60 protein-coding genes (1 of these 60 only partly in view) are annotated in these 53910 nt (G+C 68.3%); 27 read left to right on the top strand and 33 right to left on the bottom strand.

Going from position 1 to position 53910, the window contains the following annotated elements; translation table 11 throughout:
• From era to larB, 6 genes are all read left to right on the top strand, one after another.
• Window positions 1–304: the final stretch of a GTPase Era gene (era, locus tag KQ307_RS09545; protein ID WP_259727835.1), read on the top strand. Its footprint begins 689 nt before the window's first position; 304 of the gene's 993 nt are visible here — the last part of the coding sequence; its start codon lies off the left edge, out of view; it ends in the stop codon at window positions 302–304.
• Between the two features lie 46 nt (window positions 305–350).
• Complete coding sequence (locus KQ307_RS09540) at window positions 351–857, top strand: phycobiliprotein lyase (protein ID WP_259727834.1); 507 nt, start codon at window positions 351–353, stop codon at window positions 855–857.
• Window positions 854–1561 (top strand): tRNA (guanosine(37)-N1)-methyltransferase TrmD, encoded by a 708-nt coding sequence (trmD, locus tag KQ307_RS09535; RefSeq protein ID WP_259700999.1) that lies wholly within the window; start codon window positions 854–856, stop codon window positions 1559–1561. The genes KQ307_RS09540 and trmD overlap by 4 nt, the downstream gene beginning before the upstream one ends.
• 87 nt (window positions 1562–1648) lie before the next feature.
• A complete protein-coding gene (gene ispF / locus KQ307_RS09530; RefSeq protein ID WP_259727833.1) occupies window positions 1649–2128 on the top strand; it encodes a 2-C-methyl-D-erythritol 2,4-cyclodiphosphate synthase in 480 nt (159 codons plus the stop codon).
• A complete protein-coding gene (locus KQ307_RS09525; RefSeq protein ID WP_259727832.1) occupies window positions 2125–2571 on the top strand; it encodes a TIGR03792 family protein in 447 nt (148 codons plus the stop codon). Before ispF ends, KQ307_RS09525 begins: the two co-directional genes overlap by 4 nt.
• Complete coding sequence (gene larB, locus KQ307_RS09520; protein ID WP_259727831.1) at window positions 2568–3359, top strand: nickel pincer cofactor biosynthesis protein LarB; 792 nt, start codon at window positions 2568–2570, stop codon at window positions 3357–3359. The genes KQ307_RS09525 and larB overlap by 4 nt, the downstream gene beginning before the upstream one ends.
• A 42-nt stretch (window positions 3360–3401) precedes the next feature.
• Here the strand turns inward: larB and KQ307_RS09515 are convergent, their stop codons facing one another.
• The 3 genes from KQ307_RS09515 to KQ307_RS09505 all read right to left on the bottom strand — a co-directional run bounded on the left by KQ307_RS09515 (window position 3402) and on the right by KQ307_RS09505 (window position 5770).
• The gene (locus tag KQ307_RS09515) at window positions 3402–4355 is read right to left on the bottom strand and encodes a DUF1517 domain-containing protein (RefSeq protein WP_259727830.1); all 954 of its coding nucleotides are present in this window, start codon (window positions 4353–4355) and stop codon (window positions 3402–3404) included.
• 120 nt (window positions 4356–4475) lie between these two features.
• Entirely contained in the window at window positions 4476–4691 is a 216-nt protein-coding gene (gene thiS, locus KQ307_RS09510; RefSeq protein WP_259727829.1) for a sulfur carrier protein ThiS, read from the bottom strand.
• Window positions 4688–5770 (bottom strand): thiamine phosphate synthase, encoded by a 1083-nt coding sequence (locus tag KQ307_RS09505; protein WP_259727849.1) that lies wholly within the window; start codon window positions 5768–5770, stop codon window positions 4688–4690. The genes thiS and KQ307_RS09505 overlap by 4 nt, the downstream gene beginning before the upstream one ends.
• 105 nt (window positions 5771–5875) lie before the next feature.
• Here KQ307_RS09505 and KQ307_RS09500 point away from each other — a divergent pair, with 105 nt between their 5' ends.
• On the top strand, window positions 5876–6013 hold the full coding sequence (locus KQ307_RS09500; protein WP_259701006.1) for a hypothetical protein: 138 nt from the start codon (window positions 5876–5878) through the stop codon (window positions 6011–6013).
• Here the strand turns inward: KQ307_RS09500 and KQ307_RS09495 are convergent.
• Window positions 5969–6976 carry a bifunctional riboflavin kinase/FAD synthetase gene (locus tag KQ307_RS09495; protein ID WP_259727828.1) on the bottom strand — a complete coding sequence of 336 codons (1008 nt, stop codon included), beginning with the start codon at window positions 6974–6976 and terminating at the stop codon, window positions 5969–5971. The two genes, KQ307_RS09500 and KQ307_RS09495, sit on opposite strands and share 45 nt — an antisense overlap.
• Window positions 6977–7056: 80 nt before the next feature.
• Between KQ307_RS09495 and KQ307_RS09490 the strand changes: the two genes are divergently transcribed.
• On the top strand, window positions 7057–7638 hold the full coding sequence (locus KQ307_RS09490; RefSeq protein WP_259701008.1) for a DUF3611 family protein: 582 nt from the start codon (window positions 7057–7059) through the stop codon (window positions 7636–7638).
• Here the strand turns inward: KQ307_RS09490 and surE are convergent.
• Entirely contained in the window at window positions 7635–8450 is an 816-nt protein-coding gene (surE, locus tag KQ307_RS09485; protein WP_259727827.1) for a 5'/3'-nucleotidase SurE, read from the bottom strand. The genes KQ307_RS09490 and surE overlap by 4 nt on opposite strands.
• An 80-nt stretch (window positions 8451–8530) precedes the next feature.
• Between surE and pheS the strand changes: the two genes are divergently transcribed.
• From pheS to KQ307_RS09465, 4 genes are read left to right on the top strand one after another with little or no spacing between them, the layout of a single operon-like run.
• Complete coding sequence (gene pheS, locus KQ307_RS09480) at window positions 8531–9538, top strand: phenylalanine--tRNA ligase subunit alpha (protein WP_259701011.1); 1008 nt, start codon at window positions 8531–8533, stop codon at window positions 9536–9538.
• A 51-nt stretch (window positions 9539–9589) separates the two neighbouring features.
• Window positions 9590–10546, top strand: a complete 957-nt coding sequence (locus KQ307_RS09475) for an NAD(+) kinase (protein ID WP_259701012.1) — start codon at window positions 9590–9592, stop codon at window positions 10544–10546.
• Window positions 10543–11226: a response regulator transcription factor gene (locus KQ307_RS09470; protein ID WP_259727826.1), complete on the top strand. Its 684-nt coding sequence runs from the start codon at window positions 10543–10545 to the stop codon at window positions 11224–11226. Before KQ307_RS09475 ends, KQ307_RS09470 begins: the two co-directional genes overlap by 4 nt.
• Entirely contained in the window at window positions 11223–11840 is a 618-nt protein-coding gene (locus tag KQ307_RS09465) for a DUF192 domain-containing protein (protein WP_311133763.1), read from the top strand. The genes KQ307_RS09470 and KQ307_RS09465 overlap by 4 nt, the downstream gene beginning before the upstream one ends.
• Here the strand turns inward: KQ307_RS09465 and nrdJ are convergent.
• Both nrdJ and KQ307_RS09455 read right to left on the bottom strand, forming a co-directional pair.
• A complete protein-coding gene (nrdJ, locus tag KQ307_RS09460) occupies window positions 11759–14071 on the bottom strand; it encodes a ribonucleoside-triphosphate reductase, adenosylcobalamin-dependent (protein WP_259727847.1) in 2313 nt (770 codons plus the stop codon). The two genes, KQ307_RS09465 and nrdJ, sit on opposite strands and share 82 nt — an antisense overlap.
• A gap of 156 nt (window positions 14072–14227) precedes the next feature.
• The gene (locus KQ307_RS09455; RefSeq protein ID WP_259727825.1) at window positions 14228–15526 is read right to left on the bottom strand and encodes a serine hydrolase; all 1299 of its coding nucleotides are present in this window, start codon (window positions 15524–15526) and stop codon (window positions 14228–14230) included.
• A 54-nt stretch (window positions 15527–15580) separates the two neighbouring features.
• Between KQ307_RS09455 and KQ307_RS09450 the strand changes: the two genes are divergently transcribed.
• From KQ307_RS09450 to KQ307_RS09440, 3 genes are all read left to right on the top strand, one after another.
• Window positions 15581–17239: a peptide chain release factor 3 gene (locus tag KQ307_RS09450; RefSeq protein ID WP_259727824.1), complete on the top strand. Its 1659-nt coding sequence runs from the start codon at window positions 15581–15583 to the stop codon at window positions 17237–17239.
• A 71-nt stretch (window positions 17240–17310) separates the two neighbouring features.
• Window positions 17311–17535 carry a hypothetical protein gene (locus tag KQ307_RS09445; protein WP_259701017.1) on the top strand — a complete coding sequence of 75 codons (225 nt, stop codon included), beginning with the start codon at window positions 17311–17313 and terminating at the stop codon, window positions 17533–17535.
• Window positions 17536–17622: 87 nt separating this feature from the next.
• Window positions 17623–18330, top strand: a complete 708-nt coding sequence (locus KQ307_RS09440; RefSeq protein ID WP_259727823.1) for a CPP1-like family protein — start codon at window positions 17623–17625, stop codon at window positions 18328–18330.
• A gap of 2 nt (window positions 18331–18332) precedes the next feature.
• Here KQ307_RS09440 and hslO read toward each other — a convergent pair whose 3' ends face one another.
• Together hslO and KQ307_RS09430 are read right to left on the bottom strand one after the other, a co-directional pair.
• On the bottom strand, window positions 18333–19247 hold the full coding sequence (gene hslO, locus KQ307_RS09435) for an Hsp33 family molecular chaperone HslO (RefSeq protein WP_259701019.1): 915 nt from the start codon (window positions 19245–19247) through the stop codon (window positions 18333–18335).
• A 15-nt stretch (window positions 19248–19262) separates the two neighbouring features.
• The gene (locus tag KQ307_RS09430; RefSeq protein WP_259727822.1) at window positions 19263–19910 is read right to left on the bottom strand and encodes an ABC transporter ATP-binding protein; all 648 of its coding nucleotides are present in this window, start codon (window positions 19908–19910) and stop codon (window positions 19263–19265) included.
• Window positions 19911–19978: 68 nt separating this feature from the next.
• Between KQ307_RS09430 and KQ307_RS09425 the strand changes: the two genes are divergently transcribed.
• The gene (locus KQ307_RS09425; protein ID WP_259701021.1) at window positions 19979–20434 is read left to right on the top strand and encodes a DUF3531 family protein; all 456 of its coding nucleotides are present in this window, start codon (window positions 19979–19981) and stop codon (window positions 20432–20434) included.
• Between the two features lie 41 nt (window positions 20435–20475).
• Entirely contained in the window at window positions 20476–21222 is a 747-nt protein-coding gene (locus KQ307_RS09420; RefSeq protein WP_259727821.1) for a 16S rRNA (uracil(1498)-N(3))-methyltransferase, read from the top strand.
• A gap of 2 nt (window positions 21223–21224) precedes the next feature.
• Here KQ307_RS09420 and KQ307_RS09415 read toward each other — a convergent pair whose 3' ends face one another.
• Complete coding sequence (locus KQ307_RS09415) at window positions 21225–21587, bottom strand: hypothetical protein (RefSeq protein WP_259727820.1); 363 nt, start codon at window positions 21585–21587, stop codon at window positions 21225–21227.
• 127 nt (window positions 21588–21714) lie between these two features.
• Between KQ307_RS09415 and KQ307_RS09410 the strand changes: the two genes are divergently transcribed.
• On the top strand, window positions 21715–22479 hold the full coding sequence (locus tag KQ307_RS09410) for a DUF92 domain-containing protein (protein ID WP_259701024.1): 765 nt from the start codon (window positions 21715–21717) through the stop codon (window positions 22477–22479).
• Here the strand turns inward: KQ307_RS09410 and KQ307_RS09405 are convergent.
• From KQ307_RS09405 to KQ307_RS09380, 6 genes are all read right to left on the bottom strand, one after another.
• Window positions 22415–23311, bottom strand: a complete 897-nt coding sequence (locus KQ307_RS09405) for a sigma-70 family RNA polymerase sigma factor (RefSeq protein ID WP_259727819.1) — start codon at window positions 23309–23311, stop codon at window positions 22415–22417. The genes KQ307_RS09410 and KQ307_RS09405 overlap by 65 nt on opposite strands.
• Before the next feature lie 106 nt (window positions 23312–23417).
• Window positions 23418–24095: a GDSL-type esterase/lipase family protein gene (locus KQ307_RS09400; protein WP_259727818.1), complete on the bottom strand. Its 678-nt coding sequence runs from the start codon at window positions 24093–24095 to the stop codon at window positions 23418–23420.
• 42 nt (window positions 24096–24137) lie between these two features.
• Window positions 24138–25715, bottom strand: coding sequence for an ABC transporter permease (locus KQ307_RS09395; RefSeq protein WP_259727817.1), 1578 nt, complete (start codon window positions 25713–25715; stop codon window positions 24138–24140).
• Window positions 25712–26518 (bottom strand): ATP-binding cassette domain-containing protein, encoded by an 807-nt coding sequence (locus tag KQ307_RS09390; RefSeq protein ID WP_259727816.1) that lies wholly within the window; start codon window positions 26516–26518, stop codon window positions 25712–25714. The genes KQ307_RS09395 and KQ307_RS09390 overlap by 4 nt, the downstream gene beginning before the upstream one ends.
• Window positions 26519–26521: 3 nt before the next feature.
• Complete coding sequence (locus KQ307_RS09385) at window positions 26522–27487, bottom strand: putative selenate ABC transporter substrate-binding protein (RefSeq protein WP_259727815.1); 966 nt, start codon at window positions 27485–27487, stop codon at window positions 26522–26524.
• 19 nt (window positions 27488–27506) lie between these two features.
• Window positions 27507–28685 carry a pyridoxal phosphate-dependent aminotransferase gene (locus KQ307_RS09380; RefSeq protein WP_259701030.1) on the bottom strand — a complete coding sequence of 393 codons (1179 nt, stop codon included), beginning with the start codon at window positions 28683–28685 and terminating at the stop codon, window positions 27507–27509.
• A 63-nt stretch (window positions 28686–28748) separates the two neighbouring features.
• Between KQ307_RS09380 and KQ307_RS09375 the strand changes: the two genes are divergently transcribed.
• The 3 genes from KQ307_RS09375 (at window position 28749) to KQ307_RS09365 (ending at window position 32208) form a co-directional block, all read left to right on the top strand.
• Complete coding sequence (locus KQ307_RS09375; RefSeq protein ID WP_259727814.1) at window positions 28749–29384, top strand: uracil-DNA glycosylase family protein; 636 nt, start codon at window positions 28749–28751, stop codon at window positions 29382–29384.
• 103 nt (window positions 29385–29487) lie between these two features.
• Complete coding sequence (ispG, locus tag KQ307_RS09370) at window positions 29488–30732, top strand: (E)-4-hydroxy-3-methylbut-2-enyl-diphosphate synthase (RefSeq protein WP_259727813.1); 1245 nt, start codon at window positions 29488–29490, stop codon at window positions 30730–30732.
• A 129-nt stretch (window positions 30733–30861) separates the two neighbouring features.
• Entirely contained in the window at window positions 30862–32208 is a 1347-nt protein-coding gene (locus tag KQ307_RS09365) for a S41 family peptidase (protein ID WP_259727812.1), read from the top strand.
• A 34-nt stretch (window positions 32209–32242) separates the two neighbouring features.
• On the opposite strand, the gene KQ307_RS09360 is transcribed toward KQ307_RS09365, so the two are convergent.
• Both KQ307_RS09360 and KQ307_RS09355 read right to left on the bottom strand, forming a co-directional pair.
• On the bottom strand, window positions 32243–32428 hold the full coding sequence (locus KQ307_RS09360; protein ID WP_259727851.1) for a hypothetical protein: 186 nt from the start codon (window positions 32426–32428) through the stop codon (window positions 32243–32245).
• A gap of 53 nt (window positions 32429–32481) precedes the next feature.
• Window positions 32482–32769 (bottom strand): SemiSWEET family sugar transporter, encoded by a 288-nt coding sequence (locus KQ307_RS09355; protein WP_259727811.1) that lies wholly within the window; start codon window positions 32767–32769, stop codon window positions 32482–32484.
• Between the two features lie 107 nt (window positions 32770–32876).
• On the opposite strand from KQ307_RS09355, the gene KQ307_RS09350 reads away from it, so the two are divergent.
• From KQ307_RS09350 to KQ307_RS09340, 3 genes are all read left to right on the top strand, one after another.
• Entirely contained in the window at window positions 32877–34931 is a 2055-nt protein-coding gene (locus tag KQ307_RS09350; protein ID WP_259727810.1) for a lipase family protein, read from the top strand.
• A gap of 228 nt (window positions 34932–35159) precedes the next feature.
• The gene (locus KQ307_RS09345; protein ID WP_259727809.1) at window positions 35160–35402 is read left to right on the top strand and encodes a ribbon-helix-helix domain-containing protein; all 243 of its coding nucleotides are present in this window, start codon (window positions 35160–35162) and stop codon (window positions 35400–35402) included.
• Window positions 35395–35751 (top strand): type II toxin-antitoxin system PemK/MazF family toxin, encoded by a 357-nt coding sequence (locus tag KQ307_RS09340; protein WP_259727808.1) that lies wholly within the window; start codon window positions 35395–35397, stop codon window positions 35749–35751. Before KQ307_RS09345 ends, KQ307_RS09340 begins: the two co-directional genes overlap by 8 nt.
• An 85-nt stretch (window positions 35752–35836) precedes the next feature.
• On the opposite strand, the gene mfd is transcribed toward KQ307_RS09340, so the two are convergent.
• Window positions 35837–39367, bottom strand: a complete 3531-nt coding sequence (gene mfd, locus KQ307_RS09335) for a transcription-repair coupling factor (RefSeq protein ID WP_259727807.1) — start codon at window positions 39365–39367, stop codon at window positions 35837–35839.
• Window positions 39368–39414: 47 nt separating this feature from the next.
• Between mfd and KQ307_RS09330 the strand changes: the two genes are divergently transcribed.
• Window positions 39415–40278 (top strand): hypothetical protein, encoded by an 864-nt coding sequence (locus KQ307_RS09330; protein ID WP_259727806.1) that lies wholly within the window; start codon window positions 39415–39417, stop codon window positions 40276–40278.
• Between the two features lie 7 nt (window positions 40279–40285).
• Here the strand turns inward: KQ307_RS09330 and KQ307_RS09325 are convergent, their stop codons facing one another.
• The gene (locus KQ307_RS09325) at window positions 40286–41104 is read right to left on the bottom strand and encodes a hypothetical protein (RefSeq protein WP_259727805.1); all 819 of its coding nucleotides are present in this window, start codon (window positions 41102–41104) and stop codon (window positions 40286–40288) included.
• A gap of 61 nt (window positions 41105–41165) precedes the next feature.
• Here KQ307_RS09325 and KQ307_RS09320 point away from each other — a divergent pair, with 61 nt between their 5' ends.
• Together KQ307_RS09320 and KQ307_RS09315 are read left to right on the top strand one after the other, a co-directional pair.
• The gene (locus KQ307_RS09320; RefSeq protein ID WP_259701050.1) at window positions 41166–41903 is read left to right on the top strand and encodes a TerC family protein; all 738 of its coding nucleotides are present in this window, start codon (window positions 41166–41168) and stop codon (window positions 41901–41903) included.
• Between the two features lie 5 nt (window positions 41904–41908).
• A complete protein-coding gene (locus tag KQ307_RS09315) occupies window positions 41909–42274 on the top strand; it encodes a DUF6464 family protein (RefSeq protein ID WP_259727846.1) in 366 nt (121 codons plus the stop codon).
• On the opposite strand, the gene KQ307_RS09310 is transcribed toward KQ307_RS09315, so the two are convergent.
• From KQ307_RS09310 to KQ307_RS09250, 13 genes are all read right to left on the bottom strand, one after another.
• Window positions 42241–43203, bottom strand: a complete 963-nt coding sequence (locus KQ307_RS09310) for a cation diffusion facilitator family transporter (protein ID WP_259727804.1) — start codon at window positions 43201–43203, stop codon at window positions 42241–42243. The genes KQ307_RS09315 and KQ307_RS09310 overlap by 34 nt on opposite strands.
• A gap of 18 nt (window positions 43204–43221) precedes the next feature.
• Entirely contained in the window at window positions 43222–43863 is a 642-nt protein-coding gene (locus KQ307_RS09305; protein ID WP_259727803.1) for a TMEM165/GDT1 family protein, read from the bottom strand.
• Window positions 43864–43945: 82 nt separating this feature from the next.
• Window positions 43946–44227, bottom strand: a complete 282-nt coding sequence (locus KQ307_RS09300) for a P-II family nitrogen regulator (RefSeq protein WP_259701053.1) — start codon at window positions 44225–44227, stop codon at window positions 43946–43948.
• A 6-nt stretch (window positions 44228–44233) separates the two neighbouring features.
• Entirely contained in the window at window positions 44234–45235 is a 1002-nt protein-coding gene (locus KQ307_RS09295) for a sodium-dependent bicarbonate transport family permease (RefSeq protein ID WP_259727802.1), read from the bottom strand.
• 96 nt (window positions 45236–45331) lie between these two features.
• The gene (locus tag KQ307_RS09290; RefSeq protein WP_259727845.1) at window positions 45332–46180 is read right to left on the bottom strand and encodes a carbohydrate ABC transporter permease; all 849 of its coding nucleotides are present in this window, start codon (window positions 46178–46180) and stop codon (window positions 45332–45334) included.
• Complete coding sequence (locus KQ307_RS09285) at window positions 46180–47388, bottom strand: DEAD/DEAH box helicase (RefSeq protein WP_259727844.1); 1209 nt, start codon at window positions 47386–47388, stop codon at window positions 46180–46182. Before KQ307_RS09285 ends, KQ307_RS09290 begins: the two co-directional genes overlap by 1 nt.
• A 139-nt stretch (window positions 47389–47527) precedes the next feature.
• Window positions 47528–48205: an alpha-ketoglutarate-dependent dioxygenase AlkB gene (locus tag KQ307_RS09280; protein ID WP_259727801.1), complete on the bottom strand. Its 678-nt coding sequence runs from the start codon at window positions 48203–48205 to the stop codon at window positions 47528–47530.
• Between the two features lie 105 nt (window positions 48206–48310).
• Window positions 48311–48937 (bottom strand): nucleotide exchange factor GrpE, encoded by a 627-nt coding sequence (locus KQ307_RS09275; RefSeq protein ID WP_259727800.1) that lies wholly within the window; start codon window positions 48935–48937, stop codon window positions 48311–48313.
• A gap of 22 nt (window positions 48938–48959) precedes the next feature.
• A complete protein-coding gene (locus KQ307_RS09270) occupies window positions 48960–50483 on the bottom strand; it encodes an AAA family ATPase (RefSeq protein WP_259727799.1) in 1524 nt (507 codons plus the stop codon).
• Window positions 50484–50485: 2 nt separating this feature from the next.
• Window positions 50486–50707, bottom strand: a complete 222-nt coding sequence (locus KQ307_RS09265) for a DUF2997 domain-containing protein (RefSeq protein ID WP_259727798.1) — start codon at window positions 50705–50707, stop codon at window positions 50486–50488.
• Window positions 50708–50742: 35 nt separating this feature from the next.
• On the bottom strand, window positions 50743–51126 hold the full coding sequence (locus tag KQ307_RS09260; protein ID WP_259727797.1) for a DUF1257 domain-containing protein: 384 nt from the start codon (window positions 51124–51126) through the stop codon (window positions 50743–50745).
• 34 nt (window positions 51127–51160) lie between these two features.
• A complete protein-coding gene (locus KQ307_RS09255; RefSeq protein ID WP_259727796.1) occupies window positions 51161–52759 on the bottom strand; it encodes an Hsp70 family protein in 1599 nt (532 codons plus the stop codon).
• Between the two features lie 16 nt (window positions 52760–52775).
• A partial coding sequence (locus KQ307_RS09250; RefSeq protein ID WP_259727795.1) for a WD40 repeat domain-containing protein occupies window positions 52776–53910 on the bottom strand: 1135 nt, incomplete at its 5' end.

Here is a 53910-nt window from a genome sequence, read left to right as displayed (position 1 = left end):
CGAGCAGGTGCTCAGCCACACCCGCGAGGAAATTCCCCATTCGGTGGCGGTTCAGATCGAGCGGATCGTCGAAGACGGCAAGCGCACCGCCGTGCTGGCCACGGTGCTGGTGGAGCGCTCCAGCCAGAAGGGGATTCTGATCGGCAAGGGGGGCCGCATGCTCAAGGAGATCGGCAGCGGCGCCCGCCACCAGATGGAGAAGGTGTTTGACGGGCCGGTTTATCTGGAGCTGTTCGTGAAAGTGGTGCCGAACTGGCGGCGCAATGCGGCGCGACTGGCCGAGCTGGGCTACAGCGGCTCCTGAACCCGGGGCTCCTGCAGGATGGAGCATCGCCCCCAGACGTCCCGCCGTGACCGGCCCCCAGCCAGACCCCTCCGCCGCCTTTCCACCGGGCAGCCTACCGGCCTTCCTCGCCCTCTGCGCCGGTCAGTGGATGGCCCTGCGCAGCCAGTTCAGCCCCGAGCGCCTTCCTGGCGAGGACGCCGATGACGCCGAAGACGACGCCTGGCACAGCAGTGAGCGCGGCGAGCTGGTGGTGAGCGCCCTGATAGCAACCAGCAGCGGCAGCCTGGGGGGACTGGCCGTCACCTCGCCCCAGGGGGACACCAGCCGGATTGATTTTCAGGCCGATGGCAGCCTGCTGGCCTGGGAGGGCGCCGCCGCCCTCGGCCGCTGGCAGCTCTGGCCCGACGGCAGCCTGGAGCTGGTCACCGAGGCGGGCGGGCTGGAGCGACGGGAGCGGATCTGGTTCACCAAACCCAACCTGCGGCTGCGCAGCAGCGTCGTGCACAGCAGCGACGGTGCTGCCGCCCAGGCCAGCTTCTGCTCGGAGATTCGCCGGGTCAGCCCCCCATGAGCGGCCTGCGGCTCGATGTGGTGAGCCTGGTGCCTGAGGCCTTCGCCCTGCTCGCCGGTCTGGGGGTGATCGGCCGGGCCTTTGCGGCGGGCATCGCCGAGCTCCACACCCACAACCCGCGCGATTTCGCCACCGACCGCTACCGCAAGGTGGATGACGAGCCCTACGGCGGCGGGGCGGGGATGGTGCTCAAGCCGGAGCCGGTGTTCGCCGCCTTCGAATCGATCCCGGTGCTGCCGCGGCGGCGGGTACTGCTGATGACCCCCCAGGGGCAGCCGCTGCGCCAGGCCGACCTGCGTCGCTGGGCCAGCGGCAGCGACCAGCTGGTGCTGCTCTGCGGCCACTACGAGGGGTTCGATGAGCGGATCCGATCCCTGGCCGATGAGGAGGTGTCGATCGGCGATTTCGTGCTCACCGGCGGCGAGCTGCCGGCGATGACCGTGATCAACGGCGTCGTGCGGCTGCTGAGCGGCACCCTCGGCACCGCCGCCTGCCTGGAGGAGGAAAGCCACACCGCCCTGCTGCTTGAGCACCCCCACTACACCCGTCCGGCCAGCTTCCGCGGCCTGGAGGTGCCGGCGGTGCTGCGCAGCGGTGACCACGGCGCCATCGCCCGCTGGCGCGCCGACCAGCAGCAGCAGCGCACCCGCGAGCGTCGCCCCGATCTCCACGCCCGCTGGCAGGCGGACCAGCAGGCTCCCTGATCCAGGCGGCAGTGAGCAGCAGGGGAGTGAGCGGCAGGCGGCGGCAGTGGGCTGGAAGACTGGAAGGAATCTTGAGGGATTGCCTGCATGCAGCTGCGGATCGGCAACGGCTACGACATCCACAGGCTGGTGCCGGGGCGGCCGCTGATCCTGGGGGGCGTGCGGCTGGAGCACCCGCTGGGGCTGGATGGCCACAGCGATGCCGATGTGCTGGTGCATGCCCTGATCGATGCCCTGCTCGGCGCCCTCAGCCTTGGCGACATCGGTGGCCACTTTCCACCGGAGGATCCCCGCTGGAAGGATGCCGACAGCCTGGAGCTGCTGGCCCAGGTGATCGCCCTGGTCCGGGAGCGCGGCTGGGAGGTGGTCAACGTCGATGCGGTGGTGGTGGCGGAACGGCCCAGGCTGAAGCCCTGGATCGAGGCGATGCGGGCCTCGATCGCGGCGCGACTCGGGGTGGAGCCCGATCAGGTGGGGGTGAAGGCCACCACCAACGAGGGCCTCGGTCCCACCGGCCGCGAAGAGGGGATCGCCTGCCATGCCGTCGCCCTGCTGCAGAAGCCATGAACCGGCCCGTTCTGATCGGCCTGACGGTCCTGCTGCTGGCCTTCGGGCTGGCCCTGTCCCTGCTCAGGCCGGCAGCGGGGGCAGCCCTGGCAACCAGGGGCCTGGCGATCGGTGAAAGCGGCGTGGTGGAGGTGCTGCGGCTGCGGGTGCCCGCTGCCGAGCGCACCTGCTGGCGCCAGGCCGAAGCCCACAGCTGGGAGCCCTGGTTGCTGGAGCAGGCCGGCTACCGGGGCAGGGAGCTGCTCTGGGATGCCAAGCTTGAGGAGGGGATGCTGCTGATCGGCTGGGCCCGCCAGAGCGACTGGGACGCGATCGCACCCGAGCAGATCGAGTCGGTGCAGGCCCGCTTTGAAGCGGAAGCACGGCGCTGCCTGGGGCGGGCCGAGGCTTCAGCCAATCCCTTCCCCCTGCTCTCCAGCGGCGCCCTGCTGCCGGAGCGATGAGCCGGCAACCGCCCCATCCCCAGGCTGGCGGTCGGCCGCTGGATCCGGCCCTGATCGAAGGCCTGGCCGAACTCGACCTGAACCGGCGGCAGCGGCTCGGCCTGGCGGAGGCGATCTGGGGTGAGGACAAGAGCGCCGCCCAGATCGCCGCCATCCTGGAGCGCCTGGCCGCGGTGGATTCCGAAAGGTTGGCGGGCGCCGCAGCTGAGATCATCCTGGTGACACGGGTGTCGGCGGAGAAAGCCGCTGCTGTGCTGAGCAGGCTGCAGCGCCGCCGGCTGCCCCTGGCGCTGCACCATCACCCCGAGGCCCGCTGCCTCAGCCTCGGAGCGCTGCCCGGCAGCGAGCAGCCCAGCAGTGAACCGGCTGCCACCGGTGGGGCGCCGGTGGCGATCCTCTGCGGCGGCAGCAGCGATCTGGTCGTGGCCCGGGAGGCTCTGCTAGCCTTGCATTGCCACGACATCGGCGCTGATCTGGTCGTGGACGTGGGGATCGCCGGGCTGCATCGGCTGCTCGGCAAACTGGAGCGGCTGAGCCGGGCCCGGGTGCTGATCGCCTGTGCCGGCATGGAGGGGGCCTTGCCCACCGTGCTGGCCGGCCTGCTGCCGCATCCGGTGATCGGCGTGCCAGTTTCCGTGGGCTATGGGGTGAGCGCCGCTGGAACGGCCGCCCTGCACGGAATGCTGGCCAGCTGCGCACCGGGTCTCACCGTGGTGAACATCGACAACGGCTACGGAGCCGCCATGGCGGCGCTACGGATACTGAGGGCGGTGAACCCTGAGGAGTGATGAGCAAGTCAGAGATGCTGGACGCTCAAATGTGCTGGACGCTCAGAGGTGCTGAAGCTGGGGATAGGCGGTGAGCAGCTCCTCGGTGCTCAGCACTTCGCCGGCTCCTTCCGGCTGCCAGATCACCTCCAGGGCCAGCAGGTCGTTGGCCGGCACGGCGCCGATCAGCCGCAGGGCCTCCCTCAGGCTCTCGGCAGTGTTGACGGTTTTGATCGGCATCCGGCCCCGGCTGGCCACCAGCAGGGTGATGGCGATGAAATCGCTGGCGGCATCGGCATTCCCCGCCGGCCGGGCCGAATCCTGGAAGCGCTGACCGCCCACATTAGAGGTCACCTCGCTGCGCAGCTTGCTGCGCTCGGTCATCGAAAGGCGATTGAAGGTGGATTCGGCACTCACGAAGGGAACCTGACCCACCTCACAGTTGGCGTAGACCCAGAGGTCGGGCTGGCGCATCAGGGCCAGGCTGGTTTCCTGCAGCACCTTCTGAAGACCGCCGCTGTCGGAGGTGTTGGCCGTGGCCGCCAGACGGCGGAGATCATCCTGCAGTTCCCGGGCCGTGGCCAGCAGACCCACCTGAAGCTGCACCACGTTCACCGGCCCCTCGGCCACCGGGGCATAGCCGCCGCCGTTGCCGGCCGAAAGGGCGGGTCCGCCGCCGCCCCCTCTGAGTGCATTGACCAGCACCCCGGCGATGGTCATCAGCACCAGGAAGCCGAACAGCCCGCCGCCGCCGAAGCCGAACATCGGGATCAGGAACGGAAATCCGATTCCGCCACCCCCAAAGCCGCCGCCGTAACCACCGCGATAGCCGCCACCGCCGCCGAAACCACCGCCGCCATAGCTGCCACCGCTGCGGGGCATCGAAGGGGCCGAGCGGAAACTGCCACCGCCGATGCGGCCGCCACTGGCAGCATCGCTCGGGCGTGGTGCTGCGAAGAGCAGCAGGCCGCTGGTGAGCAGTGGCAGGAATACCCAGGCGGAGAGGCGCCGAATCATGGTTGGGTTGAAGGTGGGTTTGAAGTCTGCCGAAGAAACGGATTTCAAGACTGACTTGAAAAATCTGCGGAAGGAAGCAAGGAAGGAGGGCACGGAAATCGCCCGAAGCATGACTTGAATCTAGGAACCCCCCCCCACAATGGTGACCACCTCCAGAACATCCCCCGCCAGAACGGGTTGCTCGCCCCAGTGTCGCCTGGGAAGGATCTCGCCGTTGAACTCCACGACCACCAGCCGGGGCTCATAGTTGCAGCAGCGCAGCAGCGCCTCCAGGCTCAGACCGGCCGGGCAGCGGCGCTCCTCGCCGTTGAGCTGCACGCAGATCATCGCTGTCATCGCGGCGCTTCGCCTGGATCTGCCCCGGCCAAGGTGCTGCCATCGAGCAGCCCCAGCAACTGGCGGGTGGCGGCGCCTGGGTCCGGCGCCGCCGTGATCGCCCGCACCACGGCCACCGCCGGCGCTCCGGCGGCGAGCACCGCCGCCAGGTTGGTGCTGTCGATGCCACCGATCGCAAAGCAGGGAATCGGGCTGGCGGCCGCCGCCGCCGTCACGTAGGCGAGGCCCACCGGGTCCCGGCCCGGCTTGGTGGGGGTGGCATGAACCGGTCCGACACCGACGTAGTCACAGCCATCAGCCACCGCCTGATGCAACTGCTCGAGGCGATGGGTGCTCCGGCCGATCAGGCGCTCCCGGCCCAGCAGGCGGCGGGCCAGCGCCGGCGGCAGATCACCCTGGCCGAGGTGGACCCCGTCGGCGTCCACCGCCAGGGCGAGGTCCACCCGGTCGTTGACCAGGAACAGGGCGCCATGGCGGGCGCAGAGCTGACGCAGGGCGCTCGCCTCGGCATACCGCTGGCTGTCGTCAGTCTGCTTGGCGCGGTATTGCACCAGCCGCACACCGGCCGCCAGCGCCGCCGCCACGGTGGCCTCCAGCTGGGGCGACGGGCTGGTGACCAGATAGAGGCGGCAGCGGGCCAGCTGGTGGCGACGGCGATCGCCATCGGGGCTGCCGGCCAGCAGATCCACCTCCAGGTCGTAGAGGGCGTACCGAAGGCTGGCGGCTTCGGCGGCGAGGGTCGGATCGCTGGCGCGGCCGAACTCCTCCAGCACCCGCAGGGCTTCCTGAACCCGGCCGGCGTTGGCGGCGACCACCTGGGCAGGACTGCGGCGCTCCAGCTGGGCAGGGTGGCCGAGGCCCGCCGATCCATCGGTGGCGGTGTGGCGCGCCAGCTTGTAGCGCTCCAGATGACAGCGACCCAATCGCTGGCGCATGTCCTTGGTGCGGGCGACGAGATCAGCGCGCCCCAGGCCGAAGCGGCACCAGTCTTCGATCACCCGCAGCCCTTCCCGGGCCCGATCAAGGTTGGCATCGATCAAGCGGTCCACCGCAGCCGGCGGCGGGGAGGAAGCCGGCAGCGGGGAGAAAGCCGGCGGGTCGATGGCAGAGGGTGTGGGCTGGATCACATGGTTCTGACGGGGGAGCGGAAGCTGCCTAGGTTGATCACAACGTGGACGGGACCTTTGGCCAAGGATTCGGGTGGCAACGACGTCGTCGGTGGCGACAATCCCATGCTGGTGTTGATCACGGGAATTCTGCTGCTGGGCGGCATCGGCCTATTCATCAGCTGGGGCCTCACCCACGCCTATCCGGCCGCCTGAGCCGATCACTCCCGCCAGTGCCGAGAGGATCCGGCGGGAGCGATCGGCATCCGCACCGATCTGGGCGCTGAGCGCCTCCAGGCTCGCGAAGCGTTGCTGGTGGCGCAGCAGCTCCACCGGCTCCACCTCCAGTTCCTTGCCTTCGAGCTCCAGTTGGCGGTCCAGCAGGTGCACCTCCACCGCCGAAGGGGCCAGCGGGTCAACCGTGGGCTGGGGACCCAGGTTCATCACGGCGGCCAGCGGCTCAGGCCCCCCCCCACGCACGAGCGCGGCGTAGACCCCTTCGGCGGGCAGGAACTTGCGGCCATCCACCCGCAGGTTGGCGGTGGGCCAGCCCAGCTCCCGCCCCAGGCCGCGACCGCGCACCACCCGCCCGCTGAAGCGATAGGGCCGCTCCAGCAGGCGGGTGGCCTCGGCGATCGCGCCAGAGGCGAGGGCACGGCGGATGCGGCTGCTGCTGACCCGCTCGGCACCGTCCCACAGCATCGGCAGCACCTGCACCCGCAGGCCATGGTCTGCGCCGATCCGCCGCAGGGTCTCCGTGTCGCCGCTGCGACCCGCCCCGAACCGGAAGTTCTCCCCCACCGCCACCTCGCGGGCAGCCAGCTGACCCACCAGCACCTGCTCCACGAACGCTTCCGGGCTGAGGGCCGCCAGATCACGGGTGAAGGGCACCAGCACCAGCTGCTGGATGCCGCAGGGCGCCAGCAGCGAGAGCTTCTCGACGGGCAGGTCGAGCCGCAGACGGGTTTCGCCGTAGAGCAGCTCGCGGGGGTGGGGCCAGAAGCTCACCACCGTGGGAACCAGGCCAGGGGCTGGATCCGTCGCGATCGCGGCGATCACGCGACGGTGGCCCTGGTGCAGGCCATCGAAGCTGCCGAGGGCCAGGGCGGTGGGGCCCAGGGCGTCCTGGGGTGATCGCAGGGGAATCAACGGTGCGGCCAGTGCCCTGATCAAATCCATCCTTCCACGGCAACACCGATCACCGCGTGCTGCGTCAGCCATGGCAAGTTTGGGGCGTCAAGTCCCGCCGCCCGATTCCGATGGCCGATCGCCTCGACCTGCAGCTGGTATCCGCAGCGGTCAGGCGAATGGGCTGGATCCGCTTCTGGGCCCAGCTGGTGCTGGGGGTGGTGGTGATCGGGGTGCTGTTCTTCAACAACATCAGCGGACGGCTGGCCGCCAATTCCAGCCGGGCCCTGGGCCTGGGTCCGGGACTTTCCCTCACCACCCTCTCGTTCCTGGTCCTGCTCTGGTCGCTGTGGCAGGCCTGGCTGGTGGTGCGCTGTGGCCGCGCCCTGGCCAGCCCGGTGCGGCCGAGCCGCGGTGAAACGGCCCGCCTCGTGAAGCGCGCCCTGATCGCCGACCTGGCCGGCCTCAGCCTGGCCGCTGTCGGATACCAGGCCCTGGCCGGCAGCCTGTTCGTCCAGGCCTCGATGCAGGTGCCGGGCTTCTTCGGGGCCCAGCTGGCCGTTCCGCCCGGCACCCGCGGTGGCCTGATGGGCCTGCCGATCACCTCGATCGAGATGCTCTCGGTGCTGAGCAACACCCAGGTGCTGTTCGCCCACCTGATCGGGCTGCTGATCAGCCTCTGGCTGTTGCAGCGGGTTTACCGGCCCACCTAGGGCCACACCTGGGGCACCGCCTGGGGCACCAGGTCATGCAGCGCCGCCAGCCCGCCCCGCCAGAACAGCTCCGGCTGCAGGGGGGTGAGGGCAGCACCGCCCCGATGGATCTGGGCCACGTCCGTCGGCCAGTCGCGCGGGCCGGCCGTGGCCGACTCCAGATCGACCACCACCTCCCCGGCCAGCCAGTAGTAGGTGCGGCCACGGGGATCGGTGCGCTCATTGAACTGATCCAGATAGCGCCGCACCGCTGGGCGGCACCAGCGCAGCGGCCCGATCTCGGCGCCAGGCAGGGCCGGCACGTTGAGGTTGAGCAGCAGGCCGTCAGGCCAGCCCGCCGCGATCACCCGTTCAGCCAGATCGAGGGCCAGGGCGGCCGCCGGCTCGAACTGCCGCCACTGAAAGCAGGCACTGCTCACCGCCAGGGCCCGCAGGCCTTCAAGGGTGCCCTCCATGGCCGCGGCCACCGTGCCGGAATAGAACACATCACTGCCCAGGTTCGGGCCGTGGTTGATGCCGGAGAGCACCAGGTCGGGGGGGCTCTCCAACAGTCTGCCGAGGGCCAGCTTGACGCAGTCGGAGGGGGTGCCGCTGCAGGCCCAGGCCGTCACCCCGGCGGCGAACAGCCCATCGGCGCGCTCGGCCCGCAGCGGCGTCTGCATGGTGAGGCCGTGGCCGGTGGCGGAGCGCTCCTGATCGGGACAGACCACGGTGACCGTGTGGCCCCTGGACGCCGCCTCGGCCGCCAGGGCCTGGATCCCGGCGGCGAAGACTCCGTCATCGTTGCTGATCAGGATCCGCAGGGGAGTCATCGGCAGGGAGGGCAGGGCCAGGGCTGGGCGAAAGCTAAGTGGCCCTGCTCCCTACAGTCAGGCCTCGATGCCCGGGTTCCTTGAGCGCCACGATCAGCCTCCAGCAGCTCAGCGAGCAGCTCGACAGCCTGGAGGCCGAAGCCGCCGCGGCGATTCAGGCGGCCGCCAGCGCCGCCGAGCTCGAACCGCTGCGGGTGGGACTGCTCGGCAAGAAGGGGCGCCTCTCCGCCGTGCTCGGGGCGATGGGCCGGCTCTCGGCTGAGGAGCGGCCCCTGGTGGGCCAGCGGGCCAACCGGCTCAAGGAGCAACTCCAGCAGCTGCTGGCCGAGCGGCTGGGCACGCTCAAGGGGGCGGCGCTCGAGGCTCGGCTGCAGGGCGAACGGCTGGATGTGACCGCCCCGAGCCGGTACGCCCCGGCCGGTCACCGCCATCCGCTGATCTCCACCACCGAGGAAATCGTCGACATCTTCGCCGGCCTGGGTTACCGGGTGGAGGAAGGGCCCGAGGTGGAAACCGACCACTACAACTTCACAGCCCTGAACATCCCGCCCCACCATCCGGCCCGGGACATGCAGGACACCTTCTATCTCCCGGAGGGCTCCCTGCTGCGCACCCACACCTCGCCGGTGCAGATCCGCCATCTGGAGGCCAACCCGCCGCCGGTGCGGATCGTCGCCCCGGGCCGGGTCTATCGCCGGGATGCCGTCGATGCCACCCACTCACCGGTGTTCCATCAGGTGGAAGTGCTCGCCCTCGACGAGGGCCTCGACTTCAGCCACCTGCGCGGCACCGTCACCGCCTTCCTGCAGGCGTTCTTCGGCGACCTGCCGGTGCGCTTCCGGGCCAGCTACTTCCCCTTCACCGAACCGTCCGCCGAGGTGGACGTGCAATGGCGCGGCCGCTGGCTGGAGGTGATGGGTTGCGGCATGGTCGATCCGGCCGTGCTGGAAGGTCTGGGGCTGGATCCGGAGCGCTGGAGTGGCTTCGCCGCCGGGCTTGGCGTGGAGCGTTTCTGCATGGTGCGCCACGGCATCGACGACATCCGCCGCCTGTTCAGCAGCGACCTGCGCTTCCTGGAACAGTTCTGAGCAGCGGGTCCGGGGAGCCCGATAAACTCCGGGATCACCCGCCAGCGATCGGTGCCCTGCGTCGGACTGATCGTCAACGATGGCAAGGACCTCGCCCTGGCAACGGCCGAGGCCATCGAGGCGCACTTCACGGCGGCCGGAACCAGCGTGGTGCGGGTGAGCAGCTCCGGCGGTGTGGTGGGGTTCGCCAATCCCGATCAGCACCTGCGCACCCTCGGCTATGCCGCCTGCGTGCCGCCCAGCTTTCACCCCGACCTGAGCCTGGCGGTGGTGCTGGGCGGCGATGGCACCGTGCTTTCCGCGGCCCGCCAGACAGCCCCGATCGGGGTGCCGATCCTGACGATCAACACCGGCCACATGGGCTTCCTGGCTGAGGCCTACGTCCATGAGCTCGAAGCGGTGCTGCAGCAGTTGCAGGCCGGCCAGTGGACCGTGGAGGAGCGCTCCATGCTGGTGGTGAGCGTGATGCGGGGCGAGCAGCGCCGCTGGGAAGTGCTCTGCCTCAACGAGATGGCCCTGCACCGCGAACCCCTCACCAGCATGTGCCACTTCGAAATCGCCATCGGCGGCCACGTGCCGGTGGACATCTCCGCCGACGGGGTGATTCTCTCCACCCCGACCGGCTCGACCGCCTACGCGCTCAGCGCCGGCGGTCCGGTGATCACTCCCGATTGTCCGGTGCTGCAGCTCACCCCGATCGCACCCCACTCGCTCGCCTCCCGGGCCCTGGTGTTCAGCGACCGGGAACCGGTGACGATCTTCCCGGCCACGCCGGAGCGGCTGATGATGGTGGTGGACGGCAGTGCCGGCTGCTATGTCTGGCCCGAAGACCGGGTGCTGATCCGCCGCAGTGAACACCCGGCCCGCTTCGTGCGGCTCCAGGATCACGAGTTCTTCCAGGTGCTGCGCAACAAGCTCGGCTGGGGCCTGCCCCACGTGGCCAAGCCCGGCAGCTCGAAGCCCGGCGCCAGCCAGCGGGGCCAGATGCGGCGGGGGCGGCGGGGATGAGCCGTGGGGAATGGATCCTGCTGGTCGGTCCCCAGGCCGAAGCCAGGGCCGATCGCCTGCTGGCCTCGGGCTACCGCGTCGCCCGGCTGGGCAGCCTGCTGGAGCCGCCGCTGCTGGCGCTGCTCTCCGGTGAGGAGGCCCGCGCCCTCCTGCCCACCCTGCGGCTGACCATGCCGGAGCTGGCCCTGCTGCTCGACATCGGCTCCGACAGCGTCGCAGGCCGCTCCGAATGCCTCCAGGCCGGTGCCGATGATTTCTGGCTGTCGAGCGCCGGCTCCAGCGATCTGCTGAGCCGCGTGCGGCTGCATCTGCAGCTGGGCAGCCACCGGTCACCGCCCCGGGGCGTGATCCAGGTGGCTGATCTGCGGGTCGACACGGGCAGCCGCGAGGTGCGTCGAGGCAGCAGCCTGATCAACCTGACCGCCCGGGAGTATCAATTGCTGATGGTGCTGCTGCTCCACGTCGGGGAAGTGCTCAGCCGGGAGCAGATCCTGCGCGAGGCCTGGGGAGACCAGCCGGAACCGGCCAGCAACGTGGTGGAGGTCTATGTGCGCTACCTCCGCCAGAAACTGGAGGAGCAGGGGGAACGGCGGCTGATCCACACCCTGCGGGGCCAGGGCTACTGCCTCTGCGACAGCCAGCCACCCGCCAGGTCAGCTCCAGGGCGGACAGCCCCATGAATCCCCCCATCAGCAATCGACTGGCACGCTGGGGCGCCCTGCAGGCCTGCCTGCTCACGCTGGCGACGGCCGTGGGAGCCGATCAACGGGCACCGTCCGAACCGCCCCAGTTCCTGCCGATCGAGGCGGAATGGTGCATGGAGCCAGCGGCGATCACGACGCCTCCGGCAGCGACGCCCTGCCTGCAGCTGGAGGTGCCGCGCACCCCGCGCCAGTACGCCTGGGGAATGATGGGACGTCCCCCCCTCGGTGCCCTGCGCGGCATGTGGTTCCGGTTCGAGCCGGCCAGTCCGGTGAGCTTCTGGATGCACCGCACCCTGGTGCCGCTCGACATGGTGTTCCTGCGCGGTGGCCGGGTGATTGCCATCGAGGCCTCCGCTCCACCCTGTCCGCGCCTGCCCTGCCCGAGTTACGGGCCGGCAGAACCCGCCGATGGCGTGGTTGAGCTCGACGGGGGCGAAGCGGCGCGGCTGGGGATCAGGCTGGGCTCAGCCGCTGCGCTGCGCTGGCGAGGGACATCGGGCCGGACTGATCAGGGCTTGGCCAGCGGCAGCAGGCACTTGTCCGAATCGCAACCGGCTGGCCCGGCTTCGACCAGTTCGCCGCCGTCGTAGCGCTGCAGGGCCTCGAAGAAATCGACGCTGGAGCGGCGGGCGGCCACCTCGGCCTGCAGCCTGGTGTAAGTGGCCGCATCGATCGGCTCGAACGGCAGCCGCGGGAAGGTGGCATTGGCATCGAAGCGGGCCAGCAGGGCGGCGGAGATGTAGCCCTCGCCTGCGTCGATCGCCTTGTGGATGGCCTCTGCCAGCGGCTCGATCTCGTTCTCGCGGAACTCCACCGTGGCGGAGGTGTTGTGGGCCGTGTAGTGCTTCTGCACCTGCATGTAGAAGTCGAACTGGGCCAGCGCCGAGAAGTTGTTGATCTCCACCGCATCGGCGCCCGGGATGTTCGCCCAGCTCACTTCAGTGGGGATCTCCACCAGCCATTCGCCGCAGCGGGGATCAAAGGGGTCATCCAGCAGGCGCCCCTGCTCGTCCTTGTCGGATTGACTGGGCACGATCGTGTAGCCGTAGTCGAGGCAGGCCAGCGCCACCGGATCGTTCTTGCGGAAGGTGATGCGGCGGATGAAGCGCTGTGCCTTGGGGGGGTGCCAGCCGGGAGACGCGCCCGTGAGCAGGCTCTTGGTGCCGGCCGGTTGCACCGTGGTGCAGCGGTTGGGGCGCCGCAGACCGTGGCGGTCGCAGTAGTCCCACACCGCTTCATTGACGATCTGCTTCCAGCGCCCCAAGTACTCCGCTTCCTGGGCCTTGAACTTCAGCCCCTGCTCCGTTTCAGGGCGGCCCTGCTCCCACCAGTTCAACCAGGGGGTGCCGAAGGCATGCACGAAGAAGTCGAACAGGCCGGTGAAGCTCACCCCCACAATCGGATCCCAGGCGCGGCTCTGGCGGTAGCGCTCCACTTCGAAGTCGTGGTTGAGCAGGCAGGCCACCGCCAGGCCGCCAGCTTTGAAGGCATCAGCCTGGGCCTGGTGATCGGCGGGATCGATCCGGTTCAGATGCACTTCCGCCAGGTTGCAGTGGAAATCAGCACCCAATATTTCACCGCATGGATTTAGACCGTATCGCCCTAATCTGTGCTCCAATTCATTATCTTCAATCTCCGGATGATTCAGCTGTAACCAGCGCCCCGCCTCCTCGCGGCCCTGGTCCACATAAATGTCGATGAACTCGCTGCGCAGCTCCGGGGTGGTCAGCAGGTCGGCATTGGAGCGGGCGATCGCTTCGGGGGCGAACTGGATCGCCCCTTCGCCGCTCTGGAATTGCTTGACCACCGCCTCCAGCACCACCTCTTTCGAGGGGCGGCTGTGGAACACCCGGGTGTGGTTGGCCATCCGCAGCGCATCGCGCTCGGGGTCGATGCTCCAGTTGCCCTCGGCGTCCTGTTGCCAGAGGTTCTCCTTGGCGCCAGCGGCGGCTGAATCCTCCGCGGAGAACTGACGCATGCCGGCGCTGCGGCGGATGTTGCCGGCCACGATCGTGACCGCCGCCTGATCGATCAGCAGGCAGCACTCCACCGAGCTGAGCCGGCGGCCGATCGCCTTGTTGAGGATCTGGGCCACGCGGCCGTAGAGGTCGCCCAGCTTCACCGGGTTGGCCATGCCGCCGAAGCCCTTGAGCGTTTCGCCCACCGGCCGCACGTCGGAGAGGTCCACGCTCACCGTGATCGGGGCGCCGGCGTCGAAGCGCTCGTCGCTGCTCAGCTCCAGCAGCAGCTGGTAGCTGTCGACCCAGCCGCGGCGGGTGTCGCCCACCTTGATCGACACCCGGTTGCCATCGATGCTGTGGCTGGTGTCCTCCTGGCGCGCTCCGGCGGGGGTGAGGCCGATCGGGCTGACGCCCTCGATCACCAGCTGGTTGCGCACCAGCGGCAGCCGCTCGATCAGGCGTGGCTCGATGATGGCGCCGGTGCCGCAACCCATCATCGCCAGGTCCATCATCAGACCGAAGGCCTCCCAATCCACCAGGTTGGTGGAGGTGCAGTTGTAGGCGCCGGAGAAGTTATGGCGCTGCTCGATCCAGGGGGTGCCACCGATCCACAGCCAGCGCCCCGACGGCAGCGCCTGCTGGTGCTTCTGCATGCGCCGGATCAGCTCCACTTCCTCGCCATCGAGATGGCCCAGCTGGCGCAGACCCTCCAGGTTGCGCTCGGACACCTGATGCCAGCTTTCGCGGCCGCCTGGCGTGCGGCGGGAATAGGTGCGGTAAAAAACGGGGTTCGCCGCCGGGGCCGTGGGCGGGAAATCGGGCTCCAGCAAGCCGTTGGCACCGATCTGCCCGCCCTGCAGCCTGCCGGCACTGGCCTCCTGGCCCACCGCTGCGGCGGGATCAACCAGATCGGGGCGCGCTGGGGTGAGGGTCACGGCGGAGGGAGTGGTCAGGTTGGTGAACCATAACTCCACCAGTAGGGGGTGCAAGCGCTGGCGGCCACCAGTGGCAGTGCCTTACTCCGCGGCTGCGTTCGGCTCCACCATCGGGTGGCCGAGCGCGGCGGCCAGGGCCTGGGCAATGCGCGATGCGGCGGACTGACACGGACCGACACCAGAGTTCCCGGGCACGGTCGGCTGGCCCTCCGCGCAGGTCTGCCCCGAGACGATGTCGGTGTTCACCATCACCACCAGGGTGATGCCCTTCGGCTTGTAGTGCTGCACCTCAGTGTTGAAGCCCGGCAGCTCCCCCTCATGGCCGTACCAGTCGAGGGCGCGGGCGAGGCCCATGCCATAGGCCCTTGTCGGGGTCTGGGGCGCCCTTGCATCGGGCCCGAGGTAGATCGGGACGCTGAGGTCGAACGAGGCGAGGCGCTTGGCCTGGGTCGCGGCAGAGAGGATCCCCTTGCCGGTGCCGAGCGCTTCACCCCACACCAAAAGGTCGTTGAAGCTGGAGATCATCGCCCCGGCCGTCCACCCCCACGACGGGTTCCAGTCCGTGGCATCAACCGGTTGTCTGCCCTTGACGCCCTGCAGCGTGTAGCCCCGGGCGTGCGGCTCCGCAAAGGTCGCGTCGGTGGGCATCAGCGTGTGGTCGAGCCCCAGCGGCTTGAGGATCTGCTCAGCCAGCACCTTCTCGATGGGCTTGGCCGTGACTTGCTCGATCACCATCCCCAGCAGTACGAGGTTGGTGTTCGAGTAGAAGACCATCTCCCCCGGTGGGAACAACGGCGCGTCCTGCTTCACAAGGTCGACGAGCTGCTGGGGCGTCCAGGGAGTATCGGGATCGGCAAAAAGCGCGTCCTGGAAGCTCTGGTTGAAGGTGTAGCTGGGGATGCCGCTGCGCATCTCGGCCAGCTGGGCCAGCGTCGCCCTGCCGTTGGGCATTCCCGGCACGTAGGTCTCGATGGGGTCGTCGAGCGAGAGCGCGCCCCGCTCGGCCAGTTGGAGCAGGGCCGTCACCGTGAAGGTCTTGGTGACGCTGCCGATGCGCTGGTTGACGTCCGCGGCCATCGGCACGGTCCTGGCCCAGTCCTCGTAGCCAAGCGTCGCCACCCAGGTGCCCTCGGCGGTCTTCACGGCCATCACGGCGCCGGGTGCACTGGTTTCTGCGAAGGCGGCGCTGGCGGACTGGTTGAGCGCCTTGGTGGTTGCGGCGTTGAGCCCGTTCTCCACAAGCGTGATCCTGTCACTTGCTGGCGCCGTGGTCTCTGCTGCCGGTTGGTCGGCGCCATAGACCACCGAACTCATCACCAGGGCGGTGGTGAGAGCCAGGGCTGAGAAGCGTTTGATGGTGAATGCCCCAGGTTCCCTCAAGCTAGATCGGCTTCGCAGGCCGCTCGCCACAACCAGGGGTGGCAGGCTGGGGGGATGACAGCCCAAGCCTCAGCCCCGGCCGCCCAGGCCGCCGATCCCGAGAGGGCCGCCCTGGCTGAGGCTGTGGCCCGGCGCCGCAATTTCGCGATCATTTCCCACCCCGACGCGGGCAAGACCACCCTCACCGAGAAGCTGCTGCTCTACGGCGGTGCCATCCAGCAGGCGGGCGCAGTGAAGGCCAAGGGCGAACAGCGCAAGGTGACCTCCGACTGGATGGAGCTGGAGAAGCAGCGCGGCATCTCGATCACCTCCACCGTGCTCCAGTTCGACTACGACGGCAGCACGATCAACCTGCTCGACACCCCGGGCCACCAGGACTTCTCGGAGGACACCTACCGCACCCTGGCCGCCGCCGATAACGCGGTGATGCTGGAAGACGCCGCCAAAGGGCTTGAACCCCAGACCCGCAAGCTGTTCGAGGTCTGCCGCATGCGGCGGATTCCGATCTTCACCTTCATCAACAAGATGGATCGGCCGGGGCGCGAGCCGCTGGAGCTGATCGATGAGATCGAGAGCGAGCTGGGCCTCACCTGCTGGCCGGTGAACTGGCCGATCGGCAGCGGCGACCGCTTCCGCGGTGTGATCGACCGCCGCAGCCGCGACGTGATCCTGTTCACCCGGGCCGAGCGGGGTCGCCAGGCCGCCGAGCGGCGCCTGGCCGCCGGCAGCCCCGAACTGGCCGAGCTGGTGGAGCCGGAACTGCTGGCTCAGGCCATCGAGGAACTGGAGCTGCTCGACGGCGCCGGTGCCGACCTCGACCTGGAGCTGGTGCATGCCGGTGAGCTCAGCCCAGTGTTCTTCGGTTCGGCGATGACCAACTTCGGCGTGCATCCCTTCCTCGATGCCTTCCTTGAGCTGGCCCAGCGGCCGGTGGCCCGCACCAGCCACGACGGCCCCGTCGATCCGCTGCGGCCCGAATTCAGCGGCTTCGTGTTCAAGCTGCAGGCCAACATGGATCCCCGCCACCGCGACCGCATCGCCTTCGTGCGGGTCTGCTCGGGCCGCTTCGACAAGGACATGAGCGTGCGCCATGCCCGCAGCGGCCGCACCATCCGCCTATCCCGCCCCCAGAAGCTGTTCGGCCAGGACCGCGAGGTGGTCGAAACCGCCTACCCCGGTGATGTGATCGGCCTCAACAACCCCGGCATGTTCGCCATCGGCGACACCCTCTACGTGGGCCAGAAGGTGGAATACGAGGGCATTCCCTGCTTCAGCCCGGAGATCTTCGCCTGGTTGCGCAACCCCAACCCTTCGGCCTTCAAGAGCTTCCGCAAGGGAGTCAATGAGCTGCGCGAGGAGGGGGCGGTGCAGATCCTCTACGACACCGACGCCAGCAAGCGCGATCCGATCCTGGCGGCCGTCGGTCAGCTGCAGATGGAGGTGGTGCAGTACCGGCTGGAGAACGAATACGGGGTGGAAACCCGGCTGGAGCCGCTGGGCTTTTCCGTGGCCCGCTGGGTGAGCGGCGGCTGGGACGCCCTTGAGGCGGTGGGCCGGATCTTCAATTGCAAAACGGTCCGGGATGCCTGGGACCGGCCGGTGCTGCTGTTCAAGAACGACTGGAACCTCAACCAGCTAAGCGCCGACCACCCCGGCCTCGGCCTGAGTGCCGTGGCGCCGGTGGTGAGCGGGGTGGAGCCGATCGCCCTCTGAGGCGGCAGCCCGGCTGGCGTCACGGCCGCGGCCTGACTTCGCCAGAATCATTGCAACGAAAGGTAACAGCTTTGCCCGAGCACCACTGGCTGGTCCGGCCACGCCGCGATGGCGGCTCCGACTACGTCCACTTCCTGGCGCGTCAGGAAAACGTTGAGGTGCTCGAAGGCACCCACCTGCCCCCCCAGATGCCCCTGCTCAAGAGCCGCCACTGGCTGGCGCCCCCGGAAGCGGAGGCCCGCTGCCGTGATCTGCAGGAAACAGGTGGCTATCAGGCCTGTGATCCCCTCTTCTGAATCGTGTCGCAGCACCTGCCCTGAACCTTCCTGGGCGCCCCGCCTCGATACGCTCGGCCTATCACCCTGTTCACCGCACCGGAGGCCATGACCCACGGTTCCGCCCCACCCCCCAGTGGCGCTGGTGGCTCCAGCCCCTACGAGCGGCTGGGGATCGCCCCTGATGCCAGTTTTGACGAGGTCCAGGCCGCCCGGCGCGATCGCCTCGACGCTCTCTCCGGCGATGCCCAGGCCCAGGCCCAGGTGGAAACCGCCTACGACGCGGTGTTGATGGAGCGGCTGCGCGAGCGCCAGCAGGGCAAGGTCAGCAGTGCCGCCATGACCGCCTCGAAGCGTGAGGAGGTCAAACCGGCCATCGTTGGCCGCACCCCCTCTCGGCCCAGTCTGCCCGCCCTGCCGGCCATGCCCCAGCTGGCCGGAGCCAAGCTGAAGCTGCCGCGCCCGAGCTTCAGTCTGCCGAGCCTGGCGCTGGCCGAAGGCCGTGAACGCTGGTTCCCGCTGGTGGCCAATGGCCTGTTGATCCTGCTGCTGCTGGTGGCTCCTGCCGGCTCGGCCGAGCTGCTGCTGGCCCTGGCCACCGGGGTAACGGTGGTGAACCTGCAACGGCGCAATGGCCGCTTCCTGGCGGCGGTGGGCTGGAGCTTCGCCCTGCTCAGCCTGGGGCTGCTGCTGGGCGGCGGCCTGATGCAACTGCTCGATCCTTCCTTGCCGCTGGGCCTGCCGATCGACGCCGAGCAGGTTCAGAGCCTGCCCGCCCTGCTGCTGCTGCTGCTGGGGGCCTTGCTGATCGCCTGAGCTCAGGCCACCGCCAGCTCGTTGATCAGCTCGCGCAGTTCCGCCTCCTCCACCCCATACACCTCATTGCAGAAATGGCAGGTGAGCTCGGCGCGGCCATCTTCATCAAGGATGGCGTTGAGTTCGGCCGGTCCCAGCAGCCGCAGGGCATCGACACTGCGCCGACGGGTGCAGGGGCAGTGGAAGGTGACATCCTGCTGCGCCTCGGCATCCTCCAGCAGCCTCGGGTCGAGGTCCGGGAAAATGTCTTCCAGCAGGAGGGTGAGATTGCCGGAGCAGGCCGCCAGGCGACGGCTGAATCCGCTGATCTCCCGGCAGCGCTCCTCCAGCAGCGCCACCAGGGCCGGCTCACTGGCCGCCTTCGGTAACACCTGAACCAGCACACCGCCGGCGCAACGCACGCCACTGCTGTCGATCTGCTCGCCGACGAACAGGGCGGAAGGGGTCTGCTCGGAATGGAGCAGGTAGGAGGCCACGTCATCACCGATGCCACCGCTGACCAGTTCAACGGTGCTGCTGTAGGGCTCGCCCCTGCCCTGATCGCGGACGACATGCAGGTAGCCGGTGCCGGTGGCCTTGCGGAAATCAAAGCCATGCAGCCCCGCCTCGGTCTCGATCAGGTCGAGCTCCAGCCCCGGCTCCCCCACATAGCCGCGCACGCTGCCATCCCGGCCGGCATCCACCATCAGGCCCCGCAGCGGCCCATCCGACTGGATGCGCAGGTTGACGCGGCCATGGCGCACCTTCATCGAACTGGCCAGCAGCAGGCCGGCCGTCATCGCCCGGCCCAGCAACGCCGTGGTCAGGTAGGAGAGGCCGTGACGGCGACGGGCGTAACGGGTGGTGACCGTGGTGGTTGCCGCCACCAACCGGATCCCCCCCTGGGCCGCCGTGGCCCGCACCAACTGATCGGGCATCGGCCCACCCCCAACTCAGGCCATCGTACGGAGCGCCGGCAACGGTCGCAGCACCCCCTGCTCCAGCCGCCAGCCGTGGCTGATCAGGCCGCGGAACAGCTCGGGCTCGTGGGTCACCACCAGCAGCACCCGGTCGCGGCTGAGCTGGCCCAGCAGCTGGAGCACCTCCTGGCGCACCGACCAGTCAAGGCCGGCGGTGGGTTCATCAAGCAGCAGCACGCGCGGATCCCGCACCAGCTGCACCGCCAGGGCCAGGCGGCGCTGCTGGCCACCGCTGAGCCGCTCCGGCGCCTGCTGAAGCGAGAGGGAGCCCAGTCCCACCTGATGCAGCACCGCCTCGATCCGCTCGGCCGGCAGCCTGCGCTGGCCGAGCTTCAGCTCCTGTCCGACGCTGAGTCCGAGGAAGTGACGTTCCGGAAACTGAAACACCAGCCCGCACAACCAGCGCCGCTGGCGGGCCTGGAGCACCGCGCCCTCCCAGAGAATCCTGCCGCTGCTCGGCTCGGCCAGGCCGCTGATCAGCTCCAGCAGGGTGGTTTTGCCGGAGCCGCTGCGCCCCGCCACCAGGGCAGGCTCTCCCGGCTTGAGGCAGAGATCCACGCCGTCAAGAACCGCCGCCGCCGCGGTGGCCGGTCGGTAGCGCAGGGCCTGGAGCTCGAGCATGGGCGGCATCGGGTCGCTCCAGCTTGCACGGCGTTGTTGGATGGGTGCCGATCGGTGGGCGCTTGGTGATGGAGGTCAGATTTCGTGACGTGGATCCGTTCAACTGCTGGATCTGGCTGCGCTTTGCCGCACCCCCCGGCCAGGGGGAGCGCAGCTACGTGGACACCGCCTTTGAAAGCTGGTTCTTTCTGGGCAAGCTGGGCGGCTTCAACGCCGAGAACCTCCAGGTGCACGAGGAGGGTGCCGAGCTGAGCTGGATGGCCTACGACGGCGATGACGCAGAGAAGGCCCTTCCCGCCCTGATGCACAACATGGGTGAACTGGAGTATCAGGAGGACTGGGGCCGCTGCTGGATGGATCTCGGCACCAGCGACGGCCTGGCCCTTGATGTGCTGATCAATGTGCTGCGCCAGCTCGACAACGACGTGACCGAGATCGAGGAGCTGGTGATCGGCGGCGTCAACGACGACTGGCCGGTGGAGGAGCAGGAGGAGGCGATCTTCCCGCTGGGCGGCGGCCGCTGAGCGGCCCGCCGGCTGGAACAGAACCCGCCACAGAAACCGCCATGGCCCGGGAACTGCGCCGTCTGCTGATCGATCCGGGCCGTCTGGCCGATCGACTCGCCCTCACGGCCGAGGAAAGCCGCTATCTCACCCGGTCGCTGCGCTACCGGCCGGGGGATCGCTTCGCCGTCACCGACGGCGCCGGCCGGCTCTGGAGCGCCGTGCTGCTCGATCCACGAACCGCTGAGCTGCAGCAACCGCGCCAGCATCCACTCGAAGTGGAGCCCGCGGCCAGACCCTGCCTCTGCCTGGCCCTGGCCGTGCCCCGGCTCGATGGCGACGTGGTGATCCGCATGGCCTGCGAGCTCGGGGTCGATCAGCTCCAACCCCTGCTGGCGGCGAGAAGCAGCCCGGGGGCAGAGCGGCGGCGGGGGCGCTGGCCGGCGATCCTGCGCGAGGCCGGTGAACAGAGCGAGCGGCTCTGGCAGCCGGAGCTGGGCGAGCTGGTTGAAGCAGGAAGCTGGCTGGCCAGGCCGGTGGAGGGCCTCGCCCTGATCGCCACCACCCGCCGGCCTGATCTTCCCCTGCTCGGTTCGCTTCTGGCCGGCACTTCAGCGGGGGAAGCACCGGAGGCCCTGGCACTGGCGATCGGACCGGAGGGCGGCTGGACGCCGCAGGAGGAGCAGCTGGCCGGACAGAGCGGCTGGCGGGCGGTGAGCCTGGGGCCCCGCATCCTGCGCTGCTCCACAGCGGCGGTGGCCGGCCTGAGCCTGCTCAGCCAGTGGCGCAGCAGCCGGCACGGCTGCTGAACTCAGCCCCGGGTGAGGCTGGTGGCGATCGCCTTGAAGCCGGCCAGGTTGGCGCCTGGGAGGCGGCGGGGCTGGGCCAGGGCACCGGAGGGAATCAGCAGCTCCGGGGCAAAGGTGACCGTTGAGGGGGCCGGACGGTTCTCCTGATCGCGGCGCAGCTCGGCGGCGATCGCCTCCGCGGTGGTGGGGCCAGGGGCCGGAGCGGGGCTGGCTGCCGGTGCCGGGCTGGCGACAGGCTCGGCTGGGAGCACCGGGCTCTCTGCAGCTGGGGAAACCGGAGCCTGGGGCGCCACGGAGGCGGGAGCCGGCTTGGCGCCGTCGCCACCGAGGTCAAGGAAAAAGGAACCCTTGCGGTTGAACACCATGGCGTCGGCCCTGTGTGGCAGTGGCTTCGATTATCCGTCGCGTCCCCTCCGCCCGGCCGCCGGCTTAGGGGTGTGCAACAGAACAGGCGCCGACCACACTGGCAGGCGTCGCTGCACCGATGGCCCGATGACCTGGTGGACGGCTCCGCCACCCCTTCCCCCGCAGACCGTGGCCGCCTGGCTGCTGGCTCTGGGGCTGAATGGGTTGCTGATCACCCTGGCCCAGCGCCTGCCGCTGCTCACCCGTGCCGGCTGGGTGCATGCCGGCATCCTCGGCACCGTGCTGTGGGGGAGCCTGGGCTGGCGCGGCTGGCTGGCCGTGGTGCTCTATCTGGCCCTGGGTTCCCTGGTGACCCGAATGGGCTTTCAACGCAAGCAGGCCGCGGGGCTGGCCGAAGCGCGGGGCGGTCGCCGCGGCCCTGAGAACGTCTGGGGATCAGCGGCGACCGGGGCCGGCCTCGCCCTGCTGTGCACCCCACCCGGCGCTCCGGTGGGCCTGCTGCTGCTGGGTTTCGGCGCCAGTTTCGCCGCCAAACTGGCGGACACCTGCGGCAGCGAGATCGGCAAGCGCTGGGGCCGCACCACGGTGCTGATCACCAGCCTGCGGCCCGTGCCGCCGGGCACGGAGGGGGCGATCAGCCTGGAGGGCAGCCTGGCCAGCCTGGTGGGAAGCGGCACCATGGCCCTGCTGCTGCTGGGCCTCGGTGTGCTCTCATCAGCGGCGGCCTGGTGGCTGGTGACCCTGGTCGGGTTGGTGGCCACCCTGCTCGAAAGCCTGATCGGCGCCACCCTTCAACCCCGGCTGGCCTGGCTGAGCAATGAACTGGTCAATGGGCTGCAGACCCTGATCGCCGCGCTGCTGGCGATCGCCCTGGCCCTGCTGCTGCCCTGAGCTGGAGCGCGCCTGCCTCCAGCCGCAACGGCGGAGTGAACAGCTCACCGAGCTCCACTCCGATCTCCTGACGCAGCTGGACCAGCAGGGTTTCACAGCGCTTCTGGGCGGCCCGGGCCCTGAGGCCGACCAGCTCGCCGAGCTCCCGCCAGGAGGCTCCCTCGAGCACGCGCCCCTCCAGCAGCCGGCGGTGGGCTGGATCAAGGCGACCGAGGCGCCGACGCAGCCAGTCCTGGGGTTCGGCGTCGCAACAGGGCGACTCCACTGAACTGTCGGGCCGGCAGGGGTGGGGGGGCTGGCTCGCTTCGATCTGCGCCAGCAGGGGCAAGGCGCCACCATCCCCATCCGCAGCGGCGGCAGGGGCATCGAGGCTGCGGATCCGCAGGGCGCGGTGCAGGGCGCAGGCCTCCCGCCAGCGGTCGACGCGACAGCCGAGCGCCGCCGCCAGTTCGGCTTCGCTCAGGGCTGGCGACTGCTGCTGCAGCCGCTGGCCGCGGCAGTGGAGTTCGCGCAACTGGCGCGAACAGCGCAACGGTTGGTGATGGTCGCGGAGATGGTGTTGCATGGCACCCCGGATGTAGGGCACCGCATAGCTGCTGAGGGCCTGGGCCTGGTGCGGATCGAAGCGCTCGATCGCCCGGATCAGGCCGAGGCAGCCCAGTTGCACCAGATCCTCGAACGGCAGGGAGGTGGTGCGGCTCTGGCGCTCGGCCACCTGGCGCACCAGGGGAAGGTTGAGTTCGACGATGCGGTTGCGGTCGCGGGGGTCGGCACTGGCGCGGTAACGCGCGAGGAGACTGGCGTTGAGGGAGGCGAAAGGCTGATCCGACACGGGAAAGAGGGGGGTGAAAACCGTGGTTTCACCCTCTGTCCGGTGCGGCCTTCCAGGCCATTCCCCAGCCGGGGGAACTTCTCTCCCCCATCCGGGTGATCCCCGTTCAGCGGCCTGGGGTGCTGACCAGCGCGGTCTCCAGCTCGGCCCAGCGCAACAGGGCAGGCCACTGAATCACCCGCTCATAGACCCGCTGATGGCCGGCGGCGTTGAGATGGAGGCCATCGGCATCGATCAGCCGCAGCCAGTGGGGATCGGCGAGCAGCTGCTCCAGCAGCGGCAGGAAGGGCAGATCGGCCTCCAGGCAGGCCTCCTCCAGCAACCGCTCGTAGCGGTGCACCGTGGCCAGGTCGTACCAGAGGCAATCGGCGTAGGGCATCACCGCCTCATCCACCGGCGCCAGCCCGAGCACCAGCACCGGGGCCAGCGCCCTGGCCTGGGGCAGCAACTGCTGAAGGCCGAACAGGAACGCATCGGGGCCCAGCTGATGGCGGCCGTCGCGGCGGCCCACCCGGGCGGTGTCGTTGAGGCCGATGTTGATCAGGATGCCCTGGGGCGCCTGGCGCCGCAGTTCGCCCCGGCAGCCCACCTCGGCGGGCAGGCGGGCGGCCAGCCGCTCCAGCCCGTCGCCCCGCACCCCGAGGTTGTAGAGCACCGGCCCGTCCGGCAGGCCCATCCAGTGGCGCCTGAGCCGTTCGCACCAGCCGCCGTGGTCGGGATCGCCCCAGCCATAGGCGCTGCTGTCGCCCAGCACCACGAGCTTGCGGGGGATGGCTAGGGGCATGGGCGGGGGATAGGCGGACCTGGGGGAAATCGATGCAAGGCTTCAGGCCGCCAGCAACCGGTGGCGGACACGGTCGCTGAGATCCTCCCCCAGCAGGGTCAGGGCGGCGTAGACCGCCACCAGGGCAAGAAGCTGATCGACGGCGAAGGAGCTGAGGGCTTCGAGCAACAGGGTTCCCAGCCCTGCCGACCCCACCAGCCCGACCACCACGGTTTCGCGCAGGATCACATCGGCGCGGTAGGCGCCATAGGCCAGGTAGGAGCGGGACAGGCCGCTGAAGCGGCCATAGAACAGGGCGAGCCGCGGTCCGCAGCCGGCGCAGCGCAGGGCAGCCTCGGCGCCCCCCCCAGCCGCGTCGGCCGCTTCCAGCAGCAGGCGACCAAGCACACCAAGGTTGTGAAAGGCGAGGGCCAGGGCCGCGGTGATCAGGCCGGGCTTGAGCACGAACAACATCAGCAGGGCCGTCAGCGGTGGCGGCCAGAGCCGCCCCAGGGCCCAGAGGCCCTGCAGCAGCAACCGGCCCCATGGCCAGGGGGCGACCAGCAGCAAGAGCAGCGGCGCGACACCCACCGCCAGGGCGGCGGCCAGCAGGGTGAGCAGCAGCGTGCTGCCCACCATCGCCCCCCAGGGCAGGGCAAGCACCGCCGGCCAGTCGGGATGGAAGGGCGGCAATGCCTGCACCACCAGCAACGCCGCCGGGTTCACCCCGAGCGCCAGGGCCAGCAGCAGCAGGACGGGCAGCAGGGCCAGCGTGGCAAGCAGCAGTTCACGGCCACGGCTGCCGACGGCACCGGCCGCCAGACCGAAGCGGCCCGGCATGCCCCAGCGCCGGCGCAGCAGCCGCACCAGCCCCTCCAGCAGCAGCATCACAGCGAGCAGCAGCCACAGACAGGTCCAGAGCTCATGGAACTGCAGGGACTGGAGGGTGAGCCGCAACTCCGTGCCCAGGCCGCCCAGGCCGAACACCCCCAGCAGGGTGGCGCTGCGCAGGGCACACTCCAGCCGGTACCCGCCATAGCTGAACACCCCCGGCAACAGGGCCGGACCCAGGGCGGTGAGCAGGGCGGCGGGGCCGTCGGCGCCGGCGGCGCGCAGGGCCTCGAGCGGAGCGGTGGGCAAGGCATCGAGCAGGTCGCTCACCACCCGCGCCACCAGGGCGGCGTAGGGGATGGCGATCGCCAGCACCGCCACGGCCGGCTGCAGGCCGACCAGCTGCAGCAGCAGCAGACCCCACAGCAACTCATGAATCGAGCGCGGGATCGCCAGCAAGCGCCGCAGGGCACCGGCAGGCCATACCTGCCCGGCCATCGTCCGCCAGACGGTGCGGGAGCTCAGCACCCCTCCCACCAGCCCCAGGGCGAGGCTGACGGCCCAGCCGAGCAGGGCAACGGCCACGGTCACCCCCAGCCCCCTCAGGGCGGAAGCCAGCAGGACGGGATCGCCCGAGGGGGTGATGGCGGCGAAGGCGAACTGACCGATCAGCTCCCAGCCGCCGCCATGGACCACAGCCGGCAGCACCGCCGCCAGGGGAAGCAGCACCAGGGCCGGCAGCAGCATCAGCAGCGGTGCGGCGGGCCGGCGCTGCGACCAGGGGTGCTGGGCCGGGGCCAGGGGGGTCATCGAGGCTCCGCCAGAGCGGGCATGGATTCGGCGCCGTAGAGCGACTGGATCAAGGCGGCATCAAGCGCCGCCGGGGGCGCATCCAGCACCAGCCGGCCCGCCCTGAGGGCGAGCACCCGGTCGAAACCACTAACCAGATCAGGCCGGTGCAGGCTGAGCAGCAGGGCGCGCGGGGCGGTGGCCTGGCGCAGCAGCAGGGTCAGCAACTCCGCCGCCAGGCGTGGATCGAGGTGGGCCAGGGGCTCGTCGGCCAGCAACAGGGTCGGCTGCTGACGCAGCAGCCGGGCGATCGCCAGCCGCTGACGCTGGCCGCCGGAGAGGGCCGTGACCGACTGGGGCAGCAGGGCTGAATCCAGATCCACCTGGCGCAGGGCGGCGGCGTTGGCCGCTGTCTCGAGAGGCTGCAGCAGGTTGCGCAGGGCCCGGGGCCAGCCCCACTCCGCCAGTCGGGCAGCGTTGAGGTTCTGCTGGACGCTGAGCTCCTCGATCAGGCGCAGGTCCTGCCAGAGGGTGCCGATCCGGGCCCGCTGCCGCTGCCGCAGCCGCTGGGAGCGGGCCGGTGGCGCCCCCTCCCAGAACAGCTCACCACCGCTGGGCTGCAGCAGGCCGTTGGCCACGGCCAGCAGGGTGCTCTTGCCGGCACCGCTGGCGCCGAGCAGGGCCACCCGCTCGCCTGCCCGCAACTGCAGGGAAACCCCCGCCAGGCGATCAGCGCCCCGGCCCGGCACCGTGACATCGCGAAGCTCCAGCACCAGCGATGGCGAGCCGGACCCAGGGCCCGATGGCGAGCCGGAGCGGTTCATCGCTCAGCGAATCTTGCCGATCTCGCGGCCCACCTTCTCGATCGGGTCGTACAGCCGCGGAGTCGCCGGAATGAAGCGCTTCGCACCGAACAGATCAAGGATCTGGGCCTGCTGGGGATTACTGGCGCGCAGATTCACGAAGGTGGACTGGAGCCTGGCGGTGAAGCCCTTGCCGAAGCGCTGGTCGAGATTCGGCTGGGCGAGCCAGTGGTAGTTGGCGTAACCGGGGGTTCGCCAGATCACGATCACCTTCTTCGGGTCGGTCTTGCCGGAGCTGAGATTGCTCTGCCACACCTCCTCGTTCACCACCCCCGCCTGGTAGGCGCCGCTCTGCACGAGGGCGATCGTGGCGTCGTGGCTGCTGCTGAAGCCCGGGGCGCCGCCGGCGAAATCGCTCAGCCGCACACCGGCCTGGCCGAGGAAGTACTGGGGCATCAGCCGACCGGAGGTGGAGCTCTCCGAACCGAAGGTGAAGCGCTTGCCCTTGAGCACGCTCAGCCCCTTCTGGTTGGCGATCGGCTTGATGCCACTGGCGGTGTTGGCGATGAAGAAGCTCTGGAAGGAGGTGTCAATGTCGCGCTGGGCGATCACCCTGGCGCCGGGCTTCTGCAGCCGGGCCTGAACACCGGTGAGGGCTCCGAACCAGACCAGATCCAGATCGCCGCGGCGGAAGGCGCTCACGGCGGCGGTGTAATCGGTCACTGGCACGTACTTCACCGGCACGCCGAGGCTGCGGCTGAGTTCGTTCGCCAGCAGGGGGTAGAGGCGGTTGAGGGTTTCGGGCTTCTGATCAGGAATGGCGCTGATCCGCAGCAGCTTCTGCTGGGCCTGGGCGCCGGGAAGGAGCGGTGCGGCGGCGGGGGTGACAGGGGGGAGGACCGCCGGCAGGAGCAGCATGGCCAGGCCAGCCAGCACGGCGGTCGAACGTTCTCGGAGCCGCAGGACAGGGCGGCGGAAAGGAGATGACATCAGAAAAAAGGGGGGGATTTCAGAGGCTGGCCAGGAAACGCTCAAGGCGGGCCAGGCCATCGGTGATGGTGGCGGGGGAGGCGGCGCAGGAGAGCCGGATGCAGCGGTCGTCGCCGAAGGCCACCCCCGGCACCACCGCCAGACCCACCTGTTCGAGCAGCTGGTTGGAGAACCGCATCGAATCGAGCCCGTAGCTGCCCACATCCGGGAAGGCGTAGAAGGCGCCCTGGGGAGGCTTCAGCCGGATTCCAGGCAGGGCCCGCAGACCATCACTGAGCAGGCGGCGGCGCTGGTTGAACTGTTCGGCCATCGCCTGAACGCACTGGCGCGACCCCTGCAGAGCCGCCAGGGCGCCGTACTGGGCGAAGGTGCAGACATTGCTGGTGCTCTGACTCTGCAGGGCGCTGGCGGCGGCGATCACCTCACGGGGCCCGGCCAGGTATCCCAGCCGCCAACCGGTCATCGCCCAGCCCTTGGCGAAGCCGTTGACCACGAACACCCGATGCCGCAGATCGGGGGCAATCGCCGCGAAGCTGTGGTGCTGCTGGCCCGGCGCCAGCAGGAACTCATAGATCTCGTCGCAGACCACCGCCACCTGGGGATGGCGCCGCAGCACCGCTGCCAGCCCCTCCAGCTCAGCGCGGCTGATCACCATGCCGGTGGGGTTGGCGGGGCTGTTCAGCACCAGCAGCTTGCTGGCCGGGGTGATCGCAGCCTCCAGCAGCTCCGGGCGCAGGCGGAAACCATCACTGGCCTCGCTCGGCAGCAGCCGCACCGAGGCCCCGGCCAGCTGGGCCATCTCGGGGTAGCTCAGCCAGTAAGGAGCGGGAAGCAGCAGCTCATCACCAGGGCCGAGCAGCACCTGGAAAAGATTGAACAAGGCCTGCTTGCCGCCGTTGGTGACCAGCACCTGATCGGGGGTGGTGGGGATGCCGTTCTCATCGCTGAGCTTGGTGGCGATCGCCTGGCGCACGGCCGGTTCGCCGGCGGCGGGGCCATAGCGGGTGGCACCACGGGCGAGGGCCTCACTGGCCGCCTCGCGGATGAAGGCGGGAGTTTCGAAATCCGGTTCGCCGGCACTGAGGCTGCAGATGTCGTATCCGTCGGCCCGGAGCGCACGGGCCCTGGCCGAGATGGCGAGGGTGAGCGAGGGCTGCAGAGCGATCGCCCTTGCCGACAGATTCAACGGGCAGGGCATCAGCGTCGTCGCAGCGTTCGACCGCAACATGGGCGGTGGCACTCAGGCAATGGAGCGCGTGAAATGAAGAAGTCATCTTGCCTGACGCTGATCGATCCCGGCTGGCCCAGCCCCGGACGGCTCAGCCGCCTCCAGGCGGCCTGCGCGGCCTGCCGCCGCTGTGGCCTAGCTGAAGGCCGTGTGCAGGTGGTGGTCAGCCGCGGCAGCCCCACCGCCCGGTTGATGGTGATCGGCGAGGGGCCCGGCGCCGAAGAGGATGCCACCGGCTTCCCCTTCGTGGGCCGGGCCGGCCGGCTGCTCGATCAGCTGCTGGCGACCGTAGCGATTGACACCAATCGTGATGCCTACATCTGCAACGTGGTGAAGTGCCGGCCGCCCGGCAACCGCAAACCCACCCGCGAGGAAATGGCGGCCTGCCTGCCCTGGCTGCTGGAGCAGGTGGAGCTGGTGCAACCCCAGGTGATCCTGCTGGCCGGCGCCACGGCTGTGCAGGCGGTGCTGGGAATCAAGGGCGGCATCACAAGGTTGCGGGGCCAGTGGCAATGCTGGCAGGGGCGCTGCTGCCTGCCGATCCTTCACCCCTCCTATCTGCTCCGCAATCCTTCCAGCCAGCCGAACACGCCGAAGTGGCACACCCTGCAGGATCTGCAGGCGGTGAAGCGGCGGCTCGATCATCCAGAAGACTGGGCTGAGGGCTGAAGGCTCATTGCTGAAGCCTGGGGCAGCCCTGATCGCCCCTATCGCTTGATCGTCAGTTCCCTGGCCGCTGTGACAGGCTTTGGCCAACCCCGGCCCACCCGCGATGACCGGCACCCTCGCCCGCCCCGACACCAGCCTTGCGGGCCTACCCGCCGACTGGGCCAGCAACCCCCGCTACGACACGGTGATCACCCGCCGCAAAACCCGCAGTGTGCGGGTGGGTGATGTCTGGGTGGGCAGCGAGCACCCGGTGGTGGTGCAGTCGATGATCAACGAGGACACCCTCGACATCGCCGGTGCCACCGCCGGCATCCGCCGCCTGCACGAAGCCGGCTGCGAGATCGTGCGGCTCACAGTGCCGAGCCTGGGCCATGCCCGGGCGGTAGGGGAGATCCGCAAGCGCCTCGAAGACAGCTATCAACCCGTGCCGCTGGTGGCCGATGTGCACCACAACGGCATGAAGATCGCCCTGGAGGTGGCCCAGCACGTCGACAAGGTGCGGATCAACCCGGGCCTGTATGTGTTCGACAAGCCCGATCCCAACCGCACCGAGTTCACGCCCGAGGAAGTGGCGGCGATCGGCGCGCGCATCCAGGCCACGCTCGAACCGCTGGTGAGCCTGCTCAAGGAGCAGGACAAGGGGCTGCGCATCGGCGTGAACCACGGCTCGCTGGCCGAGCGGATGCTGTTCACCTACGGCGACACGCCGCTGGGGATGGTGGAGAGCGCCATGGAGTTCATCCAGATCTGCGATCGCCTCGACTTCCACAACATCGTGGTGTCGATGAAAGCCTCAAGGGCCCCGGTGATGCTGGCCGCCTACCGGATGATGGCCGACCGCATGGACGCCGCCGGCTTCCACTACCCGCTGCACCTGGGCGTCACCGAAGCCGGCGACGGCGACTACGGCCGCATCAAGAGCACCGCCGGCATCGCCACCCTGCTGGCCGAGGGCCTCGGCGACACGATCCGGGTGTCGCTCACCGAGGCGCCGGAGAAGGAGATTCCGGTCTGCTACTCGATCCTGCAGGCCCTGGGCCTGCGCAAAACGATGGTGGAGTATGTGGCCTGCCCCAGCTGCGGCCGCACGCTCTTCAACCTGGAGGAGGTGCTGCATGTGGTGCGCAACGCCACCGCCCACCTCACCGGCCTCGACATCGCCGTGATGGGCTGCATCGTGAATGGCCCCGGCGAAATGGCCGACGCCGACTACGGCTACGTGGGCAAGACCCCCGGCACCATCTCCCTCTACCGCGGCCGCGACGAAATCCGCCGGGTACCGGAAGCCGAAGGGGTGGAGGCGCTGATCGCCCTGATCAAGGAAGACGGCCGCTGGGTCGATCCCTGAGGCCGCTGGGCCAGCGCCGGGTGGCCGGGTCACATCCAGACGTGGCTGCAACCGGCCATCCCCCTGTGCTGAGGCCAACCGGGGGGGCTAGCTTGAAGCTTCCACTCACGGTGCCCGGAGTCTTCGCCAATGGCCAATGGTCGCACCAGCCTGCTCGTGTTGGCGGGGATCGGCGCCTGCACGGCGGCAGCGGTGGTCGGCGGGGAGTGGTTCATGGCTCCGAGTTCCGCCTCCCTGATCACCGACAGCCCGAAGGAGGTGATGGATCAGGCCTGGCAGATCGTCTTCCGCGACTACCTCGACACCACCGGCAAGTACACCCCGGAGCAGTGGCGCAAGCTGCGCCGTGACCTGCTGGCCAAGAGTTACGGCAACACCAAGGAAAGCTACGAGGCGATCCGGGGGATGCTCGGCACCCTCGATGATCCCTACACCCGCTTCATGGATCCGCGGGAGTTCAAGGAAATGCAGATCGACACCTCGGGGGAACTCTCCGGGGTGGGGATCCAGCTGAGCCTCGACAAGGACACCAAGGAGCTGGTGGTGGTGTCACCGATCGACGGCTCACCCGCCTCGCGGGCCGGAGTGCTGCCGAAGGACGTGATCGTCTCGATCGACGGCAAGAGCACCAAGGGGATGACCACCGAGGACGCGGTCAAGCTGATCCGGGGCCAGGCCGGCACGTCGGTGACCCTGGAGATGCGCCGCAAGAACCAGCTGCTCACCGTGCCGCTCACCCGGGAGCGGATCGAGCTCCACGCCGTGGAGCACCAGATCAACACCACCCCGGATGGGGTGAAGGTGGGCTACATCCGCCTCAAGCAGTTCAACGCCAACGCCGCCAAGGACATGCGGGCCGCGCTCCAGGATCTGGAGAGCAAGGGGGTGAAGGGTTACGTCCTCGACCTGCGCAGCAATCCCGGCGGACTGCTGGTGGCCAGCGTGGAGATTGCCCGTCAGTGGCTTGATGAGGGGATCATCGTCTCCACCCGCACCCGCGACGGCATTCAGGACATCAAGCGCGCCAACGGCAGGGCCCTGACCAAGGCGCCGGTGGTGATCCTGGTGAACGAGGGCTCAGCCAGTGCCAGCGAGATCCTCTCCGGTGCGCTGCAGGACAACAAGCGCGGTGTGCTGGTGGGCCAGAAGACCTTCGGCAAGGGCTTGGTGCAATCGGTGCGGGGCCTCTCCGACGGCTCCGGCATGACGGTGACGATCGCCAAGTACCTGACGCCCAGCGGCCGGGACATTCACAAGCACGGCATCAAGCCCGATGTGCTGGTGAAGCTGAGCGAACAGGAGATCCAGAACCTCAAGTTCGATGAGATCGGCACCCGCAAGGACGGTCAGTACAAGGAGGCCGAGAACACCTTGGTGAAGCAGCTGCGCCTGGTGGGCAAGGCACCGGCCAAACCGTTCAGCCCCACCAGCGCCAACCTGCCTTCAGCGCTTCCTACCGCCCTGCCGGCTCGCTGAGCCGACAGGGCGGCCAGCCAGCCAGCACAAGGAATCAGGCCGCTCCACTCACCGGCTGCATCAGCCCGCCACCGGGATTGGAATCGTCATCGTCGTTCTCCTGATCGTTCTGGAAGAGGGCGAACAGACCGAGGGCCATGGCACTGGCCAGCACCGAAACCAGCTGCCAGCCGGCCTGGGATCCCATCGATGCACCACCCAGATCCATCAGTTCGCCCATGATCAGCTCCATGTGCGGAAATTGTAACGATTTTTTGCGGCAAGCCGTGCGTGTCACCAGAGCCGGTCGCGTCCACAGCGCAGCGCCTGCAGCTTCCGCTCCAGCACCACCAGCGCCGGAATCAGGGTGAGGCCGTTGGCCACGATCAGCGGGCCGTCCTCGGTGAGCAGGCCGTAGATGCCCCAGCCGGTGATTCCGATCGTGAACAGCAGATACATCCGCAGCGAGATGCCGCGGGTGTCGCCGCTGCGCACTGTCTTGATCGCCTGGGGGAAAAAGCTCAAGGTGGTGAGCGTGGCGGCGGCGTAGCCCAGGAGCGTCACCGGCAGGGGCTGAGTCATGGCGGCAGCATGGCCGCAGCCGGGGCGAACTGGGTGATCCGGTCACGATTCGGCGGCGCAGCCGCCATTCACGCCTAGGTTGCCGCAGGTCGACGAGAGCCCTTGCCGTGCAGACCATCGACGATCTCCTGCGCGAGACAACGGCCCGCTACGAGCAGCGCAGCGAGCAACGGGAGCGCACCGGGCGCCTGATCCAGGAGCAGGGGGTGCTGGCGGCCAATGATCCGGAGCTGGTGGAGCAACGGCTGAAGCGGCTCCATGCCGATCCGCAGCTGGTGGAACAGCTCGGGGCGATCAAGTGCGGCTTCAGCGCGGCCGGCCCGGGGCTGGCGCCGCGGGATTTTCCCCGGTCGCTGGAGCGGGTGATGGGCACCAACGACCTGATCGGCATCCGCTTCCTGGAACAGGGAGTGCAGGTGGCGCGGGCGGTGGCGCGGGTGCAGATCCGCGATGGGCAGGGCCGCGCCGAGGGCTACGGGTCGGGCTTTCTGGTTTCGCCCCGCCTGTTTCTCACCAACAACCATGTGCTGGCCACAGCGGCCAGCGCAGCCGCCAGTTTGGCTGAGTTCAACTTCCAGGAGAGCGCCGGCGGCGAGATGCAGCCCAGCCAGGTGTTCCCGTTCGCGCCGGAGGAGTTCTTCCTCACCGACCAGCAGCGGGACTACACGCTGGTCGCCCTGCGCCGGGATTCGCGCCTGGGCCGTTATGGCTGGCTGCCGCTGATCCCCCAGATCGGCAAGTTGATGGTGGGCGAAACGGTGAACATCATTCAGCACCCGAACGGTGAACCAAAACAGCTGGCCATTCGCCACAACCAGGTGGTGGATGAGCTGGAGCTGTTCCTCCACTACAAGACCGACACGGCACCGGGATCGTCCGGCGCACCGGTGTTCAACGACCAGTGGGAAGTGGTGGCCCTGCACCATTCCGGCGTGCCGCAGCGCTCACCCGAGGGCCGGATCCTGGCGCTCGACGGCCGCCACTGGGAGGAGTGGATGGGCGAGCAACGGGTGGCCTGGATCGCCAACGAGGGGGTGCGGATCAGCCGCCTGGTGGCCCATGTGCAGCAGCAGCCGCTCTCGCCCGAAGGCAGGCGGCTGGTGGAGGAAATGCTCACGCCCAGCACCCCTGCGGTGCTGGCGGATCGACCGCCGGCGGCTCTGCCGGATCTGCCGCCGTCGCCTGCCGGCGAGGCGTTGCTGCCAGCCAGGCTCGAAGCCGGAGTGGCCACCTGGACCATCCCCCTGCAGGTGAGTGTGCGCTTCGGCGCCGCCCAGCCAGCGCTCGAAGCCGCAGAACTGTTCGGCTGGGGCCGCCCCCGCCAACCCCCGGAGGCAGCGGCGGCGGTCAGCGCGCCGTTCTCGCTCGCCTCGCTGAGCCGCGAGAGCTTCAGCTGGGACACGGCGCTCTCGCTCGCCCTGGCCTGCCAGCTGGCCTATGAACCGGCGGCGACCGTGCAGGCACGTGCCCTGGAGTGGGGTTTCAGCAGCTGTGAGCCGATCAGCGACGGCCCGGCCCAGTGTTTCGTGGCAGGCAGCGAGGATCTGGTGCTGGTGAGCTTCCGCGGCACCGAGAGCGTGGCCGACTGGCTCAGCAATCTGAAGCTGCTGAGCACGGACAGCGGCCGGTTCGGGCCCGTGCATGCCGGCTTCCTGGAGCAGTTCCGGGCGCTGCAGCAGGAGATCGAGGCGATCCTGCGATCCGCTCCCGACCGCCGGCTTGTGATCACCGGCCACAGCCTCGGCGGGGCGATCGCCGTGCTGGCCGCCGCCAGCTGGGTGGGTGAGCTGCCCCTGCACGCGCTGCACACCTTCGGCCAGCCGATGGCGGGCAAGGCCGCCTTCGCCAGCTTCGTGCAACGCCAGTTCGAGGCTCGCTACTTCCGCCACGTCAACGGTGCCGACGTGGTGAGCCGGGTGCCGCCCGGCTACCGGCACGCCGGCCAGCTGTATCGCCTGGCCGGCCGCGAATCCACCAGCAGCACCGCCAGCGCCTGGGGAACAGAGAGCCAACCGCTCAACACCGAGCAGTTCAGGCAACTCCAGCAACGGCTCCAGGCCGAAACAGGCGGCGCTGGAACCCAGGAGGGTTTCACCAGCCTGATCAGTGATCACATGATCACGGCCTACATCAGCAGGATCGCTCAGCAGCCGGTGAGCTGAGCAGGGTTGGCCATTCCTTTCAGCAATGGAAAGCGGCTTGATCAGCCCATCAGCTCTCATAGGGACTGGGCCATTGATCGGGTGCACGTCAGGTGCCGTGCGGAACTCCGGGCAGAGCTTGTCTGAGTGGGACGTGCAGGGCTGGCTGCCAAGCGCGACACAGGCTGGATGCCAGCCTCCATGCCCCAATGACTCATAGAATAAAAGCTATGAATTCCGGCAATCGCCATGGCTACGCGCTCGATCAGCGTCTCCCTTGAGGAAGGCCTGCTCGCGGACCTCGATGCCAACAGTGCCAACCGCTCAGCGGCAGTGAGCGAGGCGATCAGCCTCTGGCTCCACCACCGGCAGCTCGTGGCACTTCAGCTGGCCTACACCGGTTTGGCCCAACTTCAGGGCGGTGACCTGAATGAGGCCGGCAGGGACACCGTGATCATGGGAGCCGAGGCTCTGGAGCGGCTGGATGGCTGAACGGGGTCGGATCTACCGCTGGCCCCGCAACCGAAGTTTTGGCGATACAAAAGCTCGGCCCGTGCTGGTGATTTCTCCGGAGGCCGCCCACCACGCCAGCACCCGCCGGGTTGTCGTTCCCCTCAGCCGTGATCCCCGTCTGAATGGCCATCTTCTGGGGGTGGCGTTGGATCCCAGCCCAGCGAATGGGCTTCACCACCGCAGTTATGCGATGGCCTGGCATCCAACCACCGTGGATGTCATCAACCTGGAAGGCCCCCTTGGACGCATCACGCCAGATCAGCTGGCGGATGTGCTGCAGCGGATCTCCGTAGCCCTCGATCTTGGGATGCAGGAACCATGGCAATGAGAGTGTTCAGTGCCATGGGGTACTCATAAGGAGGCCCTTGCCATCGGGGGGTTGATGCACCGCTGAGCCCCCCCTCACGCCCACCTCACACCACCAGCACCGCCTCATTCCTCGCCTTCTGCTGCTCCGCCCGCTGGGCGTCACTGAGGCCATCGGCACCGGGGAGCTGCTCGGCCATCGCCTGAAGCCAGGCCATCAGGGTGTCGAGCTGCTGGGCGGCGGGGAGCACACTGAGCCCACGGGCCAGCACCTTGGCCGTGCTGCCGGCACCGCCCTGATACACCAGCCGGCCGTGCAGGTGCTGGGGCAGGCCCTGGCGCAGCAGCCGGAAGGCGGGCTCCTCCATCGGGGTTTCGAGCACCAGGTTGGGTTTTTCGGCCCTGAGACGCGAGAAGCCGCAGCGCCTGGCCATCAGCTTGAGCTCCATCAGCTGCAGCAGGCTGGCCACCGGCGCCGGCAGGGCGCCGTAGCGGTCGATCCAGCCGGCCGCCAGCTCCAGCAGTTCGGCCTTGCCGCCGCAGCCCGCCGCAGCCCGGTAGGCGGCCATCTTCTCGTCGGCCTCGGTGATCCAGTCGGCCGGGATGAAGGCGGTGATCGGCAGGTCGATCTGGGTGTCCTCCACCACCGGGATGTCCTGGCCCTGGATCTCGGCGAGGCTTTCCTGAAGCATCTCCATGTAGAGGTCGAAGCCGATCGTCTCCAGCTGGCCGCTCTGCTCCACCCCCAGCAGGTTGCCCACGCCGCGGATCTCCATGTCGCGCATCGCCAGCTGATAGCCGGAGCCCAGCTGGGCGAACTCCTGGATGGCCCGCAGCCGCTGCCGGGCCGCCTCGGAAAGCGAGGCATCACCGGGATAGAACAGCCAGGCGTGGGCCTGCACGCCGCTGCGGCCCACCCGGCCGCGCAGCTGATAGAGCTGGGCGAGGCCGAAGCGATGGGCATCTTCCACCAGGATCGTGTTCACCCGGGGAATATCCAGGCCGCTTTCGATGATCGTGGTGCAGAGCATCACGTCGGCCTCACCGGCGTTGAAGGCCACCATGGCGCTCTCCAGTTCCCCTTCGGCCATCTGGCCGTGGGCCACCAGCAGCTTGAGGCCCGGCAGCATCTCGCGCAGCTGCCCCGCCACCTCCTCGATCCCCTCCACCCGCGGCACCACGTAGAACACCTGGCCGCCGCGGTCGAGTTCCTGGCGGATGGCGCTGCGCACCGCCTCCTCATCACGGGAGGCGAGGTGGGTCTTGATCGGGCGGCGCAGCGGCGGCGGCGTGGTGATCAGGCTCATCTCCCGCACCCCCGAGAGGCTCATGTAGAGCGTGCGCGGAATCGGGGTGGCCGAGAGCGTCAGCACGTCCACGTCTTTTCTGAGCGCCTTGATCTTCTCCTTCTGGTTCACCCCGAAGCGCTGCTCCTCATCCACCACCAGCAGCCCCAGCTGCTGGAAGCGGGTGCCCTTGCCGAGCAGCTGGTGGGTGCCGACCACCACATCCACCTTCCCCGCCACGAGGCCATCGAGGATCGTGCGACGTTCGGCGCTGGTGCGGAAGCGGTTGAGCAGCGCCACCTTGAGCGGATAGGGGGCGAAGCGCTCGCTGAGCGTGCGCCAGTGCTGCTGGGCCAGCACCGTGGTGGGGGCGAGCAGGGCGCACTGCTTGCCGGCCGTGACGGCCTTGAAGATCGCCCGGATCGCCACCTCCGTTTTGCCGAAGCCCACATCACCGCAGACCAGCCGGTCCATCGGCTCGGGCTTCTCCATGTCGCGCTTCACCTCGGCGATCGCCTTCACCTGATCCGGCGTGGGCTCATAGGGGAAGGAATCCTCCAGTTCGCTCTGCCAGGGGCCATCGGGGGGGAAGGCGAACCCCGGCGACTGGTGGCGCTCGGCGTAGAGCCTGACCAGATCGAGCGCCACCTTGCGCACCGTCTTGAGCGCCCGTTCCTTCGCCCTCGCCCAGGCCACACCGCCCATGCGGTTGAGTTCCGGCGGCGTGTCGGTGCTGGCGCGGTAGCGGCCCAGGCTGCCCAGCTGGTCGGCGGCCACCCGCAGCGTGCCGTCGGCGTACTGCACCACCAGGTAGTCGCGGGATTCGCCGCTGATCGCCAGCTTCTCCAGCTTCAGGAAGCGGCCGATGCCGTGGTTGCGGTGCACCACGAAGTCGCCGGGCAGCATCTTGCCGGGGTCCACCGTGCGGCTGGCCGCCTTGCGGCGCCGGCGCACATAGCCGGTGGCGGCCAGGCTGTGCTGGCCGAAGAATTCCCGGTCGGTGAGCAGCACCAGCTTCCAGGCCGGCATCTGCAGCCCCTCCAGCTCGGCGGTGCCCCTGAGCTTCAGCGCCACCGGCGTGTTCTGCTCCACCAGCCGCTCGATCGCCGGGAAGTCGTGGGGGTTGGGCACGAAGCGGGCGATGCAGTCGTGCTCCTCCAGCAGCGCCACCGCCCGCGACGGCTGGGCCGACACCAGCCAGACCCTGGTGCGCTCCTGCTGGTGGCCCTTCACCAGGGCCGCCAGGCGGCCGAACTGGTTGGGATGGGCGACCGCGGCGCGGCTGGCCAGATCGAAGCTGTTCGGGTGACGGTCGGTTTCGTTCAGCTCGGCCAGATCGAAGCCGGCGAAGGCTTCAGCCGCCTTCAGGGCCTCGATGATCGGCCGGTGCAGGGCAGGCAGATCCAGATCGTCATGCTGGGCGGCGGCGTGCTCGAACCACTGCTGGCCGTGGGCCAGCCCCTGGCGCCGCTCATCAATGGCGATCAGGCTGTGGGGTGGCAGGTAATCGAGCAAGGAGGCCGGCTGCTCCCAGGCCAGCCCCATCAGCCGTCGCATTCCCTCGGGTGTGCCGCCCTCCAGCAACTGCTCGAGCGCCTCCGGGCTGAGCAGGCCTTCGAGCTCAGCCGGCATCGTCTGCCGCAGGGCATCGGCCACCAGGGGGCCGTAGCCGGTGGGGGTGAGCCGCACCGCCTCGATCGGATCCAGCGAGCGCTGGGTGGCCGGGTCGAACTCGCGCAGCTTCTCGAGCGTGTCACCGAAGAACTCCAGCCGCACCGGCAGCTCGGCGCTCACCGGGAACAGATCGACGATGTCGCCGCGACGGCTCCAGCTGCCCTCCTGCTCGATCGTGGGCACCCGCTCGTAGCCCAGGCCCGCCAGGGTGGCGGCGAGCTCCTCGAGGTCGACCAGCTGACCCTTGCGCAGGCTCAGGCAGCGGGCGGCCAGGGCGGCCGGCGGCGGCAGATGGGGCTGCAGGGCCCGCTCGGTGGCCACGATCGCCCCCCGCCAACCCCCATCCACCAGCTCGCTGAGCACCTGCAGCTGACCCCAGGTGATCTCACTGGTGGGATCGAAGGGCTCATAGGGTGACCCCTCGCTGGTGGGGTAGAGGGCAGCGCTGGGCCAGCCCATCAGCTCCAGCAGGGCGCTCCAGCGTCCCGCCTCCTCCAGGGTGGGCACCACCACCAGCAGGGGCGCCCCGGCCAGCCGGGCCAGGGCGCTGGCGATCAGAGCCCGACCAGCCCGGCCGGCGCCGCTCAGGCGCAGCCGCTCGGGCCTGCGGCTGCGTTCGAGCACCTCACCGGTGAGGGGCACCTGCTCCAGCTGGCGCACCAGGGCGGTGAGGGGCATCAGGGCGGAGCGGGCACGGACTTCGATCCTGCCAGCTCCCCGTCAGCATGGAGGCACTCCTTCTGCGTCCGGAGTCCCTGGCCCGCCCTCACCGCCCTCACCGCCCTCAACCTCCCCAACGTCGCCGCCGCCGCCGCGATGGCCGCCTGGCGAGCCTGCTGATCGGTGTCGGCCTGGCCGGGACCGCCGTCTGGGCCTGGTCGCCGCCGCCACAGACGCTGCCAACCCTGGCGGCGCTGGACGCTCTGCCGTTCCAGCTTCAGGAGCTGTGGCTGTCGAGGGCGCCGGCACCGCCCAGACCCGGCGATGTGGTGGTGGCTTCCGCCGATCTGGCGCCCTTGCTGAACTCGCTCAGGCTGGCGGATCAGAGCTGGCGGCCCCGGGCCATTCCGCTGCCTGGCGGCGGCTTTCGCTACCTCTACAAACGCCGCGCCGATGACCCGCTGCTCACCGTTGAGCAGATCAAGCAGCGGCTGCTCAACCCGCCGGAGTTCCGGTCGGAGCGCCTGGCGATCACCACCTTGATCCCCGCCCTGGAGCGGGTGGGGGTGCGCATCGTGCTGGGTCCACCGATCAAGCGGGGGGCGGCGGCCGAATGGGACCCGGCCGCCCGCACGATCCGGATTCAGCCGGGAGTGGTGAGCAACGGCAGCGTCGAATTCGCCCGGGTGCTCAACCACGAGGCGATCCACGTGGCCCAGAGCTGCCGCCGCGGTGGCCCGGCCGCCCAGCCGCAGCTGCTCGGGCTCTCCAACCAGCTCGATGTCCAGAGCCAGCGGCACCTGGGGGATCCGGTCTATGCCAGCGCCTCCCCGCTGGAGCGGGCCCTGGAGCGGGAGGCCTACGCCAACCAGCACCGCCTGGAGCTGGGCATCGCCCTCCTGGGCAAGGAGTGCCGCCAGCGGCGCTGATCACCGCTCAAGGCGGCGGCGGTGGCGGCGGCTCGCCGATCATCACGCCCTCCAGCAGCATGTTGAAGTGCAGCAACTGCTGGTCGCTGAGCTGCTGGCGGCTGGTGTGGGAGAAGTGCCGCTCCAGGAACTCCCTGCCCTGGGCCGCCCGCCAGCCCAGCTGGCCCAGCAGCTGATCACACTGGGCCAGCAGTTCCGGCCGCCGCAGCGGCGGACGCGCCTGGGCGGGATCACTGCCCGGCTCCAGCTGCAGCAGGGCCTGGCGGTAGCTGAGCAGGTCGGCGTAGCGCACCAGCCGACCGCGGCTGGGATGGCCGAACACCCGCTCCAGGTAGATGGCCTCCTGCTCCCGCCCCCAGCGCAGCCGTCTGAGCTGGAGATCCACCTCGGCGAGCTCGTCACTCCAGTCCTCGGGATCAGCCGGTGGGTCCTCCGGGCTGGGGCCCTCCGGGCGGGGCGGCTCAGGGCTGGCCGGGCTGGAGCCGGGTGGCTCCGGGCTGGGCGGCTCGGCAGAGGAGAGCGGCGGGGGCGGGGCGGGAACAGGCTGGGCGGGAACAGGCTGGGGCACCGGTTCGGGGGCGGGGGCGACACGGACCGGTGCTGCTGCGGTGGTGGTGGCGGTGGTGGCGGTGGTGGCGAAGCTGGTGGTGGAGCTGGTGGCGGCCGGCAGGCGGCCCCGCAGGCGCTCGATCGCCCGATCCTCCGCCTGCTCGGCGTTGCCGCCCTCCCCCAGTGCGCTGCCGAGGCACGCCCCCTGCTGCCAGGCGCTCACCAGCACCACCCGCTGACCCGGTTCGGCATGGACCAGTTGGGACTGCAGCTGCATCGGCTCAGAACCGTGTTGGGCGTTTTCTACAGTGATGGGCTCAGAGCACCGCTGCACGCCCATGGAAGCGGAGTCGATCGAATCCCTGACGCCGCTGTTGCAGGGAGCGGATCAGTGGAGCGAGCTGCTCCTGCTCCTGCCCTTGCTCGTGGCCCTGGAGGCCGTGCTTTCCGCCGATAACGCCATTGCCCTGGCGGCGATCTCGCGGCGCCTGCAGGACCCGATCCGCCAGCGGCAGGCCCTCAACCTTGGGTTGCTGCTGGCCCTGGTCTTCCGGATGGGACTGATCGTGGCGGCCCGCTGGGTGCTGAATTTCTGGCCGCTGCAGCTGGCCGCCTCGGCCTACCTGCTCTGGCTGGCCGGCTCCAATCTGCTCGGGGCGGGGCCAGGGGATCCGCCCGGCGGCGGGGGCGAGGAGGGGATCACCGCTCCCCATCCGGTGGGGCTGCGGGGCGTCGTGCTCACCCTCGCCGTCACCGATCTGGCCTTCTCGCTCGACAGCGTCGCCGCCGCCGTGGCCGTCACCGACCGCCTCTGGCTGGTGATGCTGGGCGGCGTGATCGGCGTGATCGCCCTCAGGCTCACCGCTGAGTTGTTCATCCGCTGGTTGGCCCAGTACCGGCACCTCGAGAAGGCCGGCTACCTGGCGGTGGGACTGGTGGGACTGCGGCTGCTGCTGCGGCTGGCACTGCCCGGGATCGAACTGCCGGATTGGGCCTTGCTGCTCCTGGTGGGCTCCCTCTTCCTCTGGGGCTTCTCGCAGCGAAACGGCGACCAGCCCGGGGAGGTGAACCCCTGAGCCCCCTGCGCGTCGAGCTTCGCCAGGCCGGCACCGACCGGTTGCTGGAGCATGTGGAACTGGCCGATCTGGGCGATGTGCCCCAGCCGGGGCGGTGGTTCCAGATCGGCGAGCGCAGCTTCCTGGTGCTGCAGCGCCACCACCGCTACCAGCTGCGCAACGGGCGCTATCAGCTCGCCACGGTGGCCCTGCAGGTGAAGCTGGAGCGTCAGCCGAGCGATGCCCGCTGGTGGAACCAGCACTGGGTGATCGGTGATCCCAGCTGCCGCTTCAATGCCCGGACGCCGCTGCTGCGCTGCGCCGTGCTGCCGGAAGGCCCCTGCGAGCGCTGCGCCCACTACGCCCCGATCGGCTCGCCCTGCTCCGCCTGATCGGCCGCCTCGAAGGGTTCGAGCTGGAGGGTGCAATGGGGAATGCCCAGCGCCGCCATCCGTTGCTTGGCCTGGTGCAGCAGCTCCATGTCGTCGATCACACCCAGCTCGCGGTGCAGGTGGGCGGTGAGAGCGTTCTGGGAGGTGCTCATCGCCCAGACATGGAGGTGGTGCACACCCCGCACCGCCGGGATCTCCAGCAGGGCGAGCCGCACCGCCGCCAGCTCGATGCCCGGTGGGACGCCGTCGAGGGCCACGCCCAGCGATTCACGCAGCAGGGACCAGCCACTCCAGGCCACCGCCAGGCCCACGGCGATCGCCGTGGCCGCATCCAGCACCGACCAGCCGGTCAGCCCGACCAGCACGGCGCTGACCATCACCGCCGCCGAGACGGCCGCATCGGTGAGCAGGTGCACCACCGCCGCGCGGCGATTCAGATCGTGGCTGTGGTCGTTTCCGAACAGCCGCGCCGAGAGCAGGTTCACGACGATGCCGGCCGCCGCCGCCCAGGCCACCGGCCCACTGACCACGTCGACCGGATCGAACAACCGCTGCAGCCCCTCCACCACCACCACCGCCGCAGCCATCAGGATCAGCACCGCATTGATCAGGGAGGCCAGCTGGGTGCTGCGGCCCAGGCCATAGGTGAAGCGCGGGCTGGCGGGTCGCTTGCTGAGCCGCTCCGCCCCCCAGCCCAGCAGCAGCCCCGCCACATCGCCGAGGTTGTGGACGGCGTCGCCGATCAGGGCCAGGGAGCCGAAGCTGAAGCCGATCACCAGCTGCAGGGCGGAGAGGGCGCTGTTGAGCAGCACGCTCCAGCGGAACGCCGCCGCAGACCCGGGGCGGTGCTGATGCTGCTGGCGATGGGGGCGACGCTGGATCTGCACCGCCGGGTGGGGCGCCTCTGGACTGCCGTGATCGTGGGCCATGGGGGGAGTTGGGGTGGGTCAGGCCAGCGCCTGCCTGAGGGCGACAAGGGCGAAAACAAGGAAGAGGGCTCCGCTCAGCCGGAACAGGACCCGTTCTTCGATCCGCTGGCCGATCCACTTGCCGGCACCCACCGCCAGGCCGGTGACCAGGGCGTGGCCGGCCAGGGTGCCGGCCAGCAGGCCGGTGAAGGTGAAGGCGGGGGCGGTGGCCAGGGCGATGGTGGCGAACTGGGTGCGATCCCCCAGTTCGGCCAGGAACACCAGCACGAAACTCTCGCGGATCACCGCCCAGCTGCCGCGAGCCTGCTGGCGTTCATCGGCCCTGGCCACCAGCTCTTCGGCGTCGCGGGCTTCCTGGGCGGCGGCGCCGGCACCCATCGCCTGGGCATCGAGCAGCAGCTTGATCCCGAAACCACCGAACAGCAGGGCGGCCAGCCAGGGCACCACCGCTTCCGGCAGCAGCTGCCGCAGACCGAACCCCATCGCCAGCGAGAGCAGGGTGACCGCGGCGAGGGCGGCGAACGCTCCCACAAACACCCAGCGCCCCCGGTGACGCGCCGCCAGGATCATCGCCATGAAGAAGGTCTTGTCGCCCAGCTCCGCCAGGGTGATGGCGGTGAGGCTGGAGCCGAAGGCGGCGAAGGTGGGGTCGCTGGCCATCAGAAGCGGGGAACTGAGGGGAGCCTGACCCACAACGGCGCCTGCCGCTGTTCAGCCGCTGCTGCCGTTGGCGCCGAAGTGCTCAGAACGGTTCAGCGGTTGAGACGAATCCAACGCCACCGTAATAGTCGAGGATCGGCTTGAGCCCCAGCTGCAGCGCCTCCAGCACAGCCGGCTCACAGAACACGATCACGTGGGCGTTGGCGCCGAAGCCACTGAACTCCATCGACTCCGAGACCATGCCGTGGGGGCCGCGGCCGGTGACGTGCCGCATCACGGTGTAGCCGGGCGCCCGGGCGGCATCGATCAGCGGCAGCACCCGCTCCAGTTCCCGCTCGCTGATGATCAGATCAAGGCGTTGCATCGGCGTTCAGGCAGCGGGGATCACGAGGCGGAGCATGGCCATGTAGAGGGGGATGCCAACGATGATGTTGAAGGGGAAGGTGACTCCCAGCGCCGTGGAGATGTAAAAGCTGGGGTTGGCCTCCGGCACCGTCATCCGCATCGCCGCCGGAACAGCGATGTAGGAGGCACTGGCGCAGAGCACCATGAACAGCAGGGCATCACCCTGGGGCAGCCCCAGCAGCCTGGAGAGGCCCAGCCCGACGGCGGCGTTGAACAGGGGCATCAACAGGGCGAAGCCGATCAGGAACGCCCCCGCCCGGCGCAGGTCGCTGAGGCGCTGGGCCGCCACGATGCCCATGTCCAGCAGGAAGAAGCTGAGGGCGCCGTAGAAGAGCTTGCCGGTGAACGGCTCCATCTTCTCCAGACCCTGGGGGCTGAAGGCGGCCACCAGCAGACCGATCACGAGGCTGCCGATCAGCAGCAGCACCGAACTGTTCAGGAAAGCCTCGTGCAGCAGGGCGCCCCAGCGGATCGACGGCCCGCCGCTCGGCACGGGGCGCTGCTGGGCTCCGGCCAGCTTCACCAGCAGCAGCCCGACGATGATCGCCGGTGATTCCATCAGAGCGAGGGCCGCCACCATGAAGCCGTCGTGGGGCGTTGCGGTGACATCGAGGAAACTTTCGGCCGTGATGAAGGTGACGGCGCTGATCGAGCCGTAGGTGGCGGCGATCGCCGCCGCATTGAAGACATCCAGCCGCCGCCTGAGCACCACGAAGCTGTAGAGCGGCACCAGCACCGACATCGCCATGGCGGCCAGCACCGTGACCAGCACCTGGAAGCCGAGGCCGCTGTGCTGCAGCTCCACGCCACCCCGGAAGCCGATCGCCAGCAGCAGGTAAAGGGAGAACAGCTTGGGCAGCGGGGCCGGAATCTCCAGGTCGGAGCGCACCAGCACCGCGATCACACCCAAGGCAAAGAACAGAACCGGTGGGGAGAGCAGGTTCTGCAGCACCAGGCTGGTCTCCATCGGCGCCTGGATCAAGGGGGTATGGCCATTTCGACCTTACAGAGCGAAGCAACGCCCACCAGCCTCAGCCATTGACGCCGTCAGCCGTTGACGCCGTCAGCCCTTGACGGCAGAGCCGGTGGCACTGGGCAGGATGTAGCGCTGCAACAGCACGAACAGGAGCAGCACCGGCAGGATCGAGACCACCGCGCCGGCCGACACCATCCGCCAGTCGAGCGAGAAGCTGCTGGCCAGTTGCTGCAATCCGAGCGGCAGGGTGTAGAGGCTGGGATCATCGAGAATGATCAGCGGCCAGAGGAAATCACTCCAGGTGCCGATGAACACGAACATCGCCAGGGTGATCAGATCAGCCCGCGCCGCCGGAATCATCACGTTCCACCATTCCCCCAGCCGGCTGCAGCCGTCGATGCGGGCCGCCTCCTCCAGCTCCACCGGCACACCGGTGAAACTCTGACGCAACAGGAAGATGCCGAAGGCCGTGGCGGCCTGGGGAATGATCAGGGCCCAGAGGGTGTTGCGCAGGCCGATCTGCACCATCAGCAGGTAGAGCGGGATCATCACCACCTGGAAGGGAATCAGGATGGTGGCGATCACCAGGGCCAGCACCAGGCCGCGACCGGCGAAGCGCATCCGGGCCAGGGGATAGGCCGCCAGGGAACAGAACAGCAGGTTGGCCACCACCGCCAGCAGGCTCACCACGGTGCTGTTGAACAGATACAGGCCGATCGGGTGATCGGCGAACAATCGCCGGTAGGCATCGAGGCTGGGCTGGCTGGGCAGCAGGGCCGGCGGTGTCGTGAAGATGTCTTCGGCCGGGCCCTTCAACGAGGTGCTCACCAGCCAGAACAGCGGCACCAGCACCAGCAGGGCGAGCAGCAGCAGCAGGGCGAGCTGCAGGCCGGGCCGAAGGGCGGCGCCGAACCGCAGCCGCCGGGTGGCGGAGATCAACGGCGGGGGCGGCTCTGGCGAGCGGCTGGCTGGCTGCGGGGTGAACCGCTGCGGGAGACGTTGCGCCGGGGGGCCTTGCCGCGGCCGCCGCTGAGATCCAGGGGCGGGGCCGAGTGGATGGTGGGCTCGAAGCCAGGCACCGGCTGACGGGGCAGGGGATTGCCGATCACCCGCTCGATCGCCCGCAGCAGCTCGTGCTCCTCGGCGGCCACCAGGGAAAGGGCATGGCCGCTCTGGCCGGCCCGGCCGGTGCGGCCGATGCGATGCACATAATCCTCGGCGACATTGGGCAGATCCAGGTTCACCACATGGGGAAGCTGCTCGATATCAAGGCCGCGGGCGGCCAGATCGGTGGCCACCAGCACCCGCATCTCACCGCTCTTGAAGCCGGCCAGGGCCCGGGTGCGCGCCCCCTGGCTCTTGTTGCCGTGAATGGCCATGGCGGTGATGCCCTCCTGGCTGAGCCGATCGGCGAGGCGGTTGGCGCCGTGCTTGGTGCGGGAGAACACCAGCACCTGCTGCCAGTTATTGGTGCGGATCAGGTGGCTGAGCAGGTCGCCTTTGCGGGCCATGTCACAGGGATGCATCACCTGCTCCACCAGGGGCGCCGCCCGATTTTCCGGGGTGGCCTGCAGCTGCACCGGGTTATGCAGCAATCCCTGGGCCAGCTTGCGGATCGAGGGGTTGAAGGTGGCGGAGAACAGCAGGTTCTGGCGTTTCGGCGGCAGCAGGGCGAGGATTTTCTGGATGTCGCGGATGAAGCCCATGTCGAGCATGCGATCGGCCTCATCGAGCACGAGGATCTCGAGCCGATCGAAGCGGATCGCGTTCTGCTGATAGAGGTCCATCAGGCGGCCGGGGGTGGCCACCAGCACGTCGGCGCCACGGCGCAGCCGCTGCATCTGGGGGTTGATCTTCACCCCGCCGAACACCACATCGCTGCGCAGATCAAGGAAGCGGCCGTAAACCTGCACGCTCTCCGCCACCTGGGCGGCCAGCTCCCGGGTGGGGGTGAGCACCAGGGAGCGCACCTGGTTGTTGCGGGCGTGGGGACCGTGCTGGAGCCGCTCCAGCATCGGCAGGGTGAAGCCGGCTGTCTTGCCGGTGCCGGTCTGGGCGGCGGCCATCACATCGTGGCCCCCCAGCACCGCCGGAATCGACTGCAGCTGGATCGGTGAAGGCTGGGTGTACCCCTTCAGGGCGATCGCCCGAAGCAGCGGTTCACAGAGCCCGAGGCTGGAGAAATCACTGGAGTGCGACGATCCGATAGCCCCGGTGCTGGGGTGCTCCTGTCCCGGAGCGGGGTGGGTCAGAAGGGTGATCGGAGCAATCCGCAAATTTTCTTCAGCTTAGGGGGGGCTTCAGGGGCCTGGTTCCGATCACCCGAAAGGTGAGATTGAGGCGCTCCTGGAGCACCCGGCGGCGGCGGGGCAGCTGATGCAGCCAATGGCGCTGGGTGGGCGGCTCCATGATCAGCAGATCGCCGTGGCCCAGTTCCAGGCTGAAGGCAGCGGTGCCGTTGATGGCGGGATGCCGGGGCCGGAGGCGGAAGCTGCGGCTGGCGCCCAGGCTGAGCGAGGCGATCGGCCGGTCCGAATCCAGCTCCGGCTCGTCATCGGCATGCCAGCCGAGCCTGTCGTTGCCGTTGCGGTAGCGGTTGAGCAGCAGGGAGTTGAACGAACAGCCGGCCTCGGCCTCCACCTGCTCCCTCAACGCCTGCAGCCGGGGAGTCCAGGCTTCGATGGCGTTGCGGACACCGCTGTAGGTGTAATGGCAGCCGGGATCACCCATCCAGCAGGTGAGCCGTGGAATCGGATGGGTGCGGCCGAACAGGGTGATCTGCTCCTGCTTCCAGGGCACCTCCTGCAACAGAGCGCTCAGGTGGTGATCGGCTTCAGCCAGCCAGCCAGGCCGATGGCGCACCACCAGACCATCGGCGCGCACGACGTGCTCGACCTCGCCTGATGGCACGGGCTCGGGGGCGAGCAGATCAAGCTGCCGGCTTATGGGAAGGGAGGCCATTCCGTTCAGCACCCCCCCACAGCGCAATCCCCGGCGACGCTTGCTGAGAACGACCACTCCAGCCGCACCCGCAAGGTCTGCATGGCCTGCCCCTGGCTTTCGCCATTAGCGGGTAGCAGCAGCACCGCTGGGCTCGTTCGGCTTGATCGGCTCAACAGCAGCTGGCTTAAGCAGCCGGCCCTTGAGCAAGATGCCGGGGATCTTCACCCGCACGGTGTCGCCACGGCCCAGCACTGTTGTCTGGCTGAGCGGCTGATGGCGATCAGGGTCAAAAGCCACCACCGCCCCGATGGTTTCGCAAGCTGCCAGGCCGGCGGGCGTTAAGCCCTGCCAGATGCGGCGGCTGGTGGCCAGCAGATCCCTGGCGCTGAGCTCTTTGCCCTGCTGCTCGATCAGGTGCTGCTGGGTGAGCAGCTGGGCCAGGGGTGTGATGAGTGGCGTCAACACCGTCTCCAGCTGGGCATCAAGCTGATCTTCCAGTGAAGCCGCTTGGTCGTGGCCCTGGCGTTGCAGATCAGCCTGAAGTTGCACCAAACGTTGATGGGCCGCCTCAAGGTCGAACCGCAGCTTCTGCAGCTCACTCTCGGCGGCCAGCCGCCGGGATAGCTCCAGCTCCAGGGCCAGCTCACGATCTGCAGCCGCCGAAGCGGCCCCTTCTCCATGAGTGGCCAAGGGTTGGCTGGGCTGCTGATCGGCAGTGCGAAAAAGCCAGTGGCGAAAGCGTCGCAGCATCGGAGGGGCGGCTCGGTGAAGCTCAGGGCTGACGGATATCGAGCGGCACAAATTGCTGCACCGCATCGAAGCTCTCACGGAATGAGGCCGATTGGGCGCGGCCTTCCTTCAACCAGGTGCGCAAGGCGCCGATCCGCTCCCGTTGCGACACTGAAAGCGGCACCTGAAGATCAATCGAGCGGGCGATGTCGTCGGAGCCGAACTCCCGCCCTTGATTGAATCCGATGTACATCGCATCGATGATCGCCTGCTCGATCTCAGCGCCCACATAGCCCTCACTAAGCCGGGCGAGGCCATCAAGGTCGAAGTCGTGGAGGATGCGCTGGCGTTTGCGCAGGTGCACCGAGAGGATTTCACGGCGCTCCACGTAAGTGGGCAGATCAAGGAAGAAAATCTCATCGAAGCGACCACGGCGCAGCAGCTCCGGTGGCAGGCTGCTGATGTCGTTGGCGGTGGCCACCACGAAGCAGGGGGCGGTTTTCTCCTGCATCCAGGTGAGGATGGTGCCGAAGACGCGTGTGCTGGTGCCGCCATCAAGGTCGCCGGTGGCGAACGCCTTCTCCATCTCATCGATCCAGAGGATGCAGGGGGCCACCGTTTCAGCCATCTGCAAGGCCTGGCGGGTTCGCTGCTCTGATTCCCCCACCAGTGAACCGAACAGGGAGCCGACATCGAGGCGCAACAGCGGCAGGTGCCAGAGGCCGCCGATCATCTTGGCTGTGAGGCTTTTGCCGGTGCCAGGAATGCCGATCAAGGCCACCCCGCGCGGTGCCGGCAGACCGTAATCACGGGCCTCCTGGCCAAAGGCACGCTCGCGCAGCCGCAGCCAGTCTTTGAGCACCTCGCAGCCACCGAGATCGGCAGGGCTTTCACTGGCCGAGAAGAATTCAAGCGCCTGGCTTTCGCGGATGATCTGCTTCTTCTCCTCCGTCATCAGGTCGATGACCTGGTCATCGAGCAGACCATCCCGCACGATCGCCTTGGCGAAGACCCGCTGGGCCTGGGCAGCGGTGAGGCCAAGGGCAGCCTGCACCAACTTCTCACGCCCCAGCGGGGTGAGCTGCACCCGCACCCCCGGAGTGCTGGTGAGGCCACTGAGCACAGTTTCCAGTTCGCTGCTGTCGGGTGGAGGGAACTCCACCACCACGGCGATATCTTTCAGTTCCGCGGGAAGCTTGTTGGAGGATGTCGTGACGAGGAGGGATTTACGTGTGTAGCGAAACCGCTGGGCGAGGTTGCGAAGCTTTCGCTTGAGCTGGGCATTGCCCCAGATGTCATGGAAATCATGGAGCAGAAACAGGGCCTCCCCATCGTGCTGGTCGATCTTCTCCAGGGCGGTCTTGGCATCAGCCGCCACCGGCACACTGCCGCTCCAGTTGATGATCTTCTCAAAGCCATCGCCTGCATCCCAGCTCAGGCAGGGGCGGTTGATCGCCTCGCACACCTTCCGCACTTCCGCCACCGCACGCTCCTCCTCCGGCGTGATCAGCACGATCAAGGTGAAGCGTGCACGCAGGTAGAGATCGAGTTCCTGTTGAAAGGCCATCGCTAGCCCATCCCGCCGATTATCTGGGTGTCATCAACCTGCCAGCCGATTCCCTGATCATCGGCATCGGCTTCTGGTGTCATCTCACGGCTGCTGATCTCGCCACCAAGCAGCTGCTCGAGCCCTTTGGACAGGCTGAGGCAATTGCCGCCCATTACGCCACGCACCTGGAGCTGCACAGTGCCATCGGGAGCAACGAAGACATCAACTTCCTGAATCTCCATGGGGTTGGCAACAGCTTGATGGGGTGCTGCAACGCTCAAACCGAGCGTCGCAGCACCAGGTGGAGGGTGCCGTCCTGCTGCTGCTCTTCTTCCACAAGCGAAAAGCCCTCAGCGATCAATGCCTCCTGGGCGGCATGGTAGGCGTAGCGCTGATGAAGCTGGCGCAGGAAGCTAGTCTGCTCGATGCCACGAATACCCCACCAGTCGGCCACCAGTTCAAAACCAGCCGTGGTGTTCTGAAAACCGATGTCGTAACTGCTGTTGGACGTGATGATCTTGAGATCGGCAGTGGTGGTATTGCCTTGATAGCCATTCACCGTGACGGGGCCGTGCTGCACGGTGTGGCCCAGGTCCACCAGGGCCATGTGCAGATAGCTGGCCTCCATCAGGCGGGTACGAATGGTGGTGAAGTGTGACATGTTGGAAAGATAAGGATGGGCAGCGGAGCAGCGATTAGCTCAGCTGGATCACCGGATAGTCGCTGTAGAGCAATCGACCGGTGGAAATTTCACGGGCGGTGAGCAGCAAGCGCTTGTTGCCGTCGATCCCGAAACTGATCCGAAAGCAGGGATCACCAGCTTGCAGCGGTTGGCTGGAGGTGAGAAAGGTGGGGGAATTCACGTTCATCCAGAAGGAATTACGGCGCTCCTGCTCCGCAACTTGCACCGCCAGAATGCGGGCACCACCGGCAGGATCAAAGACCAACTCCGTGGGAGCAGCGATAGCACCTGAGCGTGTCTGCTCTCCTAACTCAAAGATCGCCAAGCCGAGCTGGCTCTGACCGTCGTGGGAGGCTTTGACAGTGAAGTGGGCGATCGCTTCAGAGCTGGGGTAAGGGCTGCCGCTATCCACCAGAGGACAGTAGAGCCATTGGCCGGTTTTGGCGTCCCGATGCCGGATCGCGTAGCTGTGCTGGATATGGTCATAGAAATCGGCCCCGCCGACAAAGGCAGCTGCCCCACGGGCGACGGCATCGATCGGCCGATCCACGAACAAGCGTTCCTTCCCGAAGATGCGCGCCAGGGTGGTACGCACGGCCGGGATCTGGCTGCTGCCGCCCACCAGCAACACCGACTTGATCTGCTCCTCGCCGTAACCCCGATCACGGGCGCGGTTGAGCGCCTGGCGGATCAAGCGATCGATGCGGGCGATCAGATCAGCCCCATCCATCAGCTCCTCGAAGCGACTGCGGCTCCAGGCTGCCTCCAGCAGCTGGCCGGTATCGGGATCCAGCAAGGTGATGGTGGCGTTGGCTTGGCTGGTGAGCTCGATCTTGGCCTGCTCGCATTCGGCGAGGAGGGCGCCACTGAGGGTCTGAATCAGGGGATCGGTGTCAGAGCGGCCGGTCTGGAGCAGAAGATCCTGAAAGAGGAGTTGATCAAGGCTGATCCCACCGATTTCCGCGCCGGCCTTGGCGAGGATGCGGCAGCGACGGCCGCCAGCTGAGTTGCCTTCTGCTTCTATCAAGACCACGGCGATATCCAGCGTGCCGCCGCCGAAATCAAAGACGAGGTAGCAATCACCGGGCTGAATGTGGGCGCCATAGCCGAGGGCAGCGGCAGAAGCCTCATCAATCAGGCGGTAGCGTGACAACCCCGCAGAAGCAGCAACCTCCCCTAACCAGGCGGCGTAGTGCTCAAAACTATCGACCGGAACCGTAAGGGCGATCTCCTCATCAGCGAGGGACAGCTCCTCTCGGGCCAATAGCAGCAGGGCGAAGAGGAAGTCGTGGCCGGCCTGATGAAAACTCACCTGATGCTCACCGATGCGGCGGCCACGGCTGGTGCCACCACGACCGATGTAACGCTTGGCCCAACGCAGGGTGTGGGGATGCTTGAGCAGGTTGCGCTGCAACACCTGCTGGCCGAGCCACTGGCGACAGTCGGCGCTGTAGTGAATCAACGATGGCACCACAGGTGTTGTGCCATCACCCTGGGGATACAGACACCGATAAATCGACGGTGCGTAGGTGCTTGCCATTTGGGAATCAGAATCCCAGAGTGCCAGCACGGTGTTGGAGGTGCCGAAATCAACAGCCAAACGGCCAGCCATGGTTCAGCGCTCCAACTCAAGCATCAATTTCGATCTCAAAGGGTGCAGCGACCTGCTGGTTCAGTGCCTCATCGAGAATCACATCGAAGCGGCGAATTATTGTACCAAGCGCTTCGACGAAAGTGATCCAGCTGCGCTCCAGCCCGCCTAAATCAGCTGCCTTTGCTACTAAGTTTTCTAGGGTATCCCAATGCTCAGGCCGATAGGTGGCAAGGGGGGTATGCAGCAAGTCGGAAAGGTCGTTTCTCCAAAACTGGATCGTCTTATCCCAGCTGGCAGAAGCAAGACAGCTTCCGTCCTGCGACCAGGCAATCGACGTAACCCCACTTGAATGACCTTCCAGGGTGTGGGTGCAGCGGCCGCTAGTAGGGTCCCACATCCGGATCGTCTTGTCATCGCTTCCAGAAGCAAGGCAGCTTCCATCCGGCGACCAAGCAATCGACCTCACCCATTCTGAATGACCTTCCAGGGTGTGGGTGCAGCGGCCGCTGGTAGGGTCCCACATCCGGATCGTCTTGTCATCGCTGCCAGAAGCAAGGCAGCTTCCATCCGGCGACCAGGCAATCGAATCAACATTTCCTGAATGACCTTCCAGGGTGTGGGTGCAGCGGCCGCTGGTAGGGTCCCACATCCGGATCGTCTTGTCCAAGCTCCCAGAAGCAAGGCAGCTTCCATCCGGCGACCAGGCAATTGACCTCACCCAATCTGAATGACCTTCCAGGGTGTGGGTGCAGCGGCCGCTGGTAGGGTCCCACATTCGGATCGTCTTGTCCTCGCTTCCAGAAGCAAGCCAGCTTCCATCCGGCGACCAGGCAATTGACCTTACCCAATCTGAATGACCTTCCAGGGTGTGGGTGCAGCGGCCGCTGGTCGAATCCCACATCCGGATCATCTTGTCAATGCTCCCAGAAGCAAGCCAGCTTCCATCCGGCGACCAGGCAATCGACCTCACCCCTCTGGAATGACCTTCCAGGGTGTGGATGCAGCGGCCGCTGGTCGAATCCCACATCCGGATCGTCTTGTCAATGCTCCCAGAAGCAAGCCAGCTTCCATCCGGCGACCAGGCAATCGACCTCACCCAATCTGAATGACCTTCCAGGGTGTGGGTGCAGCGGCCGCTGGTCGAATCCCACATCCGGATCGTCTTGTCC

This window comes from Synechococcus sp. CS-1326 (genome assembly GCF_025128115.1).
Classification (GTDB): domain Bacteria; phylum Cyanobacteriota; class Cyanobacteriia; order PCC-6307; family Cyanobiaceae; genus Regnicoccus.
Note: the sequence above shows the minus strand (reverse complement) of the source record. Positions and strands in the feature narration are given on the sequence as shown.

What these genes read in the sequence shown, in the direction of transcription:
- KQ307_RS09275 (WP_259727800.1), bottom strand. Translation starts at nt 48,937, where the DNA reads ATGCTGCGACGCTTTCGCCACTGGCTTTTTCGCACTGCCGATCAGCAG.
- KQ307_RS09415 (WP_259727820.1), bottom strand. Translation starts at nt 21,587, where the DNA reads ATGGTGTTCAACCGCAAGGGTTCCTTTTTCCTTGACCTCGGTGGCGAC.
- KQ307_RS09280 (WP_259727801.1), bottom strand. Translation starts at nt 48,205, where the DNA reads ATGGCCTCCCTTCCCATAAGCCGGCAGCTTGATCTGCTCGCCCCCGAG.
- KQ307_RS09515 (WP_259727830.1), bottom strand. Translation starts at nt 4,355, where the DNA reads ATGATTCGGCGCCTCTCCGCCTGGGTATTCCTGCCACTGCTCACCAGC.
- KQ307_RS09345 (WP_259727809.1), top strand. Translation starts at nt 35,160, where the DNA reads ATGGCTACGCGCTCGATCAGCGTCTCCCTTGAGGAAGGCCTGCTCGCG.
- KQ307_RS09525 (WP_259727832.1), top strand. Translation starts at nt 2,125, where the DNA reads ATGAACCGGCCCGTTCTGATCGGCCTGACGGTCCTGCTGCTGGCCTTC.
- KQ307_RS09365 (WP_259727812.1), top strand. Translation starts at nt 30,862, where the DNA reads ATGGCCAATGGTCGCACCAGCCTGCTCGTGTTGGCGGGGATCGGCGCC.
- KQ307_RS09450 (WP_259727824.1), top strand. Translation starts at nt 15,581, where the DNA reads ATGACAGCCCAAGCCTCAGCCCCGGCCGCCCAGGCCGCCGATCCCGAG.
- KQ307_RS09430 (WP_259727822.1), bottom strand. Translation starts at nt 19,910, where the DNA reads ATGCTCGAGCTCCAGGCCCTGCGCTACCGACCGGCCACCGCGGCGGCG.
- KQ307_RS09400 (WP_259727818.1), bottom strand. Translation starts at nt 24,095, where the DNA reads ATGCCCCTAGCCATCCCCCGCAAGCTCGTGGTGCTGGGCGACAGCAGC.
- thiS (WP_259727829.1), bottom strand. Translation starts at nt 4,691, where the DNA reads ATGACAGCGATGATCTGCGTGCAGCTCAACGGCGAGGAGCGCCGCTGC.
- KQ307_RS09385 (WP_259727815.1), bottom strand. Translation starts at nt 27,487, where the DNA reads ATGTCATCTCCTTTCCGCCGCCCTGTCCTGCGGCTCCGAGAACGTTCG.
- KQ307_RS09495 (WP_259727828.1), bottom strand. Translation starts at nt 6,976, where the DNA reads ATGGATTTGATCAGGGCACTGGCCGCACCGTTGATTCCCCTGCGATCA.
- KQ307_RS09255 (WP_259727796.1), bottom strand. Translation starts at nt 52,759, where the DNA reads ATGGCTGGCCGTTTGGCTGTTGATTTCGGCACCTCCAACACCGTGCTG.
- KQ307_RS09295 (WP_259727802.1), bottom strand. Translation starts at nt 45,235, where the DNA reads ATGGAGACCAGCCTGGTGCTGCAGAACCTGCTCTCCCCACCGGTTCTG.
- KQ307_RS09490 (WP_259701008.1), top strand. Translation starts at nt 7,057, where the DNA reads ATGGCCGATCGCCTCGACCTGCAGCTGGTATCCGCAGCGGTCAGGCGA.
- KQ307_RS09380 (WP_259701030.1), bottom strand. Translation starts at nt 28,685, where the DNA reads ATGCCCTGCCCGTTGAATCTGTCGGCAAGGGCGATCGCTCTGCAGCCC.
- KQ307_RS09410 (WP_259701024.1), top strand. Translation starts at nt 21,715, where the DNA reads ATGACCTGGTGGACGGCTCCGCCACCCCTTCCCCCGCAGACCGTGGCC.
- surE (WP_259727827.1), bottom strand. Translation starts at nt 8,450, where the DNA reads ATGACTCCCCTGCGGATCCTGATCAGCAACGATGACGGAGTCTTCGCC.
- mfd (WP_259727807.1), bottom strand. Translation starts at nt 39,367, where the DNA reads ATGCCCCTCACCGCCCTGGTGCGCCAGCTGGAGCAGGTGCCCCTCACC.
- trmD (WP_259700999.1), top strand. Translation starts at nt 854, where the DNA reads ATGAGCGGCCTGCGGCTCGATGTGGTGAGCCTGGTGCCTGAGGCCTTC.
- ispF (WP_259727833.1), top strand. Translation starts at nt 1,649, where the DNA reads ATGCAGCTGCGGATCGGCAACGGCTACGACATCCACAGGCTGGTGCCG.
- KQ307_RS09310 (WP_259727804.1), bottom strand. Translation starts at nt 43,203, where the DNA reads ATGGCCCACGATCACGGCAGTCCAGAGGCGCCCCACCCGGCGGTGCAG.
- KQ307_RS09440 (WP_259727823.1), top strand. Translation starts at nt 17,623, where the DNA reads ATGACCCACGGTTCCGCCCCACCCCCCAGTGGCGCTGGTGGCTCCAGC.
- KQ307_RS09265 (WP_259727798.1), bottom strand. Translation starts at nt 50,707, where the DNA reads ATGGAGATTCAGGAAGTTGATGTCTTCGTTGCTCCCGATGGCACTGTG.
- larB (WP_259727831.1), top strand. Translation starts at nt 2,568, where the DNA reads ATGAGCCGGCAACCGCCCCATCCCCAGGCTGGCGGTCGGCCGCTGGAT.
- KQ307_RS09300 (WP_259701053.1), bottom strand. Translation starts at nt 44,227, where the DNA reads ATGCAACGCCTTGATCTGATCATCAGCGAGCGGGAACTGGAGCGGGTG.
- KQ307_RS09330 (WP_259727806.1), top strand. Translation starts at nt 39,415, where the DNA reads ATGGAGGCACTCCTTCTGCGTCCGGAGTCCCTGGCCCGCCCTCACCGC.
- KQ307_RS09355 (WP_259727811.1), bottom strand. Translation starts at nt 32,769, where the DNA reads ATGACTCAGCCCCTGCCGGTGACGCTCCTGGGCTACGCCGCCGCCACG.
- KQ307_RS09305 (WP_259727803.1), bottom strand. Translation starts at nt 43,863, where the DNA reads ATGGCCAGCGACCCCACCTTCGCCGCCTTCGGCTCCAGCCTCACCGCC.
- KQ307_RS09260 (WP_259727797.1), bottom strand. Translation starts at nt 51,126, where the DNA reads ATGTCACACTTCACCACCATTCGTACCCGCCTGATGGAGGCCAGCTAT.
- KQ307_RS09425 (WP_259701021.1), top strand. Translation starts at nt 19,979, where the DNA reads ATGGAGGTCAGATTTCGTGACGTGGATCCGTTCAACTGCTGGATCTGG.
- KQ307_RS09470 (WP_259727826.1), top strand. Translation starts at nt 10,543, where the DNA reads ATGAGCCGTGGGGAATGGATCCTGCTGGTCGGTCCCCAGGCCGAAGCC.
- KQ307_RS09395 (WP_259727817.1), bottom strand. Translation starts at nt 25,715, where the DNA reads ATGACCCCCCTGGCCCCGGCCCAGCACCCCTGGTCGCAGCGCCGGCCC.
- KQ307_RS09325 (WP_259727805.1), bottom strand. Translation starts at nt 41,104, where the DNA reads ATGCAGCTGCAGTCCCAACTGGTCCATGCCGAACCGGGTCAGCGGGTG.
- KQ307_RS09420 (WP_259727821.1), top strand. Translation starts at nt 20,476, where the DNA reads ATGGCCCGGGAACTGCGCCGTCTGCTGATCGATCCGGGCCGTCTGGCC.
- hslO (WP_259701019.1), bottom strand. Translation starts at nt 19,247, where the DNA reads ATGCCCGATCAGTTGGTGCGGGCCACGGCGGCCCAGGGGGGGATCCGG.
- KQ307_RS09320 (WP_259701050.1), top strand. Translation starts at nt 41,166, where the DNA reads ATGGAAGCGGAGTCGATCGAATCCCTGACGCCGCTGTTGCAGGGAGCG.
- KQ307_RS09375 (WP_259727814.1), top strand. Translation starts at nt 28,749, where the DNA reads ATGAAGAAGTCATCTTGCCTGACGCTGATCGATCCCGGCTGGCCCAGC.
- KQ307_RS09390 (WP_259727816.1), bottom strand. Translation starts at nt 26,518, where the DNA reads ATGAACCGCTCCGGCTCGCCATCGGGCCCTGGGTCCGGCTCGCCATCG.
- KQ307_RS09465 (WP_311133763.1), top strand. Translation starts at nt 11,223, where the DNA reads ATGAATCCCCCCATCAGCAATCGACTGGCACGCTGGGGCGCCCTGCAG.
- KQ307_RS09360 (WP_259727851.1), bottom strand. Translation starts at nt 32,428, where the DNA reads ATGGGCGAACTGATGGATCTGGGTGGTGCATCGATGGGATCCCAGGCC.
- KQ307_RS09270 (WP_259727799.1), bottom strand. Translation starts at nt 50,483, where the DNA reads ATGGCCTTTCAACAGGAACTCGATCTCTACCTGCGTGCACGCTTCACC.
- ispG (WP_259727813.1), top strand. Translation starts at nt 29,488, where the DNA reads ATGACCGGCACCCTCGCCCGCCCCGACACCAGCCTTGCGGGCCTACCC.
- KQ307_RS09340 (WP_259727808.1), top strand. Translation starts at nt 35,395, where the DNA reads ATGGCTGAACGGGGTCGGATCTACCGCTGGCCCCGCAACCGAAGTTTT.